A 55,471-nucleotide genomic window follows, 5' to 3' on the forward strand; every position below is an offset into this window, starting at 1 on the left:
GCCGTTGTGGGCCTCATCGGCGAGTTACAAAACGCACGCTTGATCGTCAACTGATTGTTCAATCCGCTCACTGTCATCCACCATGCACCACGACTTTGAATGATGGCAGTTTTAAGTTTAATTTCTGTGGGTCATGCCTACTCCTTAGACGAATGGCTATTTCAAGGTCTCGATTTTGAGCTGGCGCGTGGCGAGCATGTGGCGATTCAAGGCACATCGGGCTGTGGCAAGTCCACTTTGCTCAACATCATGGCGGGTCTGGAAGTGCCGTCCCGTGGCGAGGTTTGTTGGGCTGGCGAACCCACTTCGACTTGGTCAGCCGAGCAGCGTCGTGCTTGCCGTCAGTCTGAGATGGGTTTTGTTTTTCAAGCGTTTCATTTGTTGCCGCACCTGTCGGCGCTGCAAAACGTCATGGTGCCTGGGTTGTTGGGTGGGCAATCGGGTCAAGTCTGCGCGGCAGCAGCTCGCTCGCTGCTGTGCGACCTGGGCATGCAAAAAAGGTTGGATGCCAAGCCGACCAGCCTGTCGGGGGGCGAGCAACAACGCGTGGCCTTGGCCCGTGCCTTGGTGCATCAACCTCAAGTGGTTTTTGCCGACGAGCCAACGGGCAACCTGGACACCACCACCGCCGCCAACACCTTGGCTCTGTTGATCGAGCTGTGCACGGCAAGACAAACCAGCCTGGTGGTGGTGACCCACTCTGACGAAGCTGCGCGCGCCATGGGGCGAACTTTGCGCTTGACGCCCCAAGGCCTGGTTTGCTGAACTTGAAGGGTCAGCAGCTGCTGTTTGTTTGGTTGCTCAAAGGCGCTTCGGTTCAAGCGTGGGTGAGGTGGTGCGTCGCGCTCGCCATGGTGGCCATAGGCGTGATGTTGGCGGTTGCCATCCACACAGTGAACCATTCAGCACTGGCCTCGTTCGGTCAGGCGCTGGACACGGTGAATGGACAAGCTTCGGCTCAGTTGGTGGCGCCCTTGGGGGACATGGATGACCGCCAGATTGATGTTTGGGACGACCGCCGCGCAGCCTTGGGCATCAGCACCGTCAGCCCTGTGCTGGTCGTGCGGACCGACCGCTTGACGGTGCTCGGTCTCGATTTTTTCAAGGCCGCTTCTGTGACGGCTTCCTTGATGCCCAGCGCGGCAGAGGGCGCCAACGATTTGTTCAATGCCAAGGCCTTGTTCTTATCTGCGGCGGCGCTCAAGGCTTTAGAGGTGCGAGTGGGCGACAACATTGTTTTGCAGCATGGGCTTGAGTCTGTGGCCTTGGTGGTGGCAGGTGAAGTGCCTGGCGCAGCTTCTCAACTCATTGGTGTGATGGACATTGGCAGCGCGCAATGGGCGTTCAATCGATTGGGAGTGGTGTCGCGCTTGGACCTTCGCCTTGAAGATGGTCAAACCCCACAAGGCCTACGTGCCGCCTTGCAAGCGCAGTCCGACACAATTCAGGTGGTCGCTACGCAAGACCGTGACCGCCGCATGTCCTTGCTCTCGCGGGCCTACCGTGTCAACCTTTCCGTGCTGGCCATGGTGGCTTTGTTGACGGGTGGTTTTTTGGTATCTACTGCGGTCAATTTATCAATCGTGCGACAGCGCGCCGAGTTGGCTTTGCTGGGGGTCTTGGGGGCAAGCGAGGCTTGGCTGGCCCGCTTCGTGTGGGCGCAAGGTGGATTGATTGGTGCCTTGGGCGGCATAGTGGGGGTGGGCCTGGGCCTGTTGCTTGCGGCCATGTTGATGCGCTGGTTTGGCGGCGACTTGGGCGGCAATTACTTTGCCAACAGCCAGCCGCCGATGGTGATTGACTGGCTGGCCATGGCTGTTTTGGCGCTGGTTGCCACGCTGATGGGCCTGGGTTCAGCTTGGTTGCCTTTGTTGCAAATCAATTGGCGTCAACCCATGGCGGTGCTGCGTGCGGGCCAAGCCGAAACCTTGGTGTTCTCCACGCCCACGCTGAAATGGAGCTTGGTGGCCTTGGGCCTTTCAATCGTTTTGCTGCTGCTGCCCAGCTTGGATGAATTGCCTTGGGCAGCTTATGGTGCGATTGCCGCTTTGCTGTGTGCAGGACTGCTGGCCATCCCTTGGGTGTTGGCACAGCTTTGGGGAGGGCTGTCGCGCGCGATGTGGCATTCGCCATCACGGGTGTTTCGGCATGCCTCGGCGATTGTGCGATTGGCTGTTTGGCGGCTGGCACAAGCGCCTTCAGCGGCCACGCCTTTGATCACGGGCACTGTGGCTGCGTTTTCGCTCACCGTGGCGATGATGGTGATGGTCAGCAGCTTTCGCACGTCGGTTTCAGATTGGTTGGGCCAGGTGTTGCCAGCCGATCTCTACACCAGCAGTCAAGCCATGGTCGATCAGCCAGGCTTGCATGCTGGCGTGCAAGCCCAGATAGCTGCCCTGCCTCAAGTGCAGAAGGTGGAAACCAGCCGTCTAAGAAGCCTGCGTTTGGCCTACGACCGCCCTGAAGTCATGTTGATAGCCAAGCCTTTGAATTTGAACCATCCCATGCAGTCGGTTGCTTTGGTAGGCTCTGCCAAGATGCCTCCTGAGGATGGTCAAAGTAGGGTGGTGGTGTTCGGCTCTGAGGCCATGGCGGATCTTTACGGCTGGCGTGCTGGCCAAGAGGCTTCAATGCCATTGACCGCTCAGGGTCAGCAAAGTGTGTGGGTGGGTGGGCTGTTCAGAGATTACGGCCGACAGCACGGCTCGGTGGTGATGGCCACGCCAGACTTTGAGCGACTCACTGGTGACCGTTCTCGATCCAGTGTCTCAGTGTGGTTGGCCCATGGCGCAGACCCTGCCAAAGTCATGGCGCAGATTCAAAGCCTTGGGCCTGAGCTGGCGCAACTGAAATGGATCACTGCCAGCGATGTGCGGCAGCTTTCACTCAAAATTTTTGACCGCAGTTTTGCGATGACTTACGCACTAGAAGCGGCCGCCTTGTTTGTCGCGCTTTTTTCAGTTGCTGCTGGCGTCACGGGTCAGTTGATTTTGCGTCGCCGAGAATTTGGTGTGCTGGCGCATTTGGGAATGTCCGGCACAGACCGTTGGCGATTGGTGTCTTTGGAGGTGGGTTTGTTGTTGGTGGTGGCGGTGGTATGGGCCACTTTTTTGGGCGTGTTAATGAGTCAGATCTTGATTCACAAAGTTAACCCAGAGTCATTTCACTGGACCATGGAGACGCAATTTGCCGTGGGTCAGTGGGCCTTGATCAGTGGCTTGTTATTGGCGATTGGTGTGCTGACAGCCCGCTGGGCAGCACGCCAAGGCCTAGACCCGAAGCGCTTGGCCGAAAGCCTGCGTGCAGATTGGTGAGCACGATGACGCCTCGTCGCCAGCTCATGAAAACCGCCGCCTGCTGGATGGCCGCTTTGTCGCCGTGGCCGTCTGTTTTGGCGGCCCCTGACAGCGATTTTTATCCACGTGTGAGGCCTAGGCGCTTGGTGTTTCCAACAGACCATGGCGCGCATCCTGAATACCGCACCGAGTGGTGGTACCTCACGGGGTGGCTGGGGCAAGGTCCCTCGGCGATGGGATTTCAGTTGACTTTTTTTCGCAGCCGAACCCAGCATGCGGTCGACAACCCCAGTCGACTGGCACCCCAACAGTTGCTCTTCGCGCATGCAGCGTTGGCCGTTGCACAGCAAGACGTTTTCTTGCATGCCAACCGCGCTGGGCGTCTCAGCGGGACGCATTTGCGTGCTGCTACAGCAGACACCGACTTGCAGTTTGAGGATTGGCGCTTGCGCCGCGTGCAGCGCGCTGCGGCAGAGGTCTATGAGGGGCGTTTTTCAGGGGAAGGCTTTTCTCTGTCGTTTGAAGCCACCACCCAGCAACCCGCCCTCTTGCGCGGGCAAAACGGTTTGTCGCAAAAAGGCCCCAAAGCTGAACAAGCGAGCTACTACTACAGCCGCGCACCTTTGCGTGTAAGCGCCAGCGTGCAGCTGGGCAAGCAAACACAATGGATGCAAGGTCAAGCTTGGCTAGATCATGAATGGTCCAGTCAATTGTTGATGTCAGGAGCCGTGGGTTGGGACTGGTTAGGGATCAATTTGTTAGACGGCGGCACGCTGATGGCTTTTCAAATCCGCAACAACAAATCAGAGTCCCTTTTTGCGCACGTCGATGCGCGTGACCGCGATGGCAAGCCCGCCAAAGGCTGGCGTGGGCTGAAGTGGCAACCACGGGGCAGTTGGCGTTCTCAATCATTGATTGAATACCCCATACCCATGGACTTGCTGGTGCAAGGCCAGAGTTTTCGCCTGGTGCCTCTGATGCTGGCGCAGGAGGTGGACGCGCGCACCAGTACGGGCGGTTTTTACTGGGAGGGCGCAGTTAGTTTGATGCAAGAGGACCGCATTCTGGGCCATGGCTATTTGGAATTGACTGGCTATGGCGAGCCTTTGCGAATTTGACTAAGCTAATTGCTTTGAAAGGCTCGTTTGATGATTGATGTTTATTTGCAGATGCCCGCATGCTGATAAGAAAAGCGTTCCCACCTTTTTATCTGTTTGTGATTTTTCCTCTGGCTTGGCTGCTGCGTTGACTTTTCTTTTTGATCCATTCAGCGCAACATGGATGGCCGCTGTGGTCTTGGTTCACATGGGCAGTTGAGCAATCGGAGTCTGAGGAGTTAAGAGGGTGACCAAAGGGCGTATCAAGCGTCTTCAGTCTGAAGCTCGCGCGCAAGAAATGCAGTTCAAGGTGGCAGCACTTACCGTCTGCGCGCTGTGCGATCGCCCCATTCCGCCAGCGCTGCGAGATGCCCACCACTTGATTCCTAAATCACGGGGTGGCGTCATGACGGTTTATGTGCACCGTGCATGTCACAAGCAAATTCATGCGTTGTTCACTGAAACTGAGTTGGCCAAAAACTACCCAAGCCCACAAGCCCTGAGAGAACATCCAGAAATGGCGAGATTCATCAACTGGATCAAAGACAAGCCGAGCGAGTTCAATCCGCCTACCAAGCGAAGCCGCTTGCGATGACCGCAATGCAACATGCGCGAGCTTGTTCCCAGGCCATGTACCGCCTCAACGAACTGCTTGTTTAGGGGGCAATCGTCGCCCCTTCAATTTGATGGCGAACCAAGCTGTCGCGCACAAACCCATTTGATTTCATGTTGGCAACGAAGTTGGCCAATGTTTCTTGTGCCCGTTTTGAAACGCTGTGGGGCTGTCCCATGGCCTGTTCAATCACCATGAAACGTCCGGGCAGTAATCGCAGGCCATCAAATTTTTTGGCATCTGATTCGAGTTGTTGCTTCACACCTGCAGCCACATCGTAGGTGCCTTCCATAAAGAACGGAACGACCAAGGGCGAGGTGGGGGCTCTGACCAATTGCGCTTCTTTGAGTTCGCGTGTGAGAAAAAGGTCGTAGGCACTGCCTTTGCCCACCACCACGCGATGCATGGCCTGATCGACTTGCGCATTGTTGAGCAGGGGCGAATCTTTTTTGACCAAGTAGCTGCCTTCTATCAACACATAGGGTGGGGTAAAAGTGATGCCTTTGCCTCGCACCGGATCGATGGCGAAAAATCCAATGTCTGCTTGGCCTTGCGTGACGGTTTCCACCGATTTGCCAGCTGACTCAACCGGCACCAGTGTCAATGGCAGATTGAGTTGTTTAGCCAGTGCCTGAGCCAAATCAACAGACACACCCACTGGCGCCCCTGAGGATGGATCTTTTCGCGCAAGGATTGGGTTGCCAAAGTTGATCACCGCACGCAAGGTTCCGGTGGGCGCTATTTCTTTTGCAATATCAGGCGGAGTTTGGGGCAGGGCGAGTGGTGACATCAGGACTGAGATGGCAAGAGTTGCCAATTGCATGGGTAGTTTTAAATTTTTCATCAATTAAAACGAGAGGCTTTGCCCCTCGGCTGCTTGCAAGCATTTCATGATGAGCGCTCTAGTAAAAGGGTTGAGAACAATTGACATTTCAATACATCAGCCCCTAGGGAATACCCTTTTAGTGGTCGAATTTTGAATGTCAGAGTCGCCATACGGACAGTGTCAGCGTACCCAAGCTTCGCTGCGCTCCCAAAGCGCGCGTGCAAGTTCAGCGTTTTGGCCCAGTGCAGCGGGTGCAGTGGGGTGACAGTCAGCGTAGTAAAGCCCTGTCTCGGTCTGAGGCGCATGCAAGGCGCAGTGCAAGGTGGTGCGTGCGCCTTCTTCGGCAGTGAGCAAACCACGCAAGCGCAGCAGAGGGCGAGCCCAAGTGGGCAGCGCACGCCAGATCTCGGTGTCTACAACGCCGGGGTGCAATGAATAGGTTGACACTTGTGTGCCTTGGAGGCGCTTGGCAAGTTCTGCGCTGAACAGCAAGTTGGCCAATTTTGAGTTGGCATATTCGCGTATGCCTGTGATGCTGCGGGTAGGGCGGCGCACATCTTCCCAATCGATGCCTGAGGTGCGTTTGTGTGCGCGGCTTGCCACCGTCACCACGCGTGCCGGTGCGGCCGCGATCAAGTGAGGCAGCAGCAACTGCGTCAGTAAAAAATGGCCCACGTGGTTGACGCCAAAGGTCATCTCGAACCCATCGACGGTCAGCCCGCGCGCGCCTGCAACGCCCGCGTTGTTAACCAACAGGTGCAGGGGTAGCTGCAAAGCAGCAAACGCCTCAGCGCAGGTACGCACTGAATTCATGCTGGACAAATCCAGCGGCAAAAAGAGGGCGGGTAGGCTGCCAGGCAGTGCTTGAATGTCATCAAGAATCGGCTGCGTTCTTGCCAGTGATCGGCCAGCGATGATGACCCGATGCCCAGCCTTGGCCAGTTCAATGGCCGTGACGCGACCAATCCCCACGTTCGCACCGGTGATCAAGGCCACGCGTGCGTTAGCTTTTGTCATGTGTTGCGCCACGTCTTGGCTATCCCGTTTGTCAAAAAATTAACTTTGTTTGCTTGCCCATGGCACGCACTGTGGTCCACTTTTATGACTCTGATATTTCGGATTTGTGACATTAATTTTTTGCAGCGGTTTTTCGTTAGTGGATCAATCAAAGTTCATAATTGAAGGAGAACAACTTACAGGGATTACCCATGCGCGCCATCAAGAAAGCAAGAAAATTTATTGAGACTGATCCAACTTCAGATGTTTCAGTGGCACTTTCAAAATTAATTCTTGCACTAGAGAATGAGCAAGATTTTTCATTGAAGCCCATGTATGACCTAGGCATGGACGATTTCAATTTGTTGATTGAAGTGATGAAAGACTGGCGCTTAGACCGTTTTTATGAAGGCAAGACCAAGGCCATTAGCATTGCTTTGCAAGCCGGCCAAATCAAATCGTAATCGCTTCTTGTGACGTCATCAAAAAAGGGTTCCAGTTGGAACCCTTTTTTGTACAAAGTCAATTCGCTTAGGCGCGAGCTTTACGGCGAACAGGCGCTTTTGCTGCTGCTTTGGGTGCGTGCTCTTTCAGCTTGTTCAAGCCTTCTTGAGCCAATTCAGCAGTTTTTTTGGCGTTTTTACGTGCTTCAGTCAGGGCTTTGTTGCTGGCTTCCAAGGCGGCTTTGACTGCGGTGACGGCAGCCTCAGAGCCTTGAGGTGCTTGGTTCAAGCTGTCGTGGATGGCTTTGTTGGCGGTGTCGTGTGCATGGTCAAAGTGGTTTTCTGCGAATGCAGCAGACTCAGCTTGGAACTCTTGTGTCAACTCGTATGCGGTGGCGGCAAAACCAGCCATGCTCTTGGCTGTGGTTTCCAATTGAGTTTTGAGCAACTCCAAGGCTGCAGCGGGGTCTTTGACATCCAACACGGAGGTCAATTGGGCTTGGGCCAACTCGGCGTTGACTTTGGCTTGCTCTAGGCTGAGCTCTGTCAAACGCTCAACTTGTGAGAAAGAGAGGGTAGCCAATTCGAAAGCGGCTTGGAGGGAAGCTTCCACTTGGGTTTTGATTTGGTCTTGCATGTTCATTCCTTTAAAAAATTTGATCAACGTGAGAATGCTAGCCAAGGTTTGTGAAAAAAACAGCAAGCCAATGCTCTTTAGAGCCAGTTCTCTAGCCCATCTTTTTCTCAGTGGGCGCTTAGGTGGGGTAGGCTTACCAACTGCCCACATTGGGCATGTCCGCCCATGGCGCCTGCGGTGGCAAGGCTTCGCCTTGTTGCAGCAGTTCCACCGAGATGTCGTCGGGCGAGCGCACAAAGGCCATGCGGCCATCGCGGGGTGGGCGAAGGATGGTCACGCCATGGGCTTGCAGCTTTTCACAAGTTGCATAGATGTTGTCGACGGCATAAGCCAAGTGGCCAAAGTTACGCCCGCCGGTGTACACCTCGGCATCCCAGTTGTAAGTGAGCTCGACTTGCGCGTCTTCGTCGCCAGGGGCGGCGAGGTAGACCAGGGTGAAGCGGCCTGGCGCATGCTCTTTGGTGCGCAAGACCGTCAAGCCCAGTGCATTGCAGTAGAAGTTCAAAGATGCTTCAAGGTCGGTGACGCGCACCATGGTGTGGAGGTATTTCATGGGGGTTCTTTCTTTAAATAGGAGTGCTTGGGCGCAATCTTGCCAGCCAAGATAAACCATCGCGCGTGCCGTTGGTGACATCACCCAAAATGGGTCGGTATTCGCAACCAATCCAGCCTTCCCAACCGCACGCGGCTGACACCTCATCAATCACGTCAAAAAGATAAGCGTGGTTGAGTTCACCCAAGTCTGGCTCGTGGCGCATCGGCACACCCGCAATTTGAAAGTGACCGATACGACCTGTGGGCAGGTGGTGGCGAATCTTGGCAGCTATGTCGCCTTCCATGATTTGGCAGTGGTAGAGGTCCATCTGCACTTTCACGTTGGACGCGCCAATGAGCGCCACGATGTTGTGGGCTTGGCTCTGGTAGTTCAAGAAATAGTGAGGCATGTCGCGTGTATTGATGGGTTCGATCAACACATCGCAGCCCGACTGTTGCGCTTGAGTGGCTGCCCATGCGATGTTTTGGATATAGGTTTGCTCGATCACGGCCAGGTCTGCACCTAGGGGCTTCAAGCCCGCCATGACATGGATGCGTGGGCAGTTCAAGGCGTCGGCGTAGGCCAAGGCTTGGAGAAAGCCCGTTTGAAACTCAGTTTCGCGTCCAGTCAAGCAGGCGAGTCCGCGCTCACCCGCATCCCAATCGCCTGGCGGAGCGTTGATGAGCACTTGTTGCAAGCCGTTGCCGCTCAAGCGTTGTTGCAAGTCGTGGGTATCAAAAGCGTAGGGAAACAAACATTCAACGGCTTTGAAGCCGTCATGGGCGGCAGCGGCAAAGCGGTCTAGAAATGCGTGCTCGTTGTAGAGCATGCTGAGGTTGGCGGCAAAACGTGGCATTGCCAGAGTTTAATGAGCGCGCACGAGTTTCGCGAGTCTCTCAGGTCTTGCTGAGTCACTGAATGTCTTTATTGCTTAGGTATGATCTGCTAATCAAAGGAGCTTCACATGGCCGATATCAACCCAACCAATAACAACCTCGTCATCGGCGAGGGCGTGACTTTCAAAGGCTCTATTTCTGCGCCTGGCAAAGCTGTCATCAATGGCAATGTCTCAGGCGAATTGACAGCCGACGACTTGTTGATTGGCACCAAGGGCCAAGTGACTGGCACTGTGCGTGCCCGCGAAATCGATGTGCATGGCGAGCTCAACGAAGACATCGTCTGCAAAGAGCACCTCTTGATCCACAGCACGGGCAAAGTGTCTGGTACTTTGGAGTATCACGAGTTGGAAATCCAGCGCGGCGGTAAGTTCAAAGGCAATATGAACCAGAAATGAGTCGGTTCGCCAATCGGCGCGAAGCCTTTTGGTCTGGCATTCGCGATGCCATGGGCGCGCCAGTTTTAGTTCTGTTTGCAGGGATGGTCGGCTTTGGCGCCATGGCGCGTAGCCATGGATTTGATGCGTGGGTGACGGGCCTCACCAGCTTGCTGATGTTTGCGCTGCCCGGTCAAGTGGTGATGCTTGAGATGTTCATCTCAGGCTCCTCCTTGTTGGCCATTGGTTTTGCCGTGACGCTGACATCTACCCGTTTTGTCACCATGGTGGTGACGCTTTTCCCCCAGTTTCATAGGCGTGACCGCAATTTACTTTTGTATGTGTGGGTGCATATGTTGGCCATGACGGCTTGGGCCGTGTCGATGCGCGAGTTTCCCCGCATGTCCCCCCAGCACCGCTTGAATTACTTCATCGGCTTGGCATTGCCGTGTTGGGTGATGTCCCCATTGGGTACGGTCTTGGGCTATTTCGTGGCGGGCTGGGTGCCTATGGCGGTCACGCTGGGTTTGGTCTTCATCAATCCTTTGTTTTTTTTGCTCACGTTCACTGATGTGAAACCTTGGGCCAATCGCATCGCTATTGGTTTGGGATGCCTGCTAGGGCCTGTCTTTTTTGTATGGGACGCAGACAGCAGTTTGTTGGTCACGGGCTTGGTGGCGGGTTCCGCCGCGTATCTGATTGACCGTCGTTGGTTGCGGCCAAGGCCTGCTGAGGTGAACGTATGAATGCAGATATGCAAGGCTGGGGCGTTTGGTTCGCGCTCACCGCCGCCTGCTTGGGTACCTACATTTGCCGCGCAGCGGGCGTGAAGCTCTCGGGCCACATCAACCAAGACAGCGAGGTGTTTCGCTGGCTGTCTGCAGTGACTTACGCGATGGTGGCTGCTTTGACTGTGCGCATGATTTTGATGCCGCTGGGTTTGTTGGCCACTGTGCCGGTGTTGCTGCGTGTGCTCATTTGTGCGCTCAGTTTGGCTGTGATGGTCTCAAGTCCAGAGCGCCGTTTGGTGCCAGCCCTGCTGACAGGCACCCTGTTGATGCTGTTTTACGGCGTGCTTCAAACAACGCCTTAAACGCTGTCGTCTGTCACAGACCGAAACTACAATTCATGTGCAACTGAATAAAGCACCATGAACATCCTGATTTCGAACGACGACGGCTTTCAAGCCCCTGGCCTTGTGGCACTCTACGAGGCGCTCAAAGACTTGGGCCGCGTCGAAGTCATCGCCCCCGAACACAACAACAGCGCCAAGTCCAACGCGCTCACCCTGCATTCGCCCTTGTATGTGCACCAAGCCAGCAACGGTTTTCGCTACGTCAACGGCACGCCTGCCGATTGTGTGCACATTGCCCTCACAGGCTTGCTGGACTACAAACCTGACCTCGTGGTGTCTGGCATCAATAATGGCGCCAACATGGGCGACGACACGATTTACTCGGGCACAGTGGGTGCAGCCATGGAGGGCTATTTGTTTGGTGTGCCTGCCATTGCTTTTTCGCAAGTTGACAAAGGCTGGGCTCACATTGATGCCTGCGCTGCCAAAGCCCGCGCGCTGGTGCTGCTTATGCAGGCACAAGGCCATATCTCTGGTGTGCCCTGGTTGCTGAACGTGAACATTCCCAATCAACCCGTTGAGCAAATCAAGCCTTTGCGCGTGACGCGCTTAGGTCGTCGCCATTCGGCTGAGCGCGTGATCACCCAAACCAGCCCACGTGGTGAAACCATGTATTGGATTGGCAGTGCAGGCGCCGCCAAGGACGACAGCGACGGCACTGACTTTCACGCCACTTTTGAAGGCCACATGTCAGTTACGCCACTGCATGTGGACTTGACCGAACACACCTCTTTGCCGCAGTGGGCTGAGCGTTTGGGTGTCTTGCAGGCATGAAACAACGCCCCAGCTTTCCTGCACGTTTAGAGTCAGACAAGCCCCAAGCGGCACCCAGAACTTTGCTAGGCGCCACGCGTGTGGTCACGGCACAGTCTGCGGTTCGAAGCAAGCCTGCAGGCATGGTCAGCCCCACAGGCGTGGGACTGGATTCATCGGCTATTCGGGCACGCATGGTGCAAAAGCTTGCATCGCAGGGCGTTGACGATGTCGTGGTGCTCGAAGCCATGGGTCGTGTGGAGCGTCACCGCTTTGTGGACAGCGCTTTGGTGAACCAAGCCTACGAAGACACCAGCTTGCCGATTGGCTTGGGTCAAACCATCTCCAAACCCAATGTGGTGGCTCGCATGATTGCGCTCTTGCGACAAGCGCCTGGCCTGCAAGGTGCGCCCATGATGGGGCGTGTTTTGGAGATCGGCACAGGCTGCGGCTACCAAGCGGCTGTGCTGGCCTGCATAGCCCGCGAGGTCTACAGCATTGAGCGTTTGCGTGGTTTGCACGACAAAGCGCGTGAGAACTTACGCCCCATGCGATTGCCCAATGTGCACATGATCTTTGGCGACGGTATGTTGGGCTTCGCTCAAGGTGCACCTTATAGCGCCATCATCTCGGCAGCGGGTGGTGAGAGCGTGCCCCAAGCTTGGATAGATCAGCTGGCTGTTGGCGGGCGCTTGGTGGCACCAACGCACACAAGCTCAGGCCAACAGGCGTTGGTTGTGATTGATAAAACACCGCAAGGCTTGCAACAGGCGCTGCTCGAAGCCGTTAACTTTGTACCTCTAAAATCAGGCATTGCTTGAACAAAGGGAATTAAGAATGTTGCGTGCTGGAAAGTGGGTCCTTGGCGCCGTGGTCATAGTGCTGGCGCTGTCGGGTTGCTCGAGCAAGGGCCGCCTCGCGCCAGTCGATGAGCGTGCCATCGGTGGTGCACGTCCTGCTGCGCGGGCCACGGCCACCACGGAGAGTGCCAGCAAGCCTGGCTACTACACCGTCAAGCCCGGTGACACCTTGATTCGCATCGGCATGGACAGCGGCCAAAGCTGGCGCGACATCATGCGCTGGAACAAATTAGACAATGCCAATTTAATTGAACCTGGCCAGGTTTTGCGCGTCATGCCACCCGCCCCCGAGGCGCCTGTGGTGCGTCCTGCCGTTGCGCCTACTTCAGCGCCTATGCCGGTGGCCTCTGCGTCAGCACCGACCAACGTGTTGCCTGCAGTACCGCTTGCAACAGAAGATGCTGTGAGCTTTCAATGGCCAGCGCGTGGCAATTTGATTGCAGGTTTTGATGAGTCCAAAAACAAGGGGCTTGATATTGGCGGCAAGGCGGGTGACCCTGTCAACGCAGCGGCTGACGGCCGAGTGGTCTATGCGGGCGCTGGTTTACGTGGCTACGGTAACCTCATCATCTTGAAGCACAACAACACTTATTTGACCGCCTATGCGCACAACCAAACGTTGTTGGTCAAAGAAGACCAAGTCATCAAGCGTGGACAAAAAATTGCGGAGATGGGCAACAGCGATGCCGACCAAGTGAAGTTGCATTTTGAAATTCGCCGCCAAGGCAAGCCGGTAGACCCCGCTAAATATTTATCGACCAATTGATGACTGACGCCACGACAGAAACGACGAAAGAAGCGGTGACCGACAAAAAATGGCCTGACAACACGCTCACCATTGAGTCGATGGATCTTGAAGCGCAGGGCGTGGCCCACCGCGCCGATGGCAAGGTGGTGTTTGTTGAAGGTGCCTTGCCATTTGAAGTGGTGCGTGCCAATGTGCATCGCAAAAAAGACAACTGGGAGAAAGCCTCGCTCCTCGAGGTGATGCATGCGTCATCTCAGCGCGTCAAGCCAGTTTGTCCACACTTTGGTTTGCACGCAGGGGCCTGCGGTGGCTGCAAGATGCAGCACCTTGATGCTGCGGCTCAAATTGCCGTCAAGCAACGTGCCCTAGAGGACAACCTGTCCCACTTGGGCAAGGTCAAACCTGAAACTATTTTGCGCCCCATCCAAGGCCCTGCTTGGGGCTACCGCTACCGCGCTCGGTTGTCGGTGCGCTATGTGGTGAAAAAAGGCGAAGTGCTGGTGGGCTTTCATGAACGCAAAAGTCGCTATGTGGCCGACATGCGCCAGTGCCCAATATTGCCGCCGCATGTGGACGCGATGTTGCTGCCATTGCGCAAGCTCATTGGCAGCATGGAGGCGCGTGAGACCTTGCCGCAAATTGAATTGGCCTGTGGTGATGAGGTGACGGCTTTGGTGCTGCGCCACATGGAGCCTTTGAGCGCGCACGACATGGCTGCTTTGCATGCTTTCGCCTCCCAGTACAAGGTGCAGTGGTGGCTCCAGTCCAAAGGCCCAGACACGGTGTGTTTGATGGCGGGCGCATTGGGCGAGCCGCTTTCTTATGCTTTGCCTGAGTTTGGCATCACCATGCCGTTCAAGCCCACTGACTTCACCCAAGTCAACCCGCACATCAACCGCGTGTTGGTGACGCGAGCACTGCGTTTGCTGGAGATCGACCCTTCTGAACGTGTGATTGATTGGTTTTGTGGTTTGGGTAACTTCACCTTGCCCTTGGCCACCTTGGCACGCGAGGTCTTGGGAATTGAGGGCAGCGAGGCCTTGGTGGCGCGATCGGGCGAAAACTACGTTTTCAACCAGGCCAATCGGAGCAAGCCTTTGGCCCCCACACGCTTTGTGGCGCGCAACCTGTTTGAAATGACGCCAGAGTTGCTGTGCCAAGACGGCCCAGCTGATAAGTGGTTGGTCGATCCGCCGCGCGAAGGTGCCTACTCGCTGGTGCAGGCCTTGGCTGAGATAGTTCAGCAACCAGAGATGGGCCCCAACTGGACACCGCCTAAGCGCATTGTGTACGTGAGCTGCAACCCATCGACTTTGGCGCGTGACGCAGGGGTGTTGGTCCATTCAGCGGGCTACCGCATGACCTTCGCTGGGGCAGTGAATATGTTTCCCCATACGGCGCACGTGGAGAGCATGGCGGTGTTTGATTTAATTTAAAGCTGCGGACGTAAAAAAAGGGACCTGAGGGTCCCTTTTTTGTGGGTGTATGCAAGGCTTATTCGCGCTCGCCACCAAAGATGCCGAGCAAGGCCAACAAGCTTTGGAAGACATTGAGGATGTCCAAATACAAGGTCAGCGTGGCGCTGATGTAGTTGGTTTCGCCGCCATCCATCACTTGCTTCAAGTCATACAGCATGAAGGCGCTGAAGATGGCCATGGACAACATGGAAATCACCATCATGCCTACGGATGAACCAACGAACACGTTGATGATGCTGCCCACCATCAAGACCACCGCGCCCACCATGAGCCACTTGCCCATGCCAGACAAGTCGCGCTTGATGACAGTGGCCAAACTGGCCATCACAAAAAAGACGCCAGCCGTGCCAGCAAAGGCAGTCATCACCAACTCAGAGCCATTTTTGAACCCTAAGACCATGGCAATCATGCGTGAGAGCATCAGGCCCATGAAGAAGGTAAAGGCCAGCAGCACGTAGACCCCAGTCGCGCTGTGTTTGGTGCGCTCGATGGCATAAATAAAGCCAAATGCGCCAGCCAGCATCAAGATCATGCCCATCACGCCTGAGATGGCGTAACTGATGCCAGTAGCCACACCCACCCACGCACCGAGAACGGTGGGCAGCATGCTGACTGCGAGCAGCCAATAGGTGTTGCGCACCACGCGGTTGCGTTCTTGTGCGGGAAGAACGTAATAGTCAACGGTTTGGATGTTTTCATTCATGAGTAGCACTCCTGTAACTCTGATGATTCAGATGGTAAGCATTTTAAAGGTTTCAAGTGGTGTAGGTCTATTGCTTACTTTTATTGAGGTTTCTTTTGTGTTTTTTTGGTGAGTAAGGGTGGCTCAGGGTCGTTATGCTTATGGTTTTCTTATTTTTGAAACTGACTTGTCATGAAAACCAAACACTTTCTCGAATCCGCTGATGTCAAAGCCATAGCGGCCGCTGCCGAGGCAGAGGCTTTGAAAAACCATTGGGCTGTGACGATTGCCATCGTGGACGACGGTGGTCATTTGTTGGCGCTACAACGCTTGGATGGTGCGCCCGCTATTTCGTCCTACATTGCCCCAGCCAAAGCGAACACGGCAGCGTTGGGACGTCGTGAAAGCAAGGTTTACGAAGACGTCATCAATGCTGGACGAGTGTCTTTTTTGAGCGCGCCAGAAATCAAGGGCATGCTCGAGGGCGGCGTGCCCATTGTCAAAGACGGCCAATTCATCGGCGCTGTAGGCGTGAGCGGCGTGAAGTCCAACGAAGACGCGCAAATTGCCAAGGCTGGCATTGCTGCCCTCGGCCTGTAAATCAACACGTTTTTAAAAGAACAAGGCCTCGCAGCGTTTTGCTGCGAGGCCTTTTCTTTGCGTTTGCAGGTTTAGTAAATCAAGCGCTCAGGATTGACTTCTTGCAAGATGGTCGTTGCAATTTCTTCAATGCTTTTGTGAGTGGTCGACAACCAGCGGATGCCCGCGCGGCGCATCATGGCTTCAGCCTCAGCCACCTCATAGCGGCAGTTGTTTAAGTCGGCGTACTTTGAATTGGGGCGTCGCTCGTTGCGAATTTCGCTCAGGCGATCGGGTTGAATCGTGAGACCGAAAATCTTCTTTTTGTGCGGCACCAAAGCAGGCGGCAACTGACGGCGCTCAAAGTCTTCAGGTATGAGCGGGTAATTCGAGGCTTTGAGACCATGCTGCATCGCCAAATAAAGACTTGTGGGGGTTTTGCCGCTGCGACTCACGCCTACCAAAATAACGTCTGACAACTCTAAGTCTTTGTTGAGCTGGCCGTCGTCGTGCGACAAACTGAAGTTGATGGCTTCAATTCTGTCGTGGTATTCCTTGCTCTTGCTGACATCGGAGAAGCGGCCCACACGGTGGTTGGATTTGATGCCTAACTCTTGCTCCAAGGGGTTCACGAAGGTTCCAAACATGTCCATCAGCATGCACTTTCCTTGACAGCCTTCTTGAATCACGCTGAGCACCTCCATGTTCACCAAGGTGGTGAACACAATGGGTTTTCGCCCCTCTACATCGCCGGTGTGTGTGATTTGACGCACCGCTTGGTGAGCCTTGTCGACCGAGTCGACGAAAGGAATTCTGATGTGGCGAAATTTAATCTCAAACTGCGCCAAGATGGCATTGCCAAAAGTTTCTGCAGTGATGCCAGTACCGTCAGAGACAAAGAAAACGCTGGGATGGGGCATGAAAAACTTTCAAGAGGACTGAGGTGTTAGCGCCAATGAGGCACCTTGTCGGCCACCTACAATCCTCTGATTATCCAAATTTCGCCACGCAGACTTTCGACCTCTTCGAAAAACACCAAAGTCGCCGCGCTGCGTGGCCGCACCCGTTTTAACTTTTGGAGCTTGTCGATGACTGCACTTTTCAGCCCAACCGCCTTGGTTGTTCCTTTTGAAAAACTTCGAATGACGGACGTCGAATCCGTGGGTGGCAAAAACGCCAGCCTCGGCGAGATGATTTCACAATTGCCAACGGGTGTTCGCGTGCCCACTGGCTTTGCCACGACGGCCCATGCCTTTCGCGAGTTTTTGGCGCACGACGGCTTGGCCGACAAAATTAACGCCCGACTAGACCAACTCGACACCGAAGACGTGCGCGCCTTGGCCACTGTGGGCGCTGAAATTCGCGCCATGGTGGAAGCACAGCCTTTTCCCGCTGACTTGCAAAAAGCCATTGCCGATGCGTTTGCGGTTTTGTCTGCTGACAATGCTGCTGCCACCTTTGCCGTGCGTTCTTCTGCCACGGCTGAGGACTTACCTGACGCTTCTTTTGCTGGCCAGCAAGAAACCTTCCTCAATGTGCACGGCATCGACGAAGTGCTGCACAAAATGAAAGAAGTCTTTGCGTCGCTCTACAACGACCGCGCCATCAGCTACCGCGTGCACAAGGGCTTTGCGCATGCCGATGTGGCTTTGTCTGCCGGCGTGCAACGCATGGTGCGCTCTGACTTGGGCGCGGCTGGTGTGATGTTTACCATCGACACTGAGTCTGGCTTTGAAGATGTGGTGTTCATCACGTCGAGCTATGGTCTGGGTGAGACCGTGGTCCAGGGTGCTGTGAATCCCGATGAGTTTTATGTGCACAAACCCACTTTGAAAGCAGGCAAACGTGCCGTGATTCGCCGCAACTTGGGCTCCAAGCTTTTGCAAATGGAGTTCTCCACAGCCGAAGAGAAAAAAGCCACAGGCAAGTTGGTCAAGACCACCGATGTGCCCACCGAATTGAGAAATCGTTACTCTTTGTCTGATGCGGATGTCGAGCAACTGGCCCATTACGCTATGGTGATTGAGGCCCATTACGGGCGTGCGATGGACATCGAATGGGGCAAAGACGGCACAGACGGCTTGTTGTACATCTTGCAAGCGCGTCCTGAGACGGTCAAGAGCCAAGCCAAAGGACAGTCAGAGTTCCGCTACAAGCTCAAAGGCCACAGCACTGTTTTGGCCGAAGGTCGTGCGATTGGTCAAAAAATTGGCACAGGGCCTGTGCGCTTGGTGCATCACATCAGCGAGATGGACACGGTTCAACCAGGGGATGTGCTGGTCACTGACATGACCGACCCCAATTGGGAGCCCGTGATGAAGCGTGCGAGCGCCATCGTCACCAACCGTGGTGGCCGCACCTGCCACGCTGCCATCATTGCGCGTGAGTTGGGTATCCCTGCGGTGGTCGGTTGTGGTGACGCGACCGAGCGCTTGAAAGAAGGCACGCTCGTCACCGTGAGCTGCTCGGAAGGCGACACCGGCATGATTTATGACGGTTTGCTTGAAACCGAAGTGACCGAAGTTCAACGCGGCGAGATGCCCAGTATCAAAACCAAAATCATGATGAACGTGGGCAACCCCCAGTTGGCGTTTGACTTCTGTCAATTGCCCAACGACGGTGTGGGCTTGGCCCGTCTAGAGTTCATCATCAACAACAACATTGGCGTGCATCCCAAGGCGATTCTTGACTACCCCAATGTGGATGCCGACTTGAAAAAGGCGGTTGAATCTGTGGCCCGCGGACACGCCTCGCCCCGTGCGTTTTATGTGGACAAAGTGGCTGAAGGCATTGCAACGATTGCTGCCGCGTTTTGGCCCAAGCCCGTCATCGTTCGACTGTCGGACTTCAAGTCCAACGAATACCGCAAGCTCATTGGCGGTAGCCGCTACGAGCCCGAGGAGGAGAACCCCATGTTGGGCTTTCGTGGTGCTGCGCGCTACATCAGCGAGGACTTTGGCGAGGCGTTTGCGATGGAGTGCGAAGCCATGCGCCGCGTGCGTACCGACATGGGCTTGACCAACGTGCAAGTCATGGTGCCATTTGTGCGCACTTTGGGCCAAGCTGAGCGCGTCACCCACTTGTTGGCCGAACACGGTTTGAAGCGCGAAGAGAACGATCTCAAGATCATCATGATGTGCGAAGTGCCGAGCAACGCCATTCTTGCCGATGATTTTTTGAAGTTCTTTGACGGTTTTTCGATTGGCTCCAACGATTTGACCCAACTCACCCTGGGGTTAGACCGCGATTCAGGCTTAGCGCTATTGGCGGCTGATTTTGATGAGCGCGATCCCGCTGTGAAAGCTTTGCTCAGCCAAGCCATTGCCGCCTGTTTGGCCCAAGGCAAGTATGTGGGCATCTGCGGCCAAGGCCCTAGCGATCACCCAGACTTCGCGCTCTGGTTGGCAGACGAGGGCATCAGCTCGATCTCGCTCAACCCAGACAGCGTGATTGACACCTGGAAGTCATTGGCCAAGTAAACCGCCTTGATCAAGTCCTCTTTTAAGGCCTCCGATTCAGAGTCCTCGCATCCTCCCCCTCCAGAAGCGTCGGCTTTGACACGGCGCTCTGTGTGGGGTGTGGTGGGGCTGGTTTTGTTGACCGTTGGTTCTTTGGCATTGGCCTGGCACTTGCCTGACATGACCTTGCTGCATTTTGTGTGGGTGGCACAGGCCGTGCCCGTGTTGTATTTTGTGTTGGCATGGTGGGGCATTCAACCCTCATTGGTGGATGACGATGCGGTTTAAATTTTGGCCTTGGCGACTGCTGTTGCTGAGCTTTGCTGGCCTGGTTTTGTTGACGCTTTTGCTGTTGCTGGCCGATTTCGCGGGTGTGCCCAAGGGGGTTGTGAACGGCTTTTTTTTGGTGCTGTCCATCATTGGTTACGCGGTGATTGGCATGTTTTGTCGCACCACGATTCCTGAAGAATATTTTGTTGCAGGCCGCACGATCAGCGCACCCTTGAACGGCATGGCGACTGCAGCGGATTGGATTTCTGCGGCTTCCTTCATTGGCCTGACCGGGTTGTTGCTTTCGGATGGATTTGTGGGCGATGGGCAACACCCCGGAGGCTTGTCTTATTTGCTGGGTTGGACGGGGGGCTTTTGCTTGCTCGGTTTTTTGTTCGCGGCCAAGCTCAACCTGTCGCAATCCATCACGATCCCTGAGTTTTTGGGTCGGCGCTTTGACAGTGCGGCTGTGCGATGGTTAGCGGCTTGGGGTGCTATTTTGTGTTCCAGCGTTTACTTGGTTGCGCAAATTTATGGCATTGGCTTGGTGGCTTCCATGCTCTCGGGACTGACCTTCGAGTTGGGTGTTTTCTTGGCTCTAGGGGGCGTGTTGCTGTGTTCATTTCTTGGTGGAATGCGCGCCGTCACATGGACGCAGGGCGTGCAATGCGTGGTGATCGTCGTCTCAATGGTGGTGCTGGGCATGGCGGTGTCATTCAAGACCCAAGGCCATCCATTTGTGAATATTGCAGCGATGCAGTCCCTTCCTGAAATCCAAGCGCGTGCCAAGCAGATTGAATCCGATCCTGCAGAGCAGTCCACCCGCGAGTTGATCAGCTTGCGGATCAGCGATTTGGATGTCAAGATTGCTGAGCCTGCCTATGCACGTGAGGTGGAGCGACAAAATGTGGCGCAGCAGTTGGCCCAGGCCAAGGCCGACAACGCGCCCTTGCGCGAGATTCAAAAGATAGAGGCCAATCCCGCTTGGCGAGAAACCTCGCTCGATCGTTTGGTCAGTGCTTGGCAAGCAGAGCGAGAGGTTTTGGGGCAAGTCATTCGCAGACCCGTTGGCTTTCAAGTGCCGTACCTCGAGGGTTGGAATCCAGGCTGGAACAACAGTTTGGCCTTGGTGTTTTGCTTGATGTTGGGCACGGCAGCTTTGCCGCACATTTTGGTGCGCTCTTACACAACCGCCACCCCAGCCCAAGCACAGCGCTCCATCGTTTGGGCTTTGGGCTTCATTGTGGTGGTGTACTTGTGCGCTTCGTCCTTGGCCGTGTTGCTCAAGTCGTTCGTGTTGACCGAGTTGGTGGGGGCCCATTTAGACCAACTGCCCGATTGGGCGGACCGCCTCAGGTTGCGCAAATTGGCTTTGCTGAGCATTCAAGACCACAACCAAGACGGTGTGGTTCAGTATTCAGATATCCGTTTGTATAACGATTACTTGTTGCTTGGGTTGCCTGAAATCACGCATATCTCTTCCGTCTTCACGGGGCTCTTGGCCGCAGGCGCACTGGCTGCAGCGTTGTCAACGGCGGATGGTTTGTTGCTCACCATCTCCAATGCCTTGGCGCAGGATTTGTATTTCCAAACAGCTGCCCCCCATGCACCTCCCTTGCGTCGAGTGATGTTGTCCAAAATTTTGCTCATGGTGGTGGCCTTGCTGGCTGCGTGGTTTGCGACCAATCGCCCGGTGAGTATTTTGTTTTGGGTGACATGTGCGTTTTCATTAGCAGCAGCCACGTTTTTTCCTGTGTTGTTGCTGGGGTTTTACTGGCGCGGCATGAACCGGGTGGGGGCGTTGATGGCCATGGTGTCAGGCTTGGGCATCACCCTTTACTACATCGTTGTGAACCACCCTTGGGTGCAAATGCGCTTTCATCTGCAACCCTCTGACACGCTTTGGTTTAGTCTAGATCCGGTTTGTGCAGGCGTATTTGGTGTTCCTTTAGGCATGTTGTGCGCCTTTCTAGGGAGCTGGTTGTTTCCATCAGCCAAAAATTGACTATAATTGAAGGCTTTTCCCTTGCTGCCAGCGTCAGACGCCGCAAGCAGCTTCATATCCACAAGGAGTGTCCATGCGTCATTACGAAATCATTTTGTTGATCCACCCGGATCAAAGCGAGCAAGTTCCAGCGATGCTGGAGCGTTACAAAGGCATGATCACCGCAGGTGGTGGTGCTATTCATCGCACGGAAGACTGGGGTCGCCGCCAGTTGGCCTACATGATCAACAAGCTTGCCAAAGCTCACTACATTTGCTTGAACATTGAAGCTAGCCAAGCTGTGATGTCTGAACTCGAACATGCGTTCAAGTTCAACGATGCAGTGTTGCGCCACATGACAGTCTTGCGTAATAAGGCGGACACAACGCCTTCAGTCATGATGAAGACTGTCGAGCGCGAAGAGGCTCGCAAAAACCAGCAAGCCGAGTTCGCGGGCTAATTGCTGAATTTGCGTTAGGTTTGAACCAAGTTGTTTTGAATGCTTGTGTTGTAGAGGCCTCGACCCTGCGATACACCCCAGCCGGTTTACCCGCCATTGATGTCAGACTCGAGCACGCGTCTGACATCCAAGAAGCAGGGCAAAAGCGACAAGTCAAAGCAACCGTCAAATCAGTTGCCTTGGGACCGTTAGCCAATCGATTGGCTCAACTTCCCCTTGGTAGCCTTTGGCAGTTCAGTGGTTTTTTAGCCTCACCTCGCAACAGCAAAAACGTCGTTTTTCACATTCAAGATTTTCAGCAAATTTCATAGGAGGCCCAGATCATGGCCACGTTCAAGAAATTCAACAAAGACAAGCGCCCCAAGCGCAACACACAATCATTGCTTTTCAAGCGCAAGCGCTTTTGCCGCTTCACCGTCACTGGCGTTGAAGAAATCGACTACAAAGACGTTGACACCTTGCGTGACTTCATTGCCGAAAACGGCAAGATCATTCCCGCTCGCCTCACTGGCACACGCGCCATCTACCAACGTCAGCTGAACACCGCCATCAAGCGCGCACGCTTCTTGGCCTTGGTGCCCTACAGCGACCAGCACAAAATTTAAGGAGACCGACCATGCAAATTATTCTGCTCGACAAGGTCGTGAACCTCGGCAACCTCGGCGAAATCGTCCGTGTGAAAGATGGTTACGCCCGCAACTTTTTGATTCCATCGGGCCGCGCTCGTCGCGCCACCGAGACTGCGATCAAAGAATTCGAAGTGCGCCGCGCTGAACTCGAAAAAGCGGCCTCTGAAAAGCTGGCTGCTGCACAAGCTCAAGGCGAAAAGTTGGCTGGTAAAGCTGTCAAGATTGGCCAAAAAGCGGGTGTGGATGGCCGTTTGTTTGGCTCTGTGACCAACCATGACATTGCTGACGCTTTGACAAAAGATGGTTTCACAGTGGCTAAAGCCCAAATTCGCATGCCTCATGGCCCCATCAAGGTGGTGAGCGACACAACCGTGGGCGTGGCCTTGCACACGGACGTGATCGTTGAGGTCATTGTTTCTGTCTACGGCGAAGCTGCTTAAGTTTCTCGGCCTCGCATGAAGCCGCTCCTCGGAGCGGCTTTTTTATTTGTTCTGTGCTTTTCCCCAAGTCACCCACCTCTTATCCACAGAGTTATCCCAATCCTTTTGCGCCACTGGCCTTAGGATGTGTGTTTTACAGGATCACCATGTCAGCCGCCTCTAACAGCTTTGATGAGAGCTTCTCTCACGACCAGCAAATTGCACAACTGCGCATTCCTCCGCACTCCATCGAGGCCGAGTCGAGTGTGTTGGGCGGTTTGTTGTTAGACAACAGCGCATGGGACCGCGTGGGTGATTTGTTGAATGAAGGCGACTTTTACCGCTTTGAGCACAAGCAGGTGTACAGCGCCATCTTGACGCTGGTCAACGCCAGTCGCCCCGCTGATGTCATCACGGTCTACGAACACTTGCAAACCTTGGGCAAGGCTGAAGAAATAGGCGGCTTGGGTTATTTGAACGCACTCGCGCAGTATGTGCCAAGTGCCAGCAACATTCGCCGCTATGCCGAAATCGTGCGAGAGCGTGCAATTTTGCGCAAGTTGGTGACCGCCAGCGACGAAATTGCCACCAATGCCTTCAACACGCAGGGCAGGGCGGTGGCCCAAATCTTGGATGAAGCCGAGCAAAAAATCTTCAACATTGGTGAAGAAGGCTCACGCATGAAGCAAGGTTTTCAAGCCATGCCCCAACTGGTGGTGGATTTGTTAGACCGTGTGCAAGAAATGGCTGACAACCAAAACGATATCACCGGCGTGCCCACAGGCTTCGTCGACTTTGACCGCATGACGTCTGGGCTGCAGCCTGGCGACTTGATTGTGTTGGCGGCGCGTCCGTCGATGGGTAAAACAGCGTTGGCCATCAACATCGCAGAGCATGTGGCTTTGCATGAAGACTTGCCCGTGGCGGTTTTCTCTATGGAAATGGGTGCTTCACAGTTGGCCGTGCGTATCGTCGGTTCGATTGGTCGTATTGACCAAGGCCACCTCCGTACGGGTAAATTGAGTGACGACGAATGGCCACGTTTGACCGAAGCCATTGAGAAGCTGCGCAATGTGTCGCTGCATATCGACGAAACACCAGGACTCACCCCCAGCGAGCTGCGTGCCAATGCGCGTCGTTTGTCGCGTCAATGCGGCAAACTCGGCCTGATCGTGGTTGACTATTTGCAACTCATGAGTGGCTCCAACGGCAGCAGCGGTGACAACCGTGCGACGGAGATCGGTGAAATTTCGCGGGGTTTGAAAATGCTGGCCAAAGAGCTGCAATGCCCTGTGATTGCTTTGTCGCAGCTCAACCGAAGCGTGGAGCAACGCACCGACAAACGCCCCATGATGAGTGACCTGCGCGAATCCGGTGCGATTGAGCAAGACGCGGACGTGATCATGTTTATTTACCGCGATGATTACTACAACAAAGAGTCCAAAGAGCCCGGCGTGGCTGAGATCATCATCGGCAAGCAACGAAACGGCCCCACGGGCACCATCAAATTGGCCTTCTTGAAACCCATCACCAAGTTCGAAAGCTTGGCCAGTGGCTACAGCAGTGGTGGTGATTACTAAGGCTGGCTAAGCCTTAAAGAACCTCGCTGGCAAAGTCTGCAAGTCGAGATCGTTCGCCACGGGCCAAAGTGATGTGGCCTCCATGTGGCCAGCCCTTGAAGCGGTCTACCGCATAAGTCAAGCCCGATGAGCCCTCGGTGAGGTAGGGCGTATCAATCTGCGCCAAGTTGCCCATGCAGATGATCTTGGTGCCTGGGCCTGCGCGTGTGATGAGGGTTTTCATTTGTTTGGGCGTCAAGTTTTGTGCCTCATCGATGATGAGGTACTTGTTCAAAAACGTGCGTCCGCGCATGAAATTCAAGCTCTTGATTTTGATGCGGCTGCGAATCAAATCATTCGTCGCCGCACGGCCCCAATCGCCAGAACTGGTTTCGGTTTTTGCCAGCACTTCAAGGTTGTCATCCAAGGCGCCCATCCAAGGGCCCATTTTTTCTTCTTCAGTACCCGGCAGAAAGCCAATGTCTTCACCCACACTCACTGTCGCGCGCGTCATGATGATTTCGGTGTAGCGACGGTCATCCAGCACTTGAGTGAGGCCTGCAGCCAAGGCCATGAGTGTCTTGCCCGTACCGGCTGTGCCAGTGAGGGTGACAAAGTCAATCTCGGGGTCTGTGAGCAAGTTCATGGCAAAGTTTTGTTCGCGGTTGCGCGTGGTCACGCCCCACACAGCATTCTTGAGGTGGGTGAAGTCTTTCAGCGTTTTCAGCACCACGGTGTGGCCGCGAATTTCGGTCACTCGGGCATACAGGCTGGGCTCGCCTGGCGCTTCGTAATAAACAAACTGGTTGATATGCAGGTCTGGCACCAGGGGGCCGCTCAGACGGTAGAAGGTGTGGCTGCCGCTTTGCCAGCTTTCCACTTCTTTGGCGTGTTTGAGCCAAAAATCTTCGGGCAAAGCCAAGGCGCCTGAATACAGCAGGTCGCCATCTTCTAGGGTCTTGTCGTTTTGGTAGTCTTCAGCTGCCAGCCCCAATGCACGGGCTTTGACGCGCATATTGATGTCTTTGGAGACCAGCACCACTTCTCGCTGTGCGTGCTTGATACGCAAGGCTTCGACCACGCCCAAAATTTGGTTGTCGGCTTTGCCTTGAGGCAGGCTGGCGGGAAGCGTGAAGTCGAGGGGCTCCGTTTGGAAGAAGAGGCGTCCGCCCACTTCAATGTGGCCCGTGCCATCAAGCTTGATGCCGGTGATGATGTCCGAGTTGTGTGAGGCTACCAAGGCATCGAGTGAGCGGCTGGTTTGGCGGGCATTGCGCGCGACTTCGGTCATGCCTTTTTTATGACCGTCTAACTCTTCAAGCACGATCATGGGCAAAAACACATCGTGCTCTTCAAAGCGGAACAAACACATCGGATCGTGCATCAGCACATTGGTGTCAAGCACGAACAATTTGGTGGGGCCGGCGTTCTTTTTCTTAGGTGTGGCGGCGCGAACTGGCGCTGTCTTGCGTTCACCTTTGTACGCGGGCATCGGCTCCGATTTGATGAGAACAGGCGCTGGTGCGGGGCGGCCCTTGGTTGGCATGTGTTCATCCAGAGCGCTCGGCTCATGGCGGAGCGTTACTTTGCGTGTCGTGCGCGACTTGGCTTTAGCGGCCGCTAAGCCATCGGTGTTCAAAAAGGCGGCACGTTTAGCGGGGGCAGGTGGCAGTGGCATAGATAAAAATTAAAGAGTTAAAACGCAAGGAAAAACTGAAACTCAGGCTTAAAAAGCGAAAAAGCCGCCTAAAGGCCAAGGCGGCTTTTTTTATGGAAACGCGCTCGCTTCTGTCAAAGTCATGGAATCACTATAACCGAGCTCTGTGACATTTTTTTGTTGGTTTTAAGCGGCTGCGGCTGCGGCTTTCTTCAAGGCTTTGACCGCCTTGAGTACTTCGTCCACATGGCCTGGCACCTTGAGGCCGCGCCACTCTTCTTTCAGTAGGCCATCAGCCCCGACCAAAAAGGTGCTGCGCTCAATGCCTTTGACTTTTTTGCCGTACATGATTTTATTTTTCACGACACCAAACATATGACACATTTTTTCTTCTGTGTCAGCAATCAGCTCAAAGGGCAATTCGAGTTTGGACTTGAACTCATCGTGTGATTTCATGTTGTCACGTGAGACGCCAAACACCAAAGCGCCAGCTTTGACAAAGTCTTTGTACTTGTCGCGAAACTGCATGGCCTCTGTGGTGCAACCTGGGGTGTTGTCTTTTGGGTAAAAGTACAAGACCATCACTTGGCCGATGTGTGATGTGTTGCTGACCTTAATGCCGCCTGTTGCATTGGCTTCAAATTCGGGTAGGGGTTTATTGACAACAATTGCCATAGCGCTCAATCAGGTGTGACAGTTCAAATGGCCGGGTGAAGGAGGCGACTGTCGAGACAGCCCCCTTTCGGCAACCAATTATTTTAACTTAGAAACCTTGCATTGACGATGAATGGGTGCATCAATCAGAAGCGCAATGAAGCGCGTGCTTAATTATTACTTGTAGAGGTTTCGATGAGAAGTGCCGCAGCCACCTTGCGGCCTTCGCCCGCCAAGATGTTGTAAGTTCGGCACGCGGCTTGTGTATTCATGGCCTCCAGTCCAATCTGGCGCTTCATCAAGCCCACTTGCCATTCAGGTTTGGGGAAGCGGTGGCTGTCCCCGCTGCCAAAAATGACCAGTTCCACATCCAATTCAGCGAGTTGCGCGAAGTGTTCAGCCCCTAAGTCGTCAAAGCTTTGGCAATGCCAATCAAGGCGAACGCCCTCGGAGGTGATCAGCACGCTGTGGGTGATTTTTTCACCTTGGATGGCAATCCATCCCGAGCCATAGGCGGTGACGGACTGGGTCTCGATGCGATCGGGTTGTAATTTCATAAATGCCTTGAGAACTGTGGTCAAATTATAGGTTTCACCCCGTAAAAGAGCCCTCGGAGGGACTTTGAAGCAGATCCACAAATCCAACAAGCTGTCCAACGTCTGTTATGACATTCGCGGTCCCATCATGGACCGAGCGCGTCAAATGGAAGACGAGGGCCACAAGATCATCAAGCTCAACATCGGCAATTTGGCCGTGTTTGGTTTCGACGCGCCTGAAGAAATTCAGCAAGACATGATCCGCAACTTGCCGACATCCGCAGGTTACTCAGATAGCAAAGGTATTTTTGGTGCCCGCAAAGCAGTGATGCACGAAACGCAAAAGCAAGGCATCAAAGGCGTCACGCTCGATGACATTTACCTTGGCAATGGCGCGAGTGAGCTCATTGTGATGGCGACCAATGGACTGCTCAACAACGGCGACGAGATGCTTTTACCCGCGCCTGACTATCCGCTGTGGACGGCCGCGGTGAGTTTGTCGGGCGGCACGCCTGTGCATTACAGCTGTGATGAAGACAATGGCTGGATGCCCAACATCGAAGACATTCGATCAAAAATCACCCCAAACACCAAAGGCATTGTGGTCATCAACCCCAACAACCCGACGGGTGCTTTGTACTCAGACGAGTTGTTGTTGCAAATCGTGGAGCTTGCGCGCCAGCAGGGCTTGGTCATTTTTGCGGATGAAGTCTATGACAAGGTCTTGTATGACGGCGTCAAACACACGCCCATCGCAAGCCTGAGTGACGATGTGTTGACGCTCACCTTCAACTCTCTGTCCAAGAGCTATCGCTCCTGTGGCTATCGCGCGGGTTGGTTGGTGGTGTCGGGCGACAAAAAGCCTGCGGCCGATTACATCGAGGGCCTCAACATGCTCTCCAACATGCGTTTGTGTGCCAATGTGCCTGGCCAGTGGGCGATTCAAACCGCCTTGGGTGGCTACCAAAGCATCAATGATTTGGTGGGCGAGGGAGGTCGCTTGCGCAAGCAGCGTGATTTGGCCTATGAGCTCATCACCGCCATTCCTGGCGTGACCTGTGTCAAGCCGCAAGCTGCGCTTTATATGTTCCCTCGCTTAGACCCCAAGCTATACCCCATCGAAGACGACCAACAGTTTTTTCTGGAACTGCTCCAAGAAACCAAGGTCATGTTGGTTCAGGGCACGGGGTTTAACTGGAAGAGCACGGACCACTTTCGCATTGTGTTCTTGCCTCACGAAGATGATTTGCGCGAGGCCATCTCTCGCATTTCCAAATTTCTTGAAAACTACCGAAATAAAAAAGCATGAAACCGATTCAAGTAGGCTTGTTAGGCATTGGCACTGTGGGCAGAGGCACGTTTGAAGTGCTCCACCGTAACCAAGAAGAAATTCAACGTCGCGCGGGTCGCGGCATTGAAGTCACGATGGTGGCTGACCTGGATGTGGCGCGCGCCCAAGAGATTGTGGGTTCGAGCGTGCAAGTGGTGGACGATGCTCGCCAAGTCATTGCCAACCCCGACATTGACATCGTGGTGGAGCTGATTGGTGGCTATGGCATTGCCAAGCAACTGGTGCTTGAAGCGATCGAAGCTGGTAAGCATGTGGTCACCGCCAACAAAGCGTTGTTGGCGGTTCACGGTACAGAAATTTTTGCGGCTGCACATAAAAAAGGCGTGATGGTGGCCTTTGAAGCTGCAGTGGCGGGTGGCATCCCCATCATCAAGGCTTTGCGTGAAGGTTTGACGGCCAACCGCATTCAGTGGCTGGCTGGCATCATCAATGGCACGACCAACTTCATCTTGTCTGAAATGCGCGACAAAGGTTTGGCATTTGATGATGTGCTCAAACAAGCCCAAGCTTTGGGATACGCCGAAGCCGACCCAACCTTTGACATTGAAGGCGTGGACGCGGCCCACAAAGTCACCCTGATGTCGGCTATCGCCTTTGGCGTGCCGGTTCAGTTTGACAAGGCCTATGTCGAAGGCATCACCCAGCTTGAAGCGCAAGACATCAAATACGCCGAACAACTCGGCTACCGCATCAAGCTGCTGGGCATATCCAAGCGCACATCCATAGGCATTGAGCTGCGTGTTCATCCCTGCTTGGTGCCAGCCAAACGCTTGATTGCCAACGTCGAAGGCGCGATGAATGCTGTGATGGTGCACGCCGATGCTGTGGGCACCACACTTTATTACGGCAAGGGCGCTGGCAGCGAGCCAACCGCCAGCGCAGTGATCGCCGACTTGGTGGACATCACGCGCTTGCACACCGCTGACCCACTGAACCGTGTGCCGCATTTGGCATTCCAGCCCGACGCCATGAGCAGTTTGCCGATTTTGACGATGGCTGAAGTGGTCACCAGTTACTACTTGCGCATGCGTGTGGCCGATCAGCCGGGCGTGCTTGCCAAGGTCACTGGCATTTTGGCCCATGCTGACATCAGCATTGATGCTGTGTTGCAACGCGAGGCGGGTGAGGGCGAGAGCCACACCGACCTCATCATCTTGACCCACGACTGTGTGGAAGCCAAGATGAGTCAAGCCATCGCCGAGATGCAACAACTCAGCACGGTCTTGGCCCCTATCACCCGCATCCGAAAAGAAGAGTTGAACTGATGCTGTATTTGTCCACGCGCGGCCATGCAGAGCGCAAGCGGTTTTGTGAAATCCTTCTGGAGGGCTTGGCGCCCGATGGGGGTTTGTATTTGCCTGAGCACTATCCACATTTGGACGATGCAGCGCTGACGCACTTGCGCACCACATTCAACACCGAAGGCTATGGCGCTTTGGCGTTTGAGGTGCTGTCGCTCTATATCGACGACATTCCTGCGGCCGATCTCAAAGCCTTGTGTCTCAAGACCTACACACAAGAGGTGTTCGGCACGGAGGTGATCGTGCCCGTGCGTCCTTTGGAAGACGGCTTGTGGGTGGAGGCTTTGTCGAATGGCCCCACGCTGGCTTTCAAAGACATGGCCATGCAATTGCTTGGCAATTTGTTTGAATACGAGTTGGCACGACGAGGCGAGCAACTGAATATTTTTGGCGCAACCAGTGGCGATACCGGTAGCGCAGCCGAATACGCCATGCGTGGCAAAAAAGGTGTGCGCGTTTTTATGACCAGCCCACATGGGCGGATGAGCCCTTTCCAACAAGCCCAAATGTTCAGCTTGATGGACGAGAACATCCACAACATCGCCATCGAGGGTGTATTTGACGATTGCCAAGACTTGGTCAAAGCCGTCTCCAATGATTTGGACTTCAAGATCAAATACAAAATCGGCACGGTCAACTCCATCAACTGGGCACGTTTGTTGGCTCAAGTGGTGTACTACTTTGCCGGCTATTTCCAAGCCACTACAGCCAACAGCCAAAAGGTTAGCTTCACCGTGCCGAGTGGCAACTTTGGCAATGTGTGTGCAGGTCATGTGGCTCGCATGATGGGCTTGCCAGTGGACACTTTGGTGGTGGCGACCAACGAAAACGATGTGCTGGATGAGTTTTTTCGCACGGGCGTCTACCGCGTGCGCGGCAGTGGCGACACACACGAAACGTCTAGCCCGTCCATGGATATCTCCAAGGCCAGTAACTTCGAGCGTTTTGCGTTCGACTTGCTAGGTCGCGATGCTGCGCTGACCCAAGATTTGTTTGGTGCGCAAATTTCGAAAAACGGTCACTTTGACCTCAGCGCTCATCCGCACTTCTCAGAGGCGGCCTCCCGCTATGGCTTTGCCAGCGGCAAGAGCACACACGCCCATCGCTTGGCCACCATTCAAGACGTGTTCAAGCGCTTCGGCCAGATGATCGACACCCACACCGCCGACGGTGTGAAAGTGGCGCGTGAACACATCAAGCCAGACGTGCCCATGATCGTGCTGGAAACCGCTTTGCCCATCAAGTTTGCTGCCACCATCGTGGAGGCTTTGGGGCAAGAGCCGCATTGCCCAGCTAAGTTTGAAGGCATCGAGGCGCTGCCTAAGCGCGTACAACTGATGCAGGTAGATGTGGCGCAAATCAAGGCCTACATCGCCCAACATTGCGACCCCGCATGAAGGTGGTTGCCTTTGCAGGTTACTCCGGCTCGGGGAAAACCACCTTGGTGGAGCAATTGATTGGCTGCATGCGCATGCGCGGTTTGCGCGTGTCCGTGGTCAAACACGCACACCACAACTTTGACATTGACAAGCCAGGCAAAGACAGCTGGCGTCACCGCGAGGCAGGCGCATTTGAGGTGCTGGTCGCCTCCAACCAACGCTTGGTTTTGCAACGACAATTTGAACAGCCTGCCCAGTTGTCGGTGCACCATCTTTTGGCCGAGGTCTATGACGGTGTGGATTGGGTCTTGGTTGAGGGCTTTAAGACAAGCGATTTGCTCAAGGTAGAGGTCTGGCGCAAAGCGTCTGAACAACCCGTGCGCTACCCGCATGATGACTTTGTGGTGGCAATTGCGACTGATTCGCCGCAAGACTTGCCCGAGGCCACCTTACGCCCCGTGCTGGACTTGAACGATCCTTTTGCCATCACCGAATGGTTGGTCGCCCATCAAGATCGTTTTGAATACAACCCAGCTTTGTTATGAACCGTCCCTCTTTGCTCTCACTTGATGACGCGTTGCCACAATTGTTGGCGCAAGCCCACACCTTGCCCGAAACGCAGTGGGTGAGTACTTTTGACGCTGATGGTCGTGTGCTCGCTCAAGACGTCGTTGCGGGTTTGCAAGTGCCGCCCCATGACAACAGTTCGATGGACGGCTATGCCCTGCGTGCGCTCGATTGTGTGCAAGCAGGTGCTGTGTTGCGCGTGACGCAGCGCATTCCTGCGGGCACTCATGGCACACAGCTGAACTCTGGCGAAGCAGCGCGCATCTTCACGGGTGCGCCCATCCCACCAGGCGCAGATGCAGTGGTGATGCAAGAAGACTGCGAAGTCTTAGAGGGTGGGCAAATCAAAGTCAACATGGCGGTGCCGACCGCGCAGTGGATTCGACGCTCAGGCGAAGATGTCACACGCGGTGCCACGGTGCTGAGCCGGGGCACGCGTTTAACGCCCGCCGAGTTGGGCTTGGCTGCCAGCATCGGCTTGGCTCAATTACAAGTGTCTGTGCGTCCCCGTGTGGCCTTGTTCTCCACGGGCGATGAGTTGGTCATGCCGGGCGATGTGGCTCCCGAGGCCATGCCTGCAGGCGCTATTTACAACTCCAACCGTTTTTTCTTGCGTGCCATGTTGAAGCGCTTGGGTTGCGAGGTGAGCGACTTGGGCATCGTGCCCGACAAGCGAGAGGCCACCATCGCCGTCTTGCGAGATGCAGCCATGCATCATGATTTGATTTTGACCAGCGGCGGCGTGTCGGTGGGAGAAGAAGACCACATCAAGCCCGCTGTGCAAAGCCTGGGAGAACTGTCGTTGTGGCAGTTGTCTATCAAGCCCGGCAAGCCCTTTGCGTATGGCAAGGTGAACCGCGAAGGTGGTGTATGTCATTTCATGGGGTTGCCTGGTAATCCCGTGTCTAGCTTTGTCACCTTCTTGTTGTTGGTGCGGCCTTTTCTGTTGGCCATGCAAGGCGTGACGCAAACAGAGGTCAAACGCACCCAGATGACAGCGCATTTCGATTGGCCCCGTGCAGACAAGCGACGCGAGTTTTTGCGTGTCAAACGCAACGCTGCAGGAGGCCTTGATGTATTCCCCAACCAAAGCTCGGGTGTTCTCACCTCAGCGGTGTGGGGCGATGGTGTGGTGGACAACCCTTCTGGGCAAACGATTGCAAGAGGCGATAGCGTGCGCTTTATTTCCTTTGAGGAGTGGCTGGCATGAGCATGACCTTGACGGTGAACCTCAAGTACTTTGCTTCCATCCGTGAAGCCATCGGACAGGGCGGCGAGAGCTTCAGCACACAAGCCGCCACGCTCCACGCATTGCGCGACGAACTGATTGCCCGCGGCGGTGCTTATGCGCAAGTGCTGGCCCATGGCCGAGCTGTGAGGATGGCTCTGAACCAAGACCTGTGCGAAGAGTCCGCTGCTTTGAGCGAAGGCTGCGAGGTGGCTTTTTTCCCGCCCGTCACGGGTGGCTAATTCAAGAGGCCCAACATGTCCTTTACCGTCAGCATCCAGAGCCAAGATTTTGATGTGAGCCACGAGCTTGCGGTCTTGCGTGCCGGTGATGCAAGGGTGGGGGCCGTGTGTTCGTTTCTAGGCACGGTGCGCGAGCGCAATGATGGCAGCGCAGTGGCCAGAATGGAGCTTGAGCACTATCCTGGCATGACCGAGAAGTCCATTTCAACCATGATGATGGAGGCCAATCAGCGTTTTGACATCTTTGCCGCCCGCGTGATTCATCGCGTGGGCTTGCTGCATCCAGAGGACCAAATTGTGTTTGTGGCTGTCACCTCGGCGCACCGAGGTGAGAGCTTCAAGGCCTGCGAGTTTTTGATGGACTACCTCAAAACCCAAGCACCGTTTTGGAAAAAAGAAGTCACGCCTGAAGGTGCACGTTGGGTAGATGCCCGCTTGAGCGATGACCAAGCTTTGGCGCGCTGGGGCATTCAAGCGACCAACATCACACCGCGTTAACGGTGTACGCCAGCGCACTGACTGGTGCGGCGGTCAATGGTTGAATATGCTTTGACTCAGATCAAAGCCGCTGGGTTGGGTTGGTCTTGAAATAAGACAGAGCAGCCTCAGTTACCCATCAATCCAATCCATTTCTCGGAGTTTCCATGCGAATCGACAAACTCACCACCAAGTTCCAAGAAGCTTTGGGCGATGCCCAGTCGCTCGCTTTGGGTGGCGACCACGCCTACATCGAGCCATCCCATGTGTTGGTCGCTATGCTGAGTCAAGACGATGGGCCTAAGTCGCTGCTGCAGCGCACAGGTGCCAATCTCGCTGGGCTGTTGTCCGCGGCACAAGAGGCGATGCATCGCTTGCCCAAGGTCGAAGGTCAAGAGCAAGTTCAAGTTGGGCGTGATACGCTGTCCTTGATTCAAGCTGCTGAAAAAGAAGCCATCAAGCGGGGCGATCAGTTTGTGGCCAGCGAATTGTTCTTGCTTGCCATGTGCGATCACAAAGGGAGTTGGGGCAAGCTTGCGGCACAAAACGGCTTGAACCGCAAGTCTTTAGAAGCCGCCGTCACCGCAGTGCGCGGTGGTCAAAAAGTGGACAACGCCGAGAGCGAAGGCCAGCGCGAATCCCTGAAAAAATACTGCATGGACCTCACTGAGCGGGCGCGTCAAGGCAAGCTCGATCCGGTGATTGGCCGTGATGACGAAATTCGCCGCGCCATTCAAGTGCTTCAGCGGCGTAGCAAAAACAACCCCGTGCTCATTGGTGAACCTGGCGTCGGCAAAACCGCGATTGTCGAGGGCTTGGCCCAGCGCATTGTGGCCGGCGAGGTGCCTGACTCGCTCAAAGGCAAGCGCGTGCTGTCGCTCGACATGGCCGCTTTGTTGGCGGGCGCCAAATACCGTGGTGAATTTGAAGAGCGCTTGAAAACCGTACTCAAAGAGTTGGCGCAAGACGAAGGGCAAACCATTGTGTTCATCGATGAGTTGCACACCATGGTGGGCGCTGGCAAGGCCGAGGGTGCGATGGATGCCGGCAACATGCTCAAGCCCGCATTGGCTCGTGGCGAACTGCATTGCGTGGGTGCCACCACGCTCAACGAATACCGCAAATACATCGAAAAAGATGCGGCGCTGGAGCGTCGATTCCAAAAAATCATGGTGGGTGAGCCTTCGGTCGAAGCCACCATTGCCATTTTGCGCGGTTTGCAAGAGAAGTATGAAGTACACCATGGGGTTGAAATCACCGATCCCGCCATCGTGGCAGCGGCCGAGCTGAGCCACCGCTACATCACCGATCGCTTTTTACCCGACAAAGCGATTGATTTGATTGACGAGGCAGCGGCCAAAATCAAAATAGAAATTGACTCCAAGCCCGAGGTGATGGACAAGCTTGACCGTCGCTTGATTCAACTCAAGATTGAGCGTGAGGCCGTGCGCAAGGAAAAAGACGAAGCTTCGCAAAAGCGCATGGAGCTGCTCGAAGAAGAGATTGACAAGATCGGCAAAGAGTATGCCGACCTTGACGAAATCTGGAAAGCTGAAAAGTCGTCCGCTCACGGCGGCGCGCAACTGAAAGAAGAAATTGACCGCTTGCGCCACCAGATTGAAGAGCTCACCCGCAAGGGCGAGTTCAACAAAGTGGCTGAATTGCAATACGGCAAATTGCCTGAGTTAGAAAAACGCATGAAGGAAGTCAACGCTCGGGAAAGTAGCAAGACCGCCGCCGCAGGAGGACATCGTCTGCTGCGCACGCAAGTAGGCGCTGAAGAAATTGCTGAAGTGGTGGCGCGCGCCACCGGTATTCCCGTATCTAAGCTGATGCAAGGAGAGCGCGACAAGCTTTTGCAAATGGAAGACAAATTGCACGACCGCGTGGTGGGGCAAGAGGAGGCCATCACCGCAGTGGCAAACGCCATTCGTCGCTCGCGTGCGGGCCTAGGTGACCCCAACCGTCCGACGGGTTCGTTCTTGTTCCTCGGTCCAACCGGCGTGGGCAAGACGGAGTTGTGCAAGGCTTTGGCAGGCTTCTTGTTTGACAGCGAAGACCACATGATTCGCATCGACATGAGCGAGTTCATGGAGAAACACTCGGTCAGCCGTCTGGTGGGTGCGCCTCCCGGCTATGTGGGTTACGACGAAGGTGGCTACTTGACGGAAGCCGTGCGTCGCAAGCCCTACAGCGTGTTGCTGCTCGATGAGGTGGAAAAAGCGCATCCGGATGTGTTCAACATCTTGTTGCAAGTGCTCGATGATGGCCGCTTGACCGATGGCCAAGGGCGCACCGTGGACTTTAAAAATACGGTCATCGTGATGACCTCCAACATTGGCTCGCCCATCATCCAAAGCATGGTGGGTCAAGATTTGCAAGACATCAAGGATGCGGTGTGGGACGAGCTCAAGTCGCATTTCCGCCCTGAATTCTTGAACCGCATTGATGAAACTGTGGTGTTCCATGCCTTGGATGCCGAGCACATTGCCAGCATTGCGGGCATACAGCTCAAAATTCTGGCGGCGCGTTTATCCAAGATGGACTTGACGCTTGTTGTGTCGCCCGCCGCTTTGGCCGAATTAGCCAAGGTGGGCTTTGACCCTGTGTATGGGGCTCGACCCTTGAAGCGTGCAATTCAGCAACGCATTGAGAACCCATTGTCCAAGTTGTTGTTGGAGGGCAAGTTCTTGCCCAAAGACACGATTGCGGTCAGTGTCGACCCTGTGCGTGCGCCAGGCGAGTTTGCATTCGCCAAGGCTGAGGCTTGAACCGCAGACACCCAGCCCAGCTGCCCTCGCCTAGGGGGCAGCGCAGCGCAGGTTATTTTTTGGCTTTGAAATTTGCAAAACTTTTTTGCAGATCACTCAGCTCTTCGCAGCCTGAGGTGCAAATTGTCTCTAAGCGTTTCAACATGGTTTGGGCACCCAGCACATCATTTTTCAATAAAAGTAACTCACCGTAATATTCCAAGGCGCCTAAATGCATCGGGTTTTTTTCTAATGCGGCCTTGTAATGGTGCTCAGCCTTGACCCACTGGCTAGGTGTTTTGGAGCGCAAGCTAAAACCCATCAAGTTATGCCAATCAGCGGATTGGTTTTCATCGGCTTGTGTGAGGACATGGATGGCCAAATCGTAGTTCTTGACTTCAATGGCTTGGCGCGCCTGGACGAACCATTCGGGAGAGGACAACTCAGCGGTCACGTCCCTGCCTATGCAAGACAACGACATGGCCCAGAGGATGAAAAGGGATAACAGTTTTTTTTCCATAGCGGGATGATTCTCCAGCGTCAAGGTGTGATTGACATCGTTTGTCGGGTGGCGAGGCAGGAGGGGACTTGCCGCCACTTGGCGAAAATGACCTGTACCAGTTAGGATAAGCCTATTCCTTTTGCTACGCTCTTATGACTACTTTGAACCCCGTATCCAGTCCATGGCGCGATGACGCAGCGGTCATCGGTTTGGTGGGTATTGCACACGCCAGTTCACACTTTTCGCATCTGTTGCTGCCACTCATGTTCCCCGTGTTCATGAGTACATTTGGCTTGAGCTATGCCGAGCTGGGCTTTTTGATGACGGTTTTTTTCGTCGTCTCTGGCATGGGTCAGGCTTGTGCAGGCTTTGTGGTTGATCGTCTAGGGGCGCGGCCCGTGTTGTTTGTTGCGCTGTTGCTCATGGCTGCGGGGTGCATGGCGGTGTCTGTTGCCAACAGCTATTGGGGCTTGATGTTGGGGGCCGCTTTGCTGGGGCTGGGTAACTGCTCTTTTCATCCTGTTGACTTCACCATCCTCAATCAAAAAGTATCTGCGCCACGCTTGGGCTATGCCTTTAGTGCGCATGGACTGACAGGGAATTTAGGCTGGGCCTTCGCACCCGTGTTCATGGTGGGATTGAGCGCTGCATTTGACTGGCGTATGGCCTATGTAGGCGCAGCGTTGCTGTTTGTAGGCATCTTTGCATTGCTCTTTTGGCAGCGTGAGCACCTGCTTGCAGAGGTGGTGAGCCACAAGCCGACCACCCCTCAGCTCAGCACCTTGGATTTTTTAAAAATTCCTGTGGTCTGGTGGTGCTTTGGTTTTTTCTTGCTCTCCACCATGACCTTGGCGGTGGTTCAAAGTTTTGCTGTCTCTATCTTGCAGGCGCTTCATCAAGTCACGTTTGAAGCTGCCACCCTCACCTTGACGGCTTACATGCTGTGCGCCGCTGCGGGCATGTTTGTTGGGGGCTTTGTCGCGGCACGCTGGCCTCGCCAAAGTGACAAAGTGGTGGCAATTTCTATGGCTACAGGGGCTTTGTTCATGGCCTTGTGTGGCAGCGGTCTGTTTGGTGCCGATTTGACGATGGTTATCTTGGCAGCCACAGGCTTAGCCATTGGGGTAGGTGGGCCTTCTCGTGACATGATGATCAAGAAAGCCACCCCCCAAGGCGCTACTGGGCGGGTGTATGGCATGGTGTATTCGGGCCTGGATACCGGGTTTGCCATTTCGCCGCTTATTTTTGGCGTACTCATGGATCACGGGTGGTATGGCGCGACCTTGCTCGGTGCTGCGTTTGTGTTGTTGCTGAGTGTGTTGCTGGCTTTGGGTGTAGGTCGAAGAATCGACCAAAGGTGAGGGTTCGCGTCCACCTTGAGTTGATGCGTTGATCCAATTAAAAAAGGGACCTCACGGTCCCTTTTTTTGGTTTGGCAAAAACTCAATTACTTGAGGTGTTTGCCGATCAAGCCAGCCAATTCAAACATGGTGACTTGAGCTTTACCGAACACAGCCTTGAGCTTGTCATCCGCATTGATGTTGCGCTTGTTGACTTTGTCTTGGAGACCGTGCTTTTTGATGTAGGTCCACATTTTGCTCACGACTTCAGTGCGTGGGACGGGTGTGTGGCCAATGACAGCAGCCAAGGCAGCGCTGGGCGTGAGTGGTTTCATGAAAGCGGCGTTAGGCGTGCGCTTTTTGGCAGGCGCTTTTTTGGCGGCCACTTTTTTCACAGCAACTTTTTTAGCAGCTGGTTTTTTTGCAGGAGCAGCCTTCTTAGCAGGGGCTTTCTTTGCAACTACTTTTTTAGCGGCTGGTTTTTTCGCAGGTGCTGCCTTTTTAGCAGGGGCTGCTTTTTTTGCAGCAGGCTTTTTAGCCGCTACTTTTTTCGCAGGTGCTGCCTTTTTGGCTGCTACTTTCTTTGCAGGAGCAGCTTTCTTTGCTGCTACTTTTTTAGCTGGAGCTTTCTTTGCAGTTGCCATGTTTCATTTCCTTCTAGAAGTGTTTGTTTTCAAGCCCTTAGAGATATCGCTCTAGAGCAACTCGGATGCTAATTGAGAACCCACTTCTTTCCAAGCTAAAAACAACTTTTTCATTGGAGGATGTTGTTTTTTTCATGGTGTTTTTAGCTTTCATTACAGGGCTTTTGCAAAAGGAGATGTGTGCCTCATTTGAAGTCTGCAAATCATTGAAAACTAATTTCACTATACGGTAAACTGCTTTGCTGCATCGCAATATTTTTTCTTGATATGAGAAATCAATTTTTACAATGCGGAATTATTATTTTAAGTCTTTGTTTTTTAAAGATAAAAATAAATTCTTATATAAGACATAAGAGGTGCATTAACTCTTATAGAAGACTTATAGTTGATTCCACGTTCACACTTTAACTAACTGGAGTAGACCATGCCTCAATCCCTCAACGAACAACTCAGCCGCGAACAACAAATTGCCGCCCTTGAAAAAGACTGGGCGACCAACCCACGCTGGAAAGGCGTCAAGCGTGGTTACTCTGCGGCAGACGTCGTGCGTTTGCGCGGCAGCATGCCCATCGAGCACACACTCGCCAAGCGAGGCGCAGAAAAGCTCTGGGAAAAAGTCAATGGCGGCGCCAAAAAAGGCTACGTCAACGCCTTTGGTGCCATTAGCGCAGGTCAAGCGATGCAACAAGCCAAAGCTGGCTTGGAGGCTGTGTATCTGTCGGGCTGGCAGGTGGCAGCGGATGGCAACAGCTCCGAGACCATGTACCCCGACCAGTCGCTGTATGCCTATGACTCAGTGCCGACCATGGTGCGCCGCATCAACAACACGTTCAAGCGCGCTGACGAAATTCAATGGGGTCGTGGCATCAACCCAGGTGACAAAGAATTCATCGACTACTTTTTGCCCATCGTGGCAGACGCAGAAGCTGGTTTTGGTGGCGTATTGAACGCATTTGAATTGATGAAAAACATGATTGTCTCGGGCGCTGCTGGCGTTCACTTTGAAGACCAGCTGGCTGCTGTGAAGAAATGTGGCCACATGGGTGGCAAGGTGTTGGTGCCTACCCAAGAAGCTTGCGAGAAGTTGATTTCAGCTCGTTTCGCAGCGGACGTCATGGGCACATCCACCATCGTGTTGGCACGTACCGATGCAGAAGCGGCCAACTTGATCACGTCTGACCACGATGCCAACGACAAGCCTTTTTTGACAGGCGAGCGCACACAAGAAGGTTTTTACCGCGTCAAGAACGGTTTGGAGCAAGCCATCAGCCGTGGCGTGGCTTACGCCCCATATGCCGACCTCGTCTGGTGCGAAACAGGCGTGCCTGACATTGGCTTCGCGCGCGAGTTTGCGCAAGCAGTTCACGCGGCATGCCCAGGCAAGTTGTTGTCTTACAACTGCTCACCTTCTTTCAACTGGAAGAAAAACCTCAACGACAACCAGATCGCTTCGTTCCAAGAGGACTTGTCAGCGTTGGGCTACAAGTACCAGTTCATCACCTTGGCGGGTATCCACATCAACTGGTACAACACCTTCCAATTTGCCCACGCTTATGCCAACGGCGAAGGCATGAAGCACTACGTCAACATGGTGCAAGAGCCTGAGTTTGCAGCGCGCGACAAGGGTTACACCTTTGTGTCGCACCAACAAGAAGTTGGCGCAGGCTACTTCGACGACGTGACCACCGTGATCCAAGGTGGCTCGTCTTCTGTGAAAGCCCTCACCGGTTCTACCGAAGAAGAACAGTTCCACTAAGCACGTCAAGTCAGAGACGGCCCGCAAGGGGTGTCTCTTGGTTTGAATAGGGTTTGAGACCACTCAGCGCGCAGGCGTTGGGTGGTTTTTTTGTGCGCTTAATTTGCAAACTGAGCACGCGCGGCATGCAATTTTTTGTAGCTGTCCATCAGACGGTGGTGTCTGTCCAGACCTTCGAGTTTCATGCTCGTGGGGGTCAGTCCGTAAAAACGCACGGTGCCTGCGACTGAACTCACGGCTGCTTCCATCCGGTCGTTGCCAAACATTCGGCGAAAGTTTTGTTCGTAATCTGCCAGTGCCAAGTCCGGATCGAGTTGCACCTGCAGCACCACGTTCAGGGCTTTGTAGAACAATTGGCGCTCGACCGTGTTGTCGTTGTACTGTAAGAAGGCGCCCACCAACTCTTGCGCTTGTTCCAATTGTTTCAAAGCCAAATGAACCAACAGTTTCAATTCAAGGACGGTGAGTTGGCCCCACACCGTGTTTTCATCAAACTCGATGCCGATCAGGGTGGCAATGTCCAAATACTCATCGAGTTCGTTGTTTTCCAAGCGATCGATCAAGGCTGACAAGCGGGTGTTGTCCAAGCGGTGTAGGTTGAGGATGTCTTCGCGAAACAGCAATGCCTTGTTGGTGTTGTCCCAGATCAAGTCTTCCACGGGATAGACCTCTGAGTAACCTGGCACCAAGATGCGGCAAGCCACGGCGCCAAGCTGATCGTAGACGGCGGTGTAAACCTCTTTGCCCATGCCGTGGAGGATGTCAAACAAAGCTGCAGCCTCTTGCACATTGGCGTTTTCACTTTGGGCAGTCAAGTCCCACTCGACAAACTCATAGTCAGATTTGGCGCTGAAAAAGCGCCACGACACAATGCCGCTGGAGTCAATGAAGTGTTCGACAAAGTTGTTGGGCTCGGTCACGGCGTTGCTCTCGAAGGTCGGTGCCGGTAAATCATTCAGACCTTCAAAGCTGCGGCCTTGCAACAGTTCGGTCAGGCTGCGCTCGAGCGCGACTTCGAAGCTGGGGTGCGCACCAAACGATGCAAACACACCGCCTGTGCGTGGGTTCATCAAGGTCACGCACATCACTGGGTAGATGCCGCCCAGCGACGCGTCTTTCACCAATACGGGAAAGCCTTGGGCTTCTAAGCCTTGAATTCCTGCAAGGATGCGGGGGAACTTGGCCAATACCGCTGGTGGCACATCAGGCAAACAAATTTCGCCTTCTAAGATTTCGCGTTTGACGGCGCGCTCAAAAATTTCAGACAAGCATTGCACCTGCGCTTCGGCCAATGTGTTGCCCGCGCTCATGCCGTTGCTGACAAATAGGTTTTCAATCAAGTTGGAAGGAAAGTACACCACTTCGCCATCGCAATGGCGTACAAAGGGCAGCGAGCAGATGCCGCGTGCTGCGTTGCCAGAGTTGGTGTCGATCAGGTGCGAGGCGCGCAGTTCGCCATCGGGGTTGTAGATGGGCAGGCAATAAGCATCCAAAATTTCAGGGGGCAACGCATCTTTTTTGCCGGGCTTGAACCAGCGTTCGTTGGGGTAATGGACAAAGGCTGCTTGAGCGATGTCTTCACCCCAAAAAACCCCCGCATAGAAATGGTTGTTGCTGATCCGTTCGATGTATTCACCCAAGGCCGAGGCTAAGGCGCTTTCTTTGGTGGAGCCTTTGCCATTGGTAAAACACATGGGCGAATGCGCATCGCGAATGTGCAATGACCACACGTTGGGAATGATGTTGCGCCATGAGGCGATTTCGATCTTGATGCCCAAACCTGCCAAGAGGCCCGACATGTTGGCGATGGTTTGTTCTAGCGGCAGGTCCTTGCCAGCAATCAAGGTGTGGGTGTCAGCGCTGGGTTTCATGCTGAGCAAGGACTGCGCATCGGCATCCAAATTCTCGACTTCTTCGATGACAAACTCGGGGCCTGCTTGCACCACTTTTTTGACTGAGCAGCGCTCAATCGCGTTCAAGATACCGCGGCGGTCAAGTTCTGGGATATCGGCTGGCAAGGCCACCTGAATCTTGAAAATCTGCTGGTAGCGGTTATCCGGATCCACAATATTGTTTTGCGAGAGACGGATGTTTTCAGTGGAAATTTTGCGTGTGTCGCAATACAACTTGACAAAGTAGGCGGCGCACAAGGCCGAGGAGGCCAAAAAATAATCAAAAGGCCCAGGGGCCGAGCCATCACCCTTGTAACGGATGGGTTGGTCGGCAATCACGGTGAAGTCATCGAACTTGGCTTCCAGGCGAAGCTTGTCGAGAAAGTTGACCTTGATTTCCATTATTTATAAAAGGCTTCGACCTTGCCTTTGATTTTGATCAGCAAGGGTTTACCTTTGCGATCCAGTGTTTTGTTGGCTGGCACTTTGATCCAGCCTTCGGACAAGCAGTACTCCTCAACATCGAAGCGTTCTTTGTCATTGAAGAGAATGCCAATTTCAAATTCAAATACAGCGGGCGCGTGATGGGGGCTGCGAGGGTCGGTTGACAAATGGTCGGGAAGGGCGGGGCGTGGGTTGGTGGTATCGGTCATGGTCTAGATTTTCCATGATTTAGGTTTGCAAATAAAATAAGCACACCTTATGCGCAAATTTTTCTTTCTACTCCTTTCAATGGCGTTGCAGCCCAACGCTTGGGCTGGGTGGGTGTTCTTGACGAACAACAGCCATGGGGCGAGTGATTATTATTTTTCGCCTGTAGAGAGCAAAGGCAAGCTCAAGAGCTTGCGCACATTCACACAGCTGCCGGTGGATGCCAAGGTGCCGTTTCATTCACCCAAAGCCGTGGTGAAAGTGGCTTTGTACAACTACACCTCTGAGCAATCGATGTATGAGATCAATTGCCAAGATCAGACCATTCATTTGATGGAGCGAATTTTCTACAGCGATATGGCGGGTAAGGCGCCGTTGATCACCCACAAGGTGAAAGACACCTTTATTCAGCAGAGTAACTCAGAGTTTGCCAAGCAGTTCATCAAGACCCCGCTGAACTTTTCCGATATCAGGCATTTCCGTATGTACGAGGCCGCTTGCCAATAAAAAAAGGGGACCGCTCTCGGCGGTGGATTGGAGCCCACACGCACCCTCAAAATTCGGGCTGGTGGCGAGAGCGGTCATAAACCTAAGCAACCTTGAAACCTTTGTATCGGCCTCAGTTGGCAAGGCTTGAGCTGTTGGGCTCATCTAATTGCCAAGGTTGTCCAAATTCATTTCGTTCGTGAAGGACTTGTGCCCACGGGTTTGTTGGCCGTCGATAATGAACCCACACCATGTCTGCTAGCCCTACCTCGACCCCCTCGTTTCGTGTTTTGAGCCTCATCCCACCGATGACGCAGCTCAACACGCCTTACCCCTCTACGGCTTACTTGACGGGCTTTTTGCGTTCGCAAGGCGTCGATGCCGTGCAAGCAGATGTGGCCTTGGCGTTGGTGTTGGCCTTCTTCACGCCTGAGGGATTGGGCAAGGTTCGCGACTGCGCCTTGGTCCAGTCCGAGGCTGAGCGGTCCGCCTGTGTGAATTATTTCCTTGACCACTTCGAGCGCTACCAATCCACCATCGCTCCCATGGTTGCCTTTTTGCAGGGCCGCGACGCCACCTTGAGTCACCGCATTGCGGGTCGAGGCTTTTTGCCGGAAGGCCCGCGCTTTGCTTCGCTAGACGTTTATGAAGATGACGGCAGTGGCGATCCCCTGGCTTGGGCCTTTGGCGCACTGGGTCAACAAGACCGCGCTCGCCATTTGGCCACCTTGTATTTGAACGACCTCGCAGATGTGCTGCGCGATGCCGTGGACAGCCGTTTTGAATTTGTACGCTATGCCGAGCAACTGGCAGGTAGCCAAGCCACATTTGAGCCCTTGGCTCAAGCATTGGGTGCTGCGCCCACATTGGTGGATACCACCTTGCAGGCCTTGACGCTTGAGGTGATTGCCAAACACCAACCGCAGCTGGTGCTGCTGTCGGTGCCGTTTCCTGGCGCGGTCTACGCAGCCTTTCGCATGGCGCAGACCATCAAGGCGCATCACCCCCAGATTCGGATTGGCTTGGGCGGTGGCTTTGTGAATACCGAGTTGCGCGAGCTGACCGAGCCTCGCGTGTTTGACTATGTGGACTTCATCAGCCTGGATTCTGGCGAGCGGCCTTTGTTGGCTTTGCTAGAACACTTGCAAGGCAAACGCAACGTGCAACGCTTGGTGCGCACGTTTGTGCGCAACGAAGCAGGCGCGGTGCAACTGATGAATTGGGCCGAGCCCGATGTGCCGTTCGAAAACGTGGGCACGCCCACTTGGGATGGCTTGCCCCTCGACCGTTATTTGTCTTTGCTTGACATGCTCAACCCCATGCATCGCCTGTGGAGCGATGGCCGTTGGAACAAACTGACCGTGGCTCATGGCTGTTATTGGAAAAAATGCAGCTTTTGCGATGTCAGCCTCGACTACATCTCGCGTTACGAAACCGCATCGGCCACCACGCTGGTAGACCGCATTGAGCACATCGTGGCCGAGACGGGGCAAACTGGATTTCATTTTGTAGACGAAGCCGCACCACCGAAAGCGTTGAAGGCCTTGGCGCTAGAGCTGTTGCGGCGCAAGGTGCATATTTCTTGGTGGGGCAATATTCGCTTTGAGAAAACCTTCACGCCCGAGCTGGCCGAGTTGTTGGCCCAAAGTGGCTGCATTGCTATGTCCGGCGGCTTAGAGGTGGCCTCAGATCGGCTGTTGAATTTGATGAAAAAAGGCGTGTCTGTCGAGCAAGTGGCGCAAGTCACCAAAGGCTTCTCAGATGCGGGCATCTTGGTGCACGCGTATTTGATGTACGGCTTTCCCACCCAGACCGTACAAGACACGGTGGATGCGCTGGAGTACGTGCGCCAACTGTTTGAAAACGGTTGTATTCAAAGTGGCTTTTTCCATCGCTTTGCTTGCACTGTGCATTCGCCTGTAGGGAAAAATCCAGAAGAATATGGTGTGCAGTTGGTCCCGCTGCCCAATGTGAGCTTTGCCAAGAATGACATCGCATTCATGGACCCTACAGGCACAGACCACGACACACTCGGACGAGGTTTGAAGAAAGCCATTTACAACTACATGCACGGCATTGGGGTGGAGCAAGATGTGCGCGCGTGGTTTGAGCTACCCAAGGGCAAGTGCCCCAAAACCACGGTGCCGCGTCAAAAAATAGCCAAGGCACTCGGTATCTTTTGAAAATTCTTGGCGTATGAATCTAAAACAGCAGAATTCGCGCTTAGAATGACCGCTTCGGAATCAAACGATCATGCGGGAATAGCTCAGTTGGTAGAGCGCAACCTTGCCAAGGTTGAGGTCGCGAGTTCGAATCTCGTTTCCCGCTCCACATTTAAAAGCCCTCAAATCTAGATTTGAGGGCTTTTTCTATTTCTGTGGGTGATTTACTTCTTTGGAAGAGCGCCACCGCTCTTGACGCACTCTTCCACCGTTTTGTATTCAGTGAACTTTTTGGTTTGCGCAAAGCTATTGCTATTTTTGTCGTGACAGATGCCTGATTCTGACTTTTTCACCAGGGGTTCTGTTGGCGCAGTCGCTTGCCCGGCTGCTGGACGGCCACCACTCTTGACACACTCATCCATGGAGCCAAAGCCTGTGAACTTTTTGGTGTTGCCAAAAGAGGCGCTGGATTTGTCATGGCAAATACCGGTCTCTGACTTTTTCACGACGGGTTCAGCCGCATCCTTTTTGTCAGCTGCGTAAGCCAGATTCAGGCCTGAGACCAGCAGGGCTGCCAACAAGAAATGGTGAGTGGTGCGTTGTGTCATGAGCAGTCTCCAATAAGGGGTGTTTGAGTTTGTGGTTTTAAGCAGTGCTTCAATAAATCCAACTCAAATATAGTCTAAAAATATTGCAATTGCGTCATGACTTTTCTGAGTCTCAGAGGCAGCTGACGTAAAATGGTTTGATTCAACGACACTGCCCGAGTGGTGAAATTGGTAGACACAAGAGACTTAAAATCTCTCGCTTCCGTAAGGGGCGTACCGGTTCGATTCCGGTCTCGGGCACCATCACACAAGCACAAGGAAGGAGTTTCGTCATGGCACGCTACAACGCCGCGTATGAAATTCATGTCCATGGATTGATCCCTCTTCATCCTGAGGTTGCCTTAGATCAGTTGCAAGACGCCCTGCGTCCTTTGTGGCTTTATGCGGGCGCTGTATCTCTTGAAGAAGGTGCATCTAGCGCCTATCCTGATGAGCCGGGCATTCGCTTCAACCCCGAAGAGCACACCCTCCAAATCTGCTGGACTGTGTCTGGCGATGATGATTTCCGTCAAAGTTTGGATGAAATGTGCATGAGCTTGAACGAGCTCACTTGCGCAGGCGCGCCCATCGAGGTCACGTTTTACGACAATGATTTTGACGAGCAAGAAGATGCACGCGGTCAAGATTCACGCGATGACTTTGTGATGCTTTTTGTGGGGCCTACCCCCGCCGACATCATGCAAGCGCAGCGCGACATGCTGGTCAACGACGTGATTCAGATGATGGAGCGTCATTTTGACGGCGCTGAATTGGGTGGTGTGGTCCATGAAATAGACAAGCTGTTTTCTGAGCGGTTTGACAACCTTGTCAACTCACTCGATTTGGGGCGACCACCGCGTGGCCCCAATGGCGGTCACGGGGGTGGCGGTCATGGCGGGCGCAAGCCCCGTCACTTGCACTGACCAGGTCAGTTGGACTTGATGTCAATGCCTTTGAACTCGCCGGTGGCAATGCGCTTTTCCCACTCAGCTGGGCCGGTGATATGGGCGCTGGTGCCACCCGAGTCCACCGCCACGGTCACGGGCATGTCGATCACGTCGAACTCATAAATGGCTTCCATGCCTAGGTCAGCAAAGCCCACCACTTGGGCGTGCTTGATGGCTTTTGAGACAAGGTAGGCCGCACCGCCCACGGCCATCAGGTATGCAGATTTGTGCTTTTTGATCGCCTCAATGGCGGTAGGGCCGCGTTCAGCTTTGCCCACCATGGCGATCAAACCGGTTTGCGACAACATCATTTCAGTGAATTTGTCCATGCGGGTGGCCGTGGTCGGGCCTGCAGGTCCAACGGCTTCATCGCCAACAGGGTCGACAGGGCCGACGTAGTAAATCACGCGGTTGGTGAAGTCCACAGGCAGCTTCTCACCCTTGGCCAACATGTTTTGAATGCGTTGATGTGCAGCATCGCGGCCAGTGAGCATTTTTCCGTTGAGCAACAGCGTTTGGCCGGGCTTCCAACTTGACACTTCTTGGGGCGTCAGGCTGTTGAGGTCCACACGTTTGCTTTTTTCTGTGTCGGGCGTCCAGTTGACGTTGGGCCACAGGTCGAGTGAGGGCGCGTCTAAAAACACGGGGCCAGAGCCATCCAGCGCAAAGTGGGCGTGGCGTGTCGCTGCGCAGTTAGGAATCATCGCCACGGGCTTGCTGGCGGCGTGGGTGGGATACATCTTGATCTTGACGTCAAGCACGGTGGTCAAGCCGCCCAAGCCTTGAGCGCCAATGCCCAAAGCGTTGACCTTGTGGTAGAGCTCCAAGCGCAAGTCATCCACCTGACTGAGTTTGTCGCCCTTGCTAGATTTTTCAAGCAGTTGGTACATGTCCAGATCGTCCATCAAGCTTTCTTTGGCCATGAGGACGGCTTTTTCGGCTGTGCCGCCAATGCCTATGCCCAGCATGCCAGGCGGACACCAGCCCGCACCCATGGTGGGCACGGTTTTGAGCACCCAGTCCACCACGCTGTCACTGGGGTTGAGCATCACCAGCTTGGATTTGTTCTCGCTGCCGCCGCCTTTGGCTGCCACGGTGACGTCGACTTTGTTGCCGGGCACGATTTGCGTGAAGATGACTGCTGGGGTGTTGTCTTTGGTGTTTTTGCGGGCGAACTGGGGGTCGGCTACCACCGAGGCGCGCAGCATGTTGTCGGCAAAGTTGTAGCCACGGCGCACGCCTTCGTTGACGGCGTCTTCCAAGCTGCCGGTAAAGCCTTCCCAGCGCACATCCATGCCCACTTTCAAAAACACGTTGACGATGCCGGTGTCTTGGCACATGGGGCGGTGCCCGATGGCACTCATTTTGCTGTTGGTCAAAATTTGCGCGATCGCATCTTTGGCCGCTGGGCTTTGCTCACGCTCGTAGGCGCTTGCCAAGTGAGAAATGAAGTCAGCAGGGTGGTAGTAGCTGATGTATTGCAGGGCAGCAGCGACCGACTCAATCAAGTCGTTTTGGCGGATCGTGGTCATGGATAAGGTCCTGAAAAGGGCAGAGGTAAGGGACTGCGACAGAGTTTAATCAAGGCCCCTGTCGCCATGCTTGCAGCGCAAAGCTGGGGGTTTATTTAAGGCTCAACACCCAAGCGGCCAGTTTTTTGGCGTCGGCATCGCTGACTTGCGTATTGGCAGGCATCGGCACAGGGCCCCATACGCCCGCGCCACCTTTTTGAATTTTGATGGCGAGTCTGTCAACTGCTGTTTTGTCGCTCGCATATTTTGCAGCCACATCTTTGTAAGCAGGTCCAACCAATTTTCTTTCTGTTGCGTGGCAGGCCATGCAGTTTTTGGAGGTGGCCAGTGCCGAGTCCGCGTAAGCGGGAGCGATTGAAAAAAACACGCCGATCAGCGTCAAAGAAATGTATTTCATATGGCCTCTCAATCGCTCAGCTTGCTCAATAGTCGTCTAGCACAGCACCTTTGCTGGCGCTTGATGCATTGAAAGCGAACTTGGCTTGAACACCACGCATGTAACGTGGCAAAGGTGCCTTCCAGCCGACCTTGCGTTTGGCCAGTTCGGCGGCATCCACATTGAGCTGCAGCAGCAATTGGCGTGAGTCGATGGTGATGGAGTCACCTTCATGCACAAAGGCGATATTGCCGCCCGCTGCAGCTTCAGGCGCCACATGGCCGACAACCATGCCCCACGTGCCGCCTGAGAATCGACCATCGGTGATGAGGCCCACGCTCTCACCCAAGCCCGCGCCGATCAATGCACCAGTCGGCGCCAACATTTCAGGCATACCCGGGCCGCCCTTGGGGCCAAGGTAGCGCAAGACCATCACATCGCCAGCAACGATCTTGCCGTCCAAGATGGCTTGCAGCGCCGTCTGTTCATCATCAAACACGCGCGCTGGACCGGTGATGACTGGGTTTTTCAGGCCGGTAATCTTGGCCACAGCACCTTCGGGAGACAGGTTGCCCTTCAAAATAGCCAAATGACCTTCAGCGTACATGGGCTTGTCGATAGGACGAATCACATCTTGGTCTGCGCGCGGTGCATCAGGAATGTCTTTTAAGTTTTCTGCCACGGTCTTGCCAGTGATGGTCAAACAATCGCCGTGCAACAAACCGGCTTTGAGCAAGATCTTCATCACTTGTGGAATCCCGCCTGCTTTGTGCAGGTCGACGGCCAAGTATTTGCCGCTGGGTTTTAAGTCGCACAGAACAGGCACCTTGCGACGCACGCGCTCGAAGTCGTCGATGGTCCATTCCACGCCCGCAGCATGAGCGATAGCCAAAAAGTGCAGCACAGCATTGGTCGAGCCGCCCGTGGCCATGATGACGGCCACGGCATTTTCCAGGGCTTCTTTGGTCACAATGTCGCGCGGTTTGATGTCTTTTTTGACCGCTTCTATCAGCACCCGGGCTGACTCTTGTGCCGAGTTCATTTTTTCGTCATGCGGATTTGCCATCGTGGACGAGTAGGGCAGTGACAAACCCAAGGCTTCAAAGGCGGAGGACATGGTGTTGGCGGTGTACATGCCACCGCAGGAGCCAGTGCCTGGAATGGCGCGTTGCTCAATTTGTTTGAGGTCTTCATCGCTCATGTTGCCAGCAGCGTTTTGCCCCACGGCCTCAAACACGCTGACGATGTTGAGTTCTTGGTCTTTGTAATAGCCAGGCAGAATTGTGCCGCCGTAGACGTAAATGGCAGGCACATTAGCACGCAGCATGCCCATCATGCCGCCTGGCATGTTTTTGTCGCAGCCACCCACCACAACGACACCATCCATCCATTGACCTTGCACACAGGTTTCGATGCAGTCAGAGATCACCTCGCGGCTGATCAAGGAGTATTTCATGCCCTCTGTGCCCATGGCCATGCCGTCTGAAATGGTGGGTGTGCCAAAAATTTGAGCATTGCCGCCTGCTGCTTCAATCGCTGCAACCGCAGCATCGGAGAGCTTTTGCAAGCCGCTGTTGCAAGGGGTGATGGTGCTGTGGCCATTGGCCACGCCAATCATGGGCTTTCCAAAGTCGCTTTCTTGGTAACCCATGCCGTAATACATGGAGCGGTTGGGTGCGCGAGATTTGCCCTCGGTGATGTTGGCAGAGCGGCGGTTGATTTTGATGGTTTTGGTGTCCATGGTGTCTCAGATTTTTGTTGGATGGCCAAGTTTACCCGCGCTGCGGTCATGAAACTGCAAGACTGCCAAGGCACAATCAAACCATGATGATGCACCCCACGATCGACCCTGTTGCCCTTCAATTGGGCCCTTTGGCCATCCATTGGTACGGTCTGACTTACCTCGCGGCCTTTGCGCTGTTTGTCGCCTTGGCACGTGGGCGACTGCACCATGCGCCCTACGCGGCACAAGTGGCGCTGGGGGCATGGTCAAAACAAGACATCGAAGACATCTTGTTCTACGGTGTGCTGGGTGTGGTTTTGGGTGGTCGTATTGGCTATTGTGTTTTTTACAGCCCCAGTTACTACTTGATGCACCCCCTCGAAGTGTTTGCCTTTTGGCAAGGTGGCATGAGTTTTCATGGGGGAATGCTGGGGGTGTTTGTGGCGACGGCTTGGTTTGCCAGGAAGCGTGAACGCCCTTGGTTGTGGGTGACCGACTTCATCGCACCCTGCGTGCCCACAGGGTTGGCCGCTGGACGCGTCGGCAATTTCATCAATGGTGAATTGTGGGGCAGGGCGGCAGATCCATCCCTGCCTTGGGCCATGGTGTTTCCACAAAGTGGAACCATGATGGCGCGCCATCCTTCCCAGATCTACCAGTTTTTAGGTGAGGGCATTTTGTTGTTCATTGTCATGTGGCTTTACGCGCGAAAGCCTCGCCCCGTGGGTGCCGTGTCCGGTATGTTCATGATGGGCTACGGTATGTTGCGATTCATGGCCGAGTACTTCCGCGAGCCTGATGCGCACCTTGGACTGCTGGCACTGGGCATGACCATGGGGCAGTGGCTTTGTGTGCCGATGGTAGGTATTGGGGTGTGGCTTTGGCTGCGCGCCAATCGCCAGATCGAAACTGTATAAATTGTATTAAAAGTCAGGGTAAGTCCCTGAGTGCTGAGCGCGTCACATGTCGGCTATGGGTTGATAATTACGCGTAATTACAGACCCTCTCACCGACACAACACCTGATGCGCGCGCTTGCTAGCTCTTTGCACGATGACGTGGCTTCACAGTTGCGTGACTACATCTTTGATGGTCAACTCAGGCCCGGTAGCTTCATTGATGAAGTGGCCTTGTGCGAACTTTGGTCTATCTCACGCACACCATTGCGAGAAGCGCTTAAGGTATTGACCGCCGAGGGTTTGTTGCGCCACGAGCCGCGTCGCGGATGCTTTGTGAACGAGGTGACTGCGCAAGACCTAGACAATATTTTTCCCGTCATCGCCTTGCTCGAAGGCCGCTGTGCGTTTGAGGCGACTCAACGTGCCACGCCTGAAGATCTCAAAGCGCTCGAAGTTTGGCACCGACGCTTGCAGCAGCATGCAGAGGCTGGCCGTATCAACGATTACTACCAAGCCAATTTCGCCATTCACGAGGCCATCATTCAACTGGCCAGCAACAAGTGGTTGACCCAAACGATCGACGATTTACGAAAAATTTTGAGGCTCGCACGCTTGCAGCAGCTGTATGCGCCTGGGCGGTTGCAGCAAAGTTTGGCCGAGCATTTGGCCATCTTCGCTGCGATCAAGGCAGGTGATGCCGCTGGCGCAGACGCCGCCATGCAGCACCACTTATTGCAGCAACGTGAGGCATTGCTGGACCTGGCCTCGTTCAGCCGCAGTGTGTTGACTGTCTAAATTCGGCATCACGCCAGAAAGAGACATGGGATGAACCCAACCAATTGGCTCAGCAGCAAACTCCATTTGCTCCGCAACACGGCTTCTGTCGCGCAGGGCCCCAAGCCAGAAGACCGATCTTCGCGTGAGCGATTGAGCGCCACCTTGCGCCAACAAAAAGAGGCCTTGTCACCTCGCTCGTTGCGCCGCACGCTCACCCTGTTGCAAGCCGTGGTCGATCCGCGTGTGAGCGAGGTCGAAGGTGGTCGTCGCGCCAAAGATCTGGCCGATTGGTATGGCAAAGCCCTGGCCGCAGAGCGACAAGATTTGTGGCTGCTCATCAGCGAGCAGTTTGGCCCCGATGCCCTGAAGGTGCGAGCCGCGCGTGATGACTACGACGCCGCCTTAGGCACCGTGGAAGAAGGCCCTGCTGAGATTCGGTTGCGCCGTGCTTTGGTGTCGCCTCGCACGCGGTTGCTGCAACGCTTTGCGGCGTCAGCTGGCGGAATGCGTTTTTTGTTGGATCTGCGCGCCGAGTTGCTGCCCTACCTCAAAGGCAACAAGCGCTTGCAAGCCTTAGACGCAGAACTGGAAAACCTTTTCTCCACTTGGTTTGATGTGGCGTTTTTAGAGCTGCGCAGCATCAGCTGGGATTCGCCCGCCTCATTGATAGAAAAGCTCATCAAGTACGAGGCTGTCCACGACATTCGCAGCTGGGCTGATTTGAAAAATCGTTTGGACAGCGACCGCCGCTGCTATGGGTTCTTCCACCCTAGCTTGCCCAACGAGCCCTTGATCTTTGTGGAGGTTGCTTTGTTGCACGAGATGGCTGACAACATCATGCCTTTGTTGGATGAGTCAGCCGCTCCAGCAGATTTGCAAAAGTCCACCGTGGCGATTTTTTATTCGATCAGCAACACACAAGGTGGTTTGAAAGGTGTGAGCTTTGGTGACTCTTTGATCAAGCGCGTGGTGGAGACTTTGCGTGCTGAATTTCCCAAACTCAAAACCTTCGCCACCTTGTCGCCGATTCCAAGTTTTCGCCCTTGGTTGGTCAAACATGCGCAAGATTTATTGGCTCGGCTCAATGAAAAAGAGCTATCCGCATTGGGCCGAGAAATCAGCTTTGAGCCACCCACTGCCAGCCATGTGTTGGCGGCTATTGAGCAGCCTCAGTTATTGGAGGTGTTGTCCGTCAAATCAGCCTTGCGTCAATTTCTCATGCGAGCAGCTGCGCACTATTTGGGACAAGCCAAATTGGGTGACCAAGTGTTGGACCCTGTGGCGCGTTTTCACTTGGGTAACGGCGCACGCATTGAGCGCATCAATTGGTTTGCTGACCCATCGACCAAAGGCATCAAGCAATCTCATGGTTTGATGGTCAATTACTTGTATGACCTCAAACGCTTAGATAAGCACCGACAGATGTTAGAAAAAGGCGTGGCCCCAGCCTCTGGTGAAGTAGAAGACATGTATTTCAAGTGATCAATCACGTTCGTTTTTAAACCAAGAAGGAGACAGACATGAAGCAACTCAAACTCAAAACAAGCCGTCGGTATTGGATGGTTCTCAGCGCAGTTGCATGCGCTACCTTTGGTCTTGGCGCACACGCGCAAAGCTCATGGCCCACCAAGCCTGTGAGTCTGATCGTTCCGTTTCCGGCTGGTGGCGGCACCGATACGTTTGCACGCCCTCTGTCTGCTCAGTTTTCTAAGCTCACTGGCAAGACCATGGTGATTGACAACCGCGGTGGTGCCGGCGGTAACTTGGGTGCAGGCGTTGCAGCCAAAGCACCGGCTGATGGCTACACCTTGTTCATGGGCGCCGTGCATCATTCGATCGCGCCGTCGATGTACCCCAAACTCGACTACGACTTAGAGCGTGACTTTGTGCCTTTGGCCATCGTCGCCAGCGTACCGCACGTGTTGGTGGTCAATCCCAAAAACATTGCAGTGGCTGACTTCAAAGCTTTCATGGAATTGGTTAAAAACAGTCCAGGTAAGTTCAATTACGGCTCAGCGGGCGGCGGTACTTCTCACCATCTGGCGGGTGAGTTGTTCAAGCTCCAAAGCAAAACCTTCATCACACACATTCCATACCGAGGTGCAGGCCCCGCTTTGCAAGACCTGATCGCGGGCAATGTGGACATGATGTTTGATGGTCTGGGCTCTTCGGCCCAACACATCAAAGGCGGACGCATCAAGGCGCTGATGGTGTCGGGCAACAAGCGCAACCCCGCATTTCCTGATGTGCCTTGTGCCGCTGAGCTGGGCTTGCCTGACTACAACGTGAACACATGGTATGGCTTGTGGGCACCCAAGGGCACGCC

The 55,471-nt window shown here is 54.3% G+C and carries 56 protein-coding genes and 2 tRNA genes (1 of these 58 cut by a window edge); 40 read left to right on the forward strand and 18 right to left on the reverse strand.

Features of this window, described 5'->3' with window-relative positions; all coding sequences use genetic code 11:
• The first annotated feature begins 126 nt into the window (after positions 1-126).
• From V7Q41_RS02720 to V7Q41_RS02735, 4 genes are all read left to right on the forward strand, one after another.
• A complete protein-coding gene (locus tag V7Q41_RS02720) occupies positions 127-765 on the forward strand; it encodes an ABC transporter ATP-binding protein (RefSeq protein WP_333842463.1) in 639 nt (212 codons plus the stop codon).
• On the forward strand, positions 759-3,314 hold the full coding sequence (locus tag V7Q41_RS02725; protein WP_333842466.1) for an ABC transporter permease: 2,556 nt from the start codon (positions 759-761) through the stop codon (positions 3,312-3,314). The genes V7Q41_RS02720 and V7Q41_RS02725 overlap by 7 nt, the downstream gene beginning before the upstream one ends.
• 5 nt (positions 3,315-3,319) lie before the next feature.
• The gene (locus tag V7Q41_RS02730) at positions 3,320-4,414 is read left to right on the forward strand and encodes a carotenoid 1,2-hydratase (RefSeq protein ID WP_333842468.1); all 1,095 of its coding nucleotides are present in this window, start codon (positions 3,320-3,322) and stop codon (positions 4,412-4,414) included.
• A 226-nt stretch (positions 4,415-4,640) separates the two neighbouring features.
• The gene (locus tag V7Q41_RS02735) at positions 4,641-4,988 is read left to right on the forward strand and encodes an HNH endonuclease (protein ID WP_333842470.1); all 348 of its coding nucleotides are present in this window, start codon (positions 4,641-4,643) and stop codon (positions 4,986-4,988) included.
• 61 nt (positions 4,989-5,049) lie between these two features.
• Here the strand turns inward: V7Q41_RS02735 and V7Q41_RS02740 are convergent, their stop codons facing one another.
• Entirely contained in the window at positions 5,050-5,796 is a 747-nt protein-coding gene (locus V7Q41_RS02740) for an ABC transporter substrate-binding protein (RefSeq protein WP_333842826.1), read from the reverse strand.
• Between the two features lie 216 nt (positions 5,797-6,012).
• Positions 6,013-6,849: an SDR family NAD(P)-dependent oxidoreductase gene (locus tag V7Q41_RS02745; protein WP_333842473.1), complete on the reverse strand. Its 837-nt coding sequence runs from the start codon at positions 6,847-6,849 to the stop codon at positions 6,013-6,015.
• Positions 6,850-7,040: 191 nt separating this feature from the next.
• On the opposite strand from V7Q41_RS02745, the gene V7Q41_RS02750 reads away from it, so the two are divergent.
• Positions 7,041-7,292: a hypothetical protein gene (locus tag V7Q41_RS02750; RefSeq protein WP_333842476.1), complete on the forward strand. Its 252-nt coding sequence runs from the start codon at positions 7,041-7,043 to the stop codon at positions 7,290-7,292.
• Positions 7,293-7,359: 67 nt separating this feature from the next.
• Here V7Q41_RS02750 and V7Q41_RS02755 read toward each other — a convergent pair whose 3' ends face one another.
• The 3 genes from V7Q41_RS02755 to otnI form a co-directional block, all read right to left on the reverse strand.
• Positions 7,360-7,908, reverse strand: coding sequence for a phasin family protein (locus V7Q41_RS02755; RefSeq protein WP_333842478.1), 549 nt, complete (start codon positions 7,906-7,908; stop codon positions 7,360-7,362).
• A gap of 133 nt (positions 7,909-8,041) precedes the next feature.
• Complete coding sequence (locus V7Q41_RS02760; RefSeq protein ID WP_333842480.1) at positions 8,042-8,461, reverse strand: VOC family protein; 420 nt, start codon at positions 8,459-8,461, stop codon at positions 8,042-8,044.
• Between the two features lie 13 nt (positions 8,462-8,474).
• Positions 8,475-9,299 carry a 2-oxo-tetronate isomerase gene (otnI, locus tag V7Q41_RS02765; RefSeq protein WP_333842482.1) on the reverse strand — a complete coding sequence of 275 codons (825 nt, stop codon included), beginning with the start codon at positions 9,297-9,299 and terminating at the stop codon, positions 8,475-8,477.
• 108 nt (positions 9,300-9,407) lie between these two features.
• Between otnI and V7Q41_RS02770 the strand changes: the two genes are divergently transcribed.
• The 7 genes from V7Q41_RS02770 to rlmD all read left to right on the forward strand — a co-directional run bounded on the left by V7Q41_RS02770 (position 9,408) and on the right by rlmD (position 14,648).
• On the forward strand, positions 9,408-9,737 hold the full coding sequence (locus tag V7Q41_RS02770) for a bactofilin family protein (protein ID WP_281810548.1): 330 nt from the start codon (positions 9,408-9,410) through the stop codon (positions 9,735-9,737).
• A complete protein-coding gene (locus V7Q41_RS02775) occupies positions 9,734-10,462 on the forward strand; it encodes an AzlC family ABC transporter permease (protein ID WP_333842489.1) in 729 nt (242 codons plus the stop codon). The genes V7Q41_RS02770 and V7Q41_RS02775 overlap by 4 nt, the downstream gene beginning before the upstream one ends.
• Entirely contained in the window at positions 10,459-10,809 is a 351-nt protein-coding gene (locus V7Q41_RS02780) for an AzlD domain-containing protein (protein ID WP_333842492.1), read from the forward strand. The genes V7Q41_RS02775 and V7Q41_RS02780 overlap by 4 nt, the downstream gene beginning before the upstream one ends.
• A gap of 57 nt (positions 10,810-10,866) precedes the next feature.
• Entirely contained in the window at positions 10,867-11,625 is a 759-nt protein-coding gene (surE, locus tag V7Q41_RS02785; protein WP_333842495.1) for a 5'/3'-nucleotidase SurE, read from the forward strand.
• Positions 11,626-11,747: 122 nt separating this feature from the next.
• Entirely contained in the window at positions 11,748-12,425 is a 678-nt protein-coding gene (locus V7Q41_RS02790; protein WP_442918785.1) for a protein-L-isoaspartate(D-aspartate) O-methyltransferase, read from the forward strand.
• A gap of 16 nt (positions 12,426-12,441) precedes the next feature.
• A complete protein-coding gene (locus V7Q41_RS02795) occupies positions 12,442-13,230 on the forward strand; it encodes a peptidoglycan DD-metalloendopeptidase family protein (protein ID WP_333842499.1) in 789 nt (262 codons plus the stop codon).
• On the forward strand, positions 13,230-14,648 hold the full coding sequence (rlmD, locus tag V7Q41_RS02800; protein WP_333842502.1) for a 23S rRNA (uracil(1939)-C(5))-methyltransferase RlmD: 1,419 nt from the start codon (positions 13,230-13,232) through the stop codon (positions 14,646-14,648). The genes V7Q41_RS02795 and rlmD overlap by 1 nt, the downstream gene beginning before the upstream one ends.
• 58 nt (positions 14,649-14,706) lie before the next feature.
• On the opposite strand, the gene V7Q41_RS02805 is transcribed toward rlmD, so the two are convergent.
• Positions 14,707-15,393: a Bax inhibitor-1 family protein gene (locus V7Q41_RS02805; protein WP_333842505.1), complete on the reverse strand. Its 687-nt coding sequence runs from the start codon at positions 15,391-15,393 to the stop codon at positions 14,707-14,709.
• A gap of 171 nt (positions 15,394-15,564) precedes the next feature.
• On the opposite strand from V7Q41_RS02805, the gene V7Q41_RS02810 reads away from it, so the two are divergent.
• Positions 15,565-15,972 carry a GlcG/HbpS family heme-binding protein gene (locus V7Q41_RS02810; protein ID WP_333842507.1) on the forward strand — a complete coding sequence of 136 codons (408 nt, stop codon included), beginning with the start codon at positions 15,565-15,567 and terminating at the stop codon, positions 15,970-15,972.
• A 71-nt stretch (positions 15,973-16,043) separates the two neighbouring features.
• Here the strand turns inward: V7Q41_RS02810 and ppsR are convergent, their stop codons facing one another.
• Positions 16,044-16,871, reverse strand: a complete 828-nt coding sequence (ppsR, locus tag V7Q41_RS02815; protein ID WP_333842510.1) for a posphoenolpyruvate synthetase regulatory kinase/phosphorylase PpsR — start codon at positions 16,869-16,871, stop codon at positions 16,044-16,046.
• Positions 16,872-17,039: 168 nt separating this feature from the next.
• Here ppsR and ppsA point away from each other — a divergent pair, with 168 nt between their 5' ends.
• The 8 genes from ppsA to dnaB all read left to right on the forward strand — a co-directional run bounded on the left by ppsA (position 17,040) and on the right by dnaB (position 24,751).
• Entirely contained in the window at positions 17,040-19,430 is a 2,391-nt protein-coding gene (ppsA, locus tag V7Q41_RS02820) for a phosphoenolpyruvate synthase (protein WP_333842512.1), read from the forward strand.
• Between the two features lie 75 nt (positions 19,431-19,505).
• Entirely contained in the window at positions 19,506-19,697 is a 192-nt protein-coding gene (locus V7Q41_RS02825) for a hypothetical protein (RefSeq protein ID WP_333842514.1), read from the forward strand.
• Entirely contained in the window at positions 19,687-21,684 is a 1,998-nt protein-coding gene (locus V7Q41_RS02830; RefSeq protein ID WP_333842517.1) for a VC_2705 family sodium/solute symporter, read from the forward strand. Before V7Q41_RS02825 ends, V7Q41_RS02830 begins: the two co-directional genes overlap by 11 nt.
• A gap of 73 nt (positions 21,685-21,757) precedes the next feature.
• Positions 21,758-22,123 carry a 30S ribosomal protein S6 gene (rpsF, locus tag V7Q41_RS02835; RefSeq protein WP_333842520.1) on the forward strand — a complete coding sequence of 122 codons (366 nt, stop codon included), beginning with the start codon at positions 21,758-21,760 and terminating at the stop codon, positions 22,121-22,123.
• A 20-nt stretch (positions 22,124-22,143) separates the two neighbouring features.
• Positions 22,144-22,434, forward strand: a complete 291-nt coding sequence (priB, locus tag V7Q41_RS02840) for a primosomal replication protein N (protein ID WP_333842522.1) — start codon at positions 22,144-22,146, stop codon at positions 22,432-22,434.
• A gap of 12 nt (positions 22,435-22,446) precedes the next feature.
• Positions 22,447-22,728: a 30S ribosomal protein S18 gene (rpsR, locus tag V7Q41_RS02845; protein WP_044397946.1), complete on the forward strand. Its 282-nt coding sequence runs from the start codon at positions 22,447-22,449 to the stop codon at positions 22,726-22,728.
• Between the two features lie 11 nt (positions 22,729-22,739).
• Entirely contained in the window at positions 22,740-23,192 is a 453-nt protein-coding gene (gene rplI / locus V7Q41_RS02850) for a 50S ribosomal protein L9 (protein ID WP_333842540.1), read from the forward strand.
• A gap of 146 nt (positions 23,193-23,338) precedes the next feature.
• Complete coding sequence (dnaB, locus tag V7Q41_RS02855; protein ID WP_333842542.1) at positions 23,339-24,751, forward strand: replicative DNA helicase; 1,413 nt, start codon at positions 23,339-23,341, stop codon at positions 24,749-24,751.
• 13 nt (positions 24,752-24,764) lie between these two features.
• Here dnaB and V7Q41_RS02860 read toward each other — a convergent pair whose 3' ends face one another.
• The 3 genes from V7Q41_RS02860 to V7Q41_RS02870 form a co-directional block, all read right to left on the reverse strand.
• On the reverse strand, positions 24,765-26,408 hold the full coding sequence (locus V7Q41_RS02860) for a PhoH family protein (protein ID WP_333842544.1): 1,644 nt from the start codon (positions 26,406-26,408) through the stop codon (positions 24,765-24,767).
• A 165-nt stretch (positions 26,409-26,573) separates the two neighbouring features.
• Positions 26,574-27,062 (reverse strand): peroxiredoxin, encoded by a 489-nt coding sequence (locus tag V7Q41_RS02865; protein WP_333842546.1) that lies wholly within the window; start codon positions 27,060-27,062, stop codon positions 26,574-26,576.
• Between the two features lie 149 nt (positions 27,063-27,211).
• The gene (locus V7Q41_RS02870; RefSeq protein ID WP_333842548.1) at positions 27,212-27,598 is read right to left on the reverse strand and encodes an Mth938-like domain-containing protein; all 387 of its coding nucleotides are present in this window, start codon (positions 27,596-27,598) and stop codon (positions 27,212-27,214) included.
• Positions 27,599-27,662: 64 nt separating this feature from the next.
• Here V7Q41_RS02870 and V7Q41_RS02875 point away from each other — a divergent pair, with 64 nt between their 5' ends.
• From V7Q41_RS02875 to clpB, 8 genes are all read left to right on the forward strand, one after another.
• A complete protein-coding gene (locus V7Q41_RS02875; protein ID WP_333842551.1) occupies positions 27,663-28,886 on the forward strand; it encodes a pyridoxal phosphate-dependent aminotransferase in 1,224 nt (407 codons plus the stop codon).
• Complete coding sequence (locus V7Q41_RS02880) at positions 28,883-30,193, forward strand: homoserine dehydrogenase (protein WP_333842553.1); 1,311 nt, start codon at positions 28,883-28,885, stop codon at positions 30,191-30,193. Before V7Q41_RS02875 ends, V7Q41_RS02880 begins: the two co-directional genes overlap by 4 nt.
• Positions 30,193-31,626 (forward strand): threonine synthase, encoded by a 1,434-nt coding sequence (thrC, locus tag V7Q41_RS02885; RefSeq protein WP_333842555.1) that lies wholly within the window; start codon positions 30,193-30,195, stop codon positions 31,624-31,626. Before V7Q41_RS02880 ends, thrC begins: the two co-directional genes overlap by 1 nt.
• Positions 31,623-32,153 carry a molybdopterin-guanine dinucleotide biosynthesis protein B gene (gene mobB / locus V7Q41_RS02890; RefSeq protein WP_333842558.1) on the forward strand — a complete coding sequence of 177 codons (531 nt, stop codon included), beginning with the start codon at positions 31,623-31,625 and terminating at the stop codon, positions 32,151-32,153. Before thrC ends, mobB begins: the two co-directional genes overlap by 4 nt.
• Entirely contained in the window at positions 32,150-33,385 is a 1,236-nt protein-coding gene (locus V7Q41_RS02895; protein ID WP_333842560.1) for a molybdopterin molybdotransferase MoeA, read from the forward strand. Before mobB ends, V7Q41_RS02895 begins: the two co-directional genes overlap by 4 nt.
• Positions 33,382-33,645, forward strand: a complete 264-nt coding sequence (gene moaD / locus V7Q41_RS02900; RefSeq protein ID WP_333842562.1) for a molybdopterin converting factor subunit 1 — start codon at positions 33,382-33,384, stop codon at positions 33,643-33,645. The genes V7Q41_RS02895 and moaD overlap by 4 nt, the downstream gene beginning before the upstream one ends.
• Positions 33,646-33,660: 15 nt before the next feature.
• Entirely contained in the window at positions 33,661-34,143 is a 483-nt protein-coding gene (locus V7Q41_RS02905) for a molybdenum cofactor biosynthesis protein MoaE (RefSeq protein WP_333842565.1), read from the forward strand.
• A gap of 146 nt (positions 34,144-34,289) precedes the next feature.
• Complete coding sequence (gene clpB, locus V7Q41_RS02910) at positions 34,290-36,893, forward strand: ATP-dependent chaperone ClpB (RefSeq protein ID WP_333842568.1); 2,604 nt, start codon at positions 34,290-34,292, stop codon at positions 36,891-36,893.
• 52 nt (positions 36,894-36,945) lie between these two features.
• Here the strand turns inward: clpB and V7Q41_RS02915 are convergent, their stop codons facing one another.
• Complete coding sequence (locus V7Q41_RS02915) at positions 36,946-37,392, reverse strand: hypothetical protein (protein ID WP_333842570.1); 447 nt, start codon at positions 37,390-37,392, stop codon at positions 36,946-36,948.
• A gap of 134 nt (positions 37,393-37,526) precedes the next feature.
• On the opposite strand from V7Q41_RS02915, the gene V7Q41_RS02920 reads away from it, so the two are divergent.
• Complete coding sequence (locus V7Q41_RS02920; protein ID WP_333842572.1) at positions 37,527-38,735, forward strand: MFS transporter; 1,209 nt, start codon at positions 37,527-37,529, stop codon at positions 38,733-38,735.
• 86 nt (positions 38,736-38,821) lie between these two features.
• Here the strand turns inward: V7Q41_RS02920 and V7Q41_RS02925 are convergent, their stop codons facing one another.
• On the reverse strand, positions 38,822-39,358 hold the full coding sequence (locus V7Q41_RS02925; protein WP_333842574.1) for an SWIB/MDM2 domain-containing protein: 537 nt from the start codon (positions 39,356-39,358) through the stop codon (positions 38,822-38,824).
• A gap of 424 nt (positions 39,359-39,782) precedes the next feature.
• Here V7Q41_RS02925 and aceA point away from each other — a divergent pair, with 424 nt between their 5' ends.
• The gene (aceA, locus tag V7Q41_RS02930; RefSeq protein ID WP_333842576.1) at positions 39,783-41,114 is read left to right on the forward strand and encodes an isocitrate lyase; all 1,332 of its coding nucleotides are present in this window, start codon (positions 39,783-39,785) and stop codon (positions 41,112-41,114) included.
• 98 nt (positions 41,115-41,212) lie between these two features.
• Here the strand turns inward: aceA and V7Q41_RS02935 are convergent, their stop codons facing one another.
• Together V7Q41_RS02935 and V7Q41_RS02940 are read right to left on the reverse strand one after the other, a co-directional pair.
• Positions 41,213-43,408 carry an OsmC domain/YcaO domain-containing protein gene (locus V7Q41_RS02935; RefSeq protein WP_333842579.1) on the reverse strand — a complete coding sequence of 732 codons (2,196 nt, stop codon included), beginning with the start codon at positions 43,406-43,408 and terminating at the stop codon, positions 41,213-41,215.
• A complete protein-coding gene (locus V7Q41_RS02940) occupies positions 43,408-43,659 on the reverse strand; it encodes a DUF3297 family protein (protein WP_333842582.1) in 252 nt (83 codons plus the stop codon). The genes V7Q41_RS02935 and V7Q41_RS02940 overlap by 1 nt, the downstream gene beginning before the upstream one ends.
• A gap of 79 nt (positions 43,660-43,738) precedes the next feature.
• Between V7Q41_RS02940 and V7Q41_RS02945 the strand changes: the two genes are divergently transcribed.
• The 3 genes from V7Q41_RS02945 to V7Q41_RS02955 all read left to right on the forward strand — a co-directional run bounded on the left by V7Q41_RS02945 (position 43,739) and on the right by V7Q41_RS02955 (position 46,474).
• Positions 43,739-44,164 carry a surface-adhesin E family protein gene (locus V7Q41_RS02945; RefSeq protein WP_333842585.1) on the forward strand — a complete coding sequence of 142 codons (426 nt, stop codon included), beginning with the start codon at positions 43,739-43,741 and terminating at the stop codon, positions 44,162-44,164.
• 230 nt (positions 44,165-44,394) lie between these two features.
• Positions 44,395-46,326: a B12-binding domain-containing radical SAM protein gene (locus V7Q41_RS02950; protein WP_333842588.1), complete on the forward strand. Its 1,932-nt coding sequence runs from the start codon at positions 44,395-44,397 to the stop codon at positions 46,324-46,326.
• A 72-nt stretch (positions 46,327-46,398) separates the two neighbouring features.
• Positions 46,399-46,474, forward strand: a tRNA-Gly gene (locus V7Q41_RS02955).
• A gap of 55 nt (positions 46,475-46,529) precedes the next feature.
• Here the strand turns inward: V7Q41_RS02955 and V7Q41_RS02960 are convergent.
• On the reverse strand, positions 46,530-46,913 hold the full coding sequence (locus V7Q41_RS02960) for a hypothetical protein (protein WP_333842590.1): 384 nt from the start codon (positions 46,911-46,913) through the stop codon (positions 46,530-46,532).
• Positions 46,914-47,066: 153 nt separating this feature from the next.
• Between V7Q41_RS02960 and V7Q41_RS02965 the strand changes: the two genes are divergently transcribed.
• Positions 47,067-47,156 (forward strand) — tRNA-Leu (locus V7Q41_RS02965).
• 29 nt (positions 47,157-47,185) lie between these two features.
• Entirely contained in the window at positions 47,186-47,815 is a 630-nt protein-coding gene (locus V7Q41_RS02970) for a DUF6806 family protein (RefSeq protein ID WP_333842593.1), read from the forward strand.
• A 5-nt stretch (positions 47,816-47,820) separates the two neighbouring features.
• Here V7Q41_RS02970 and V7Q41_RS02975 read toward each other — a convergent pair whose 3' ends face one another.
• The 3 genes from V7Q41_RS02975 to ilvD form a co-directional block, all read right to left on the reverse strand.
• Complete coding sequence (locus V7Q41_RS02975) at positions 47,821-49,371, reverse strand: fumarate hydratase (RefSeq protein ID WP_333842595.1); 1,551 nt, start codon at positions 49,369-49,371, stop codon at positions 47,821-47,823.
• Positions 49,372-49,462: 91 nt separating this feature from the next.
• Positions 49,463-49,768, reverse strand: a complete 306-nt coding sequence (locus V7Q41_RS02980; protein ID WP_333842597.1) for a c-type cytochrome — start codon at positions 49,766-49,768, stop codon at positions 49,463-49,465.
• Positions 49,769-49,793: 25 nt separating this feature from the next.
• Positions 49,794-51,488: a dihydroxy-acid dehydratase gene (gene ilvD, locus V7Q41_RS02985; protein ID WP_333842600.1), complete on the reverse strand. Its 1,695-nt coding sequence runs from the start codon at positions 51,486-51,488 to the stop codon at positions 49,794-49,796.
• An 83-nt stretch (positions 51,489-51,571) separates the two neighbouring features.
• Between ilvD and lgt the strand changes: the two genes are divergently transcribed.
• The 4 genes from lgt to V7Q41_RS03005 form a co-directional block, all read left to right on the forward strand.
• A complete protein-coding gene (gene lgt / locus V7Q41_RS02990; RefSeq protein ID WP_333842602.1) occupies positions 51,572-52,387 on the forward strand; it encodes a prolipoprotein diacylglyceryl transferase in 816 nt (271 codons plus the stop codon).
• Positions 52,388-52,494: 107 nt separating this feature from the next.
• The gene (locus V7Q41_RS02995; RefSeq protein WP_333842604.1) at positions 52,495-53,163 is read left to right on the forward strand and encodes a GntR family transcriptional regulator; all 669 of its coding nucleotides are present in this window, start codon (positions 52,495-52,497) and stop codon (positions 53,161-53,163) included.
• Between the two features lie 30 nt (positions 53,164-53,193).
• Positions 53,194-54,627, forward strand: a complete 1,434-nt coding sequence (locus V7Q41_RS03000; RefSeq protein WP_333842606.1) for a malonyl-CoA decarboxylase — start codon at positions 53,194-53,196, stop codon at positions 54,625-54,627.
• 77 nt (positions 54,628-54,704) lie between these two features.
• On the forward strand, positions 54,705-55,471 hold the 5' portion of the coding sequence (locus V7Q41_RS03005) for a Bug family tripartite tricarboxylate transporter substrate binding protein (protein WP_333842829.1). It continues 190 nt past the right edge of the window; 767 of the gene's 957 nt are visible here — the first part of the coding sequence; its start codon is at positions 54,705-54,707; the stop codon falls past the right edge of the window.

The sequence above is a fragment of the Limnohabitans sp. genome (assembly GCF_036804465.1).
In the GTDB taxonomy this organism is placed as follows: domain Bacteria; phylum Pseudomonadota; class Gammaproteobacteria; order Burkholderiales; family Burkholderiaceae_C; genus Limnohabitans.

What these genes read in the sequence shown, in the direction of transcription:
- V7Q41_RS02730 (WP_333842468.1), top strand. Translation starts at nt 3,320, where the DNA reads ATGACGCCTCGTCGCCAGCTCATGAAAACCGCCGCCTGCTGGATGGCC.
- V7Q41_RS02740 (WP_333842826.1), bottom strand. Translation starts at nt 5,796, where the DNA reads ATGTCACCACTCGCCCTGCCCCAAACTCCGCCTGATATTGCAAAAGAA.
- V7Q41_RS02745 (WP_333842473.1), bottom strand. Translation starts at nt 6,849, where the DNA reads ATGACAAAAGCTAACGCACGCGTGGCCTTGATCACCGGTGCGAACGTG.
- V7Q41_RS02750 (WP_333842476.1), top strand. Translation starts at nt 7,041, where the DNA reads ATGCGCGCCATCAAGAAAGCAAGAAAATTTATTGAGACTGATCCAACT.
- V7Q41_RS02755 (WP_333842478.1), bottom strand. Translation starts at nt 7,908, where the DNA reads ATGCAAGACCAAATCAAAACCCAAGTGGAAGCTTCCCTCCAAGCCGCT.
- V7Q41_RS02760 (WP_333842480.1), bottom strand. Translation starts at nt 8,461, where the DNA reads ATGAAATACCTCCACACCATGGTGCGCGTCACCGACCTTGAAGCATCT.
- otnI (WP_333842482.1), bottom strand. Translation starts at nt 9,299, where the DNA reads ATGCCACGTTTTGCCGCCAACCTCAGCATGCTCTACAACGAGCACGCA.
- V7Q41_RS02770 (WP_281810548.1), top strand. Translation starts at nt 9,408, where the DNA reads ATGGCCGATATCAACCCAACCAATAACAACCTCGTCATCGGCGAGGGC.
- V7Q41_RS02775 (WP_333842489.1), top strand. Translation starts at nt 9,734, where the DNA reads ATGAGTCGGTTCGCCAATCGGCGCGAAGCCTTTTGGTCTGGCATTCGC.
- V7Q41_RS02780 (WP_333842492.1), top strand. Translation starts at nt 10,459, where the DNA reads ATGAATGCAGATATGCAAGGCTGGGGCGTTTGGTTCGCGCTCACCGCC.
- surE (WP_333842495.1), top strand. Translation starts at nt 10,867, where the DNA reads ATGAACATCCTGATTTCGAACGACGACGGCTTTCAAGCCCCTGGCCTT.
- V7Q41_RS02790 (WP_442918785.1), top strand. Translation starts at nt 11,748, where the DNA reads ATGGTCAGCCCCACAGGCGTGGGACTGGATTCATCGGCTATTCGGGCA.
- V7Q41_RS02795 (WP_333842499.1), top strand. Translation starts at nt 12,442, where the DNA reads ATGTTGCGTGCTGGAAAGTGGGTCCTTGGCGCCGTGGTCATAGTGCTG.
- rlmD (WP_333842502.1), top strand. Translation starts at nt 13,230, where the DNA reads ATGACTGACGCCACGACAGAAACGACGAAAGAAGCGGTGACCGACAAA.
- V7Q41_RS02805 (WP_333842505.1), bottom strand. Translation starts at nt 15,393, where the DNA reads ATGAATGAAAACATCCAAACCGTTGACTATTACGTTCTTCCCGCACAA.
- V7Q41_RS02810 (WP_333842507.1), top strand. Translation starts at nt 15,565, where the DNA reads ATGAAAACCAAACACTTTCTCGAATCCGCTGATGTCAAAGCCATAGCG.
- ppsR (WP_333842510.1), bottom strand. Translation starts at nt 16,871, where the DNA reads ATGCCCCATCCCAGCGTTTTCTTTGTCTCTGACGGTACTGGCATCACT.
- ppsA (WP_333842512.1), top strand. Translation starts at nt 17,040, where the DNA reads ATGACTGCACTTTTCAGCCCAACCGCCTTGGTTGTTCCTTTTGAAAAA.
- V7Q41_RS02830 (WP_333842517.1), top strand. Translation starts at nt 19,687, where the DNA reads ATGCGGTTTAAATTTTGGCCTTGGCGACTGCTGTTGCTGAGCTTTGCT.
- rpsF (WP_333842520.1), top strand. Translation starts at nt 21,758, where the DNA reads ATGCGTCATTACGAAATCATTTTGTTGATCCACCCGGATCAAAGCGAG.
- rpsR (WP_044397946.1), top strand. Translation starts at nt 22,447, where the DNA reads ATGGCCACGTTCAAGAAATTCAACAAAGACAAGCGCCCCAAGCGCAAC.
- rplI (WP_333842540.1), top strand. Translation starts at nt 22,740, where the DNA reads ATGCAAATTATTCTGCTCGACAAGGTCGTGAACCTCGGCAACCTCGGC.
- dnaB (WP_333842542.1), top strand. Translation starts at nt 23,339, where the DNA reads ATGTCAGCCGCCTCTAACAGCTTTGATGAGAGCTTCTCTCACGACCAG.
- V7Q41_RS02860 (WP_333842544.1), bottom strand. Translation starts at nt 26,408, where the DNA reads ATGCCACTGCCACCTGCCCCCGCTAAACGTGCCGCCTTTTTGAACACC.
- V7Q41_RS02865 (WP_333842546.1), bottom strand. Translation starts at nt 27,062, where the DNA reads ATGGCAATTGTTGTCAATAAACCCCTACCCGAATTTGAAGCCAATGCA.
- V7Q41_RS02870 (WP_333842548.1), bottom strand. Translation starts at nt 27,598, where the DNA reads ATGAAATTACAACCCGATCGCATCGAGACCCAGTCCGTCACCGCCTAT.
- V7Q41_RS02880 (WP_333842553.1), top strand. Translation starts at nt 28,883, where the DNA reads ATGAAACCGATTCAAGTAGGCTTGTTAGGCATTGGCACTGTGGGCAGA.
- thrC (WP_333842555.1), top strand. Translation starts at nt 30,193, where the DNA reads ATGCTGTATTTGTCCACGCGCGGCCATGCAGAGCGCAAGCGGTTTTGT.
- mobB (WP_333842558.1), top strand. Translation starts at nt 31,623, where the DNA reads ATGAAGGTGGTTGCCTTTGCAGGTTACTCCGGCTCGGGGAAAACCACC.
- V7Q41_RS02895 (WP_333842560.1), top strand. Translation starts at nt 32,150, where the DNA reads ATGAACCGTCCCTCTTTGCTCTCACTTGATGACGCGTTGCCACAATTG.
- moaD (WP_333842562.1), top strand. Translation starts at nt 33,382, where the DNA reads ATGAGCATGACCTTGACGGTGAACCTCAAGTACTTTGCTTCCATCCGT.
- V7Q41_RS02905 (WP_333842565.1), top strand. Translation starts at nt 33,661, where the DNA reads ATGTCCTTTACCGTCAGCATCCAGAGCCAAGATTTTGATGTGAGCCAC.
- clpB (WP_333842568.1), top strand. Translation starts at nt 34,290, where the DNA reads ATGCGAATCGACAAACTCACCACCAAGTTCCAAGAAGCTTTGGGCGAT.
- V7Q41_RS02915 (WP_333842570.1), bottom strand. Translation starts at nt 37,392, where the DNA reads ATGGAAAAAAAACTGTTATCCCTTTTCATCCTCTGGGCCATGTCGTTG.
- V7Q41_RS02920 (WP_333842572.1), top strand. Translation starts at nt 37,527, where the DNA reads ATGACTACTTTGAACCCCGTATCCAGTCCATGGCGCGATGACGCAGCG.
- V7Q41_RS02925 (WP_333842574.1), bottom strand. Translation starts at nt 39,358, where the DNA reads ATGGCAACTGCAAAGAAAGCTCCAGCTAAAAAAGTAGCAGCAAAGAAA.
- aceA (WP_333842576.1), top strand. Translation starts at nt 39,783, where the DNA reads ATGCCTCAATCCCTCAACGAACAACTCAGCCGCGAACAACAAATTGCC.
- V7Q41_RS02935 (WP_333842579.1), bottom strand. Translation starts at nt 43,408, where the DNA reads ATGGAAATCAAGGTCAACTTTCTCGACAAGCTTCGCCTGGAAGCCAAG.
- V7Q41_RS02940 (WP_333842582.1), bottom strand. Translation starts at nt 43,659, where the DNA reads ATGACCGATACCACCAACCCACGCCCCGCCCTTCCCGACCATTTGTCA.
- V7Q41_RS02945 (WP_333842585.1), top strand. Translation starts at nt 43,739, where the DNA reads ATGGCGTTGCAGCCCAACGCTTGGGCTGGGTGGGTGTTCTTGACGAAC.
- V7Q41_RS02950 (WP_333842588.1), top strand. Translation starts at nt 44,395, where the DNA reads ATGTCTGCTAGCCCTACCTCGACCCCCTCGTTTCGTGTTTTGAGCCTC.
- V7Q41_RS02960 (WP_333842590.1), bottom strand. Translation starts at nt 46,913, where the DNA reads ATGACACAACGCACCACTCACCATTTCTTGTTGGCAGCCCTGCTGGTC.
- V7Q41_RS02970 (WP_333842593.1), top strand. Translation starts at nt 47,186, where the DNA reads ATGGCACGCTACAACGCCGCGTATGAAATTCATGTCCATGGATTGATC.
- V7Q41_RS02975 (WP_333842595.1), bottom strand. Translation starts at nt 49,371, where the DNA reads ATGACCACGATCCGCCAAAACGACTTGATTGAGTCGGTCGCTGCTGCC.
- V7Q41_RS02980 (WP_333842597.1), bottom strand. Translation starts at nt 49,768, where the DNA reads ATGAAATACATTTCTTTGACGCTGATCGGCGTGTTTTTTTCAATCGCT.
- ilvD (WP_333842600.1), bottom strand. Translation starts at nt 51,488, where the DNA reads ATGGACACCAAAACCATCAAAATCAACCGCCGCTCTGCCAACATCACC.
- lgt (WP_333842602.1), top strand. Translation starts at nt 51,572, where the DNA reads ATGATGATGCACCCCACGATCGACCCTGTTGCCCTTCAATTGGGCCCT.
- V7Q41_RS02995 (WP_333842604.1), top strand. Translation starts at nt 52,495, where the DNA reads ATGCGCGCGCTTGCTAGCTCTTTGCACGATGACGTGGCTTCACAGTTG.
- V7Q41_RS03000 (WP_333842606.1), top strand. Translation starts at nt 53,194, where the DNA reads ATGAACCCAACCAATTGGCTCAGCAGCAAACTCCATTTGCTCCGCAAC.